Source organism: Pseudomonas sp. 05N431 (genome assembly GCF_056397005.1).
Genome location: NZ_JBFTMN010000010.1, coordinates 57414 through 115084 on the forward strand (window position 1 = coordinate 57414; position 57671 = coordinate 115084).

Consider the following 57671-nt stretch of genomic DNA (forward strand, 5'->3'; position numbering starts at 1 on the left):
CCCGGACGGTCAGCAACGCCACCGCACTCAATTCCTCCACCTCAGCGGCGGTGCGACCCCGGCCAAGCTGCGGGTCCTGCTGTCCTGGGACAGCGATAACACCGATCTGGATTTGCACCTCATCACCCCTGATGGCGCACACATCTGGTACGGCGACCGCGTGGCGCCCAACGGCGCGGCGCTGGATGTCGACGTCACCACCGGATACGGCCCGGAGATTTTTTCCATGCCGGCGCCGATCAAGGGGCAATACCTGGTGTATCTGAATTACTTTGGAGGCGGACTTCGCAGTGATGAGGAGAGCCAGGAGAATGCTGTTCAGCCGCTGACGACGGCGCAGGTGACGGTGATTACGGAAGAGGGAACGCCCGACGAGAAGATGCAGACGTTCGTCGTGCCGATGCGGGCGGTGGGGGAGTTGACGCTGGTTCGGGCGTTTAGTTATCCGTGAGAAGGACATTGTCCAACGGGCTGTTGCCAGATCCAGCGTGGGTGGTCCATGGCTGTGAGCCGAATAATAGGGTTATTCGGCTCATCCAATGAGCCGATTGTGTGGCTATTCGGCTCACCGTCCAGTAGTTCGTCAGTGCGCCTGGCGATTCAGAAGAAACGGTCGGCCATCACTCAGTCACTCTGATCCGCTGTGGACAGCACGTCATTAATCTTCCAGCAGCCATTGTTCTTGACCAGCATCACATCAACGACCTGGGTCGTATCGGGCGTATTGCCCAATGTCACCTGCTCCCTGGCTGAGGCTCCCTGCACGAGCGGCTCACTGACCTTGATGTGGGTGAGCCATTCTTCCATGTAGTCTTGAGCCTTGATGAAATAGTCCTCTTCCAGCCCATCCGGGCTGGCCATCTGCTTTTTGATCTTGCCGATCAGCTCGTCCGAAACGTACTGCTTCATCTGCGCAATATCATCGGTCATCGGATCTTTTTCATCGCTGAAACTTTGCAGGTACCCGTTATAGAAAGCTTCGGCCACGGACTTGGGGGAGCTGGCGCAGTCGGCGAAGGCGGCGGAGTGATGAAAAAACGCGGCGACGAACAGCAGGGAGAGCCACTTTCTCATGGTTGTGTCCTTACAGATGCGATGGGTTTGGGCGAGGCGTGGGGTATTCGCCGAGCCCGTTCAGGCGATCGATAGATAGGTTGAGCGCTTTGGGGAAGGGCAGTCAATGGACGGCTGATGGGGTGGCGCGGGAATGGTCCACGTCCATTGAACCAGCAAGATTCTGGTTATCCGTGAGACCGTCTCGCGACGACACACTTTGTGATTTTTATTCTCTCAAGGTTGGGAGTAGTCAAGGGCGTCGCTTATAGAACAGGAATGCCCTTACGTGAATGACTTCAGTGCAACCTTGTCGTCCCCTGATGCAAGCTTCAACGAAATCACACAACTGATTGTTGCTGCCCGGCAACGAGCGGTGCAGGCGGTCAATACCGAATTGATTGAGCTGCACTGGCAGGTCGGGGCTTATATCAGCCGGAAGATCGAATCCGCGGAGTGGGGTGACGGAGTGGTTGCTCAATTGGCGGCCCATCTCGCGCTTTCTCAGCCTGGATTGCGCGGGTTTACTCGACGAAATCTATTCCGTATGCGTCAATTTTATGAGGCTTACCGGGATGACGCAAAAGTGTCAGCACTGCTGACACAATTACCCTGGACCCAAAACCTGATCATCCTCAATCAAAGCAAGCGCATTGAAGAGCGCGAGTTTTACCTGCGTATGGCGATTCAGGAGAAGTGGTCTAGCCGGGAGTTGGAGCGCCAATTCAAAACCGCTGTGTTTGAGCGCTCCGTCATCAGCCCGGCGAAAGTCTCACCACTGGTGAGGCAAATACATCCTGAGGCCATGAGTGTGTTCAAGGATACGTACATGGTCGAATTTCTCGACCTTGCGCAAGGACATGTCGAGGCTGATTTACATGGAGGGTTATTAGGCAGGCTCAGGGACTTTCTGATCGAGTTGGGAAGGGATTTTTGCTTCGTTGGCTCGCAGTATCCATTGCAGGTCGGTGGCCGTGATTTTGCCCTGGATCTGCTGTTCTTCCATCGTGGGCTGAACTGTCTGGTGGCGATCGAACTCAAGGTCGGGCGCTTCGAGCCGGAGTATCTGGGGAAACTGGACTTCTACCTTGAGGCCCTGGATCGCAATGCCCGCAAACCCCATGAAAACCCAGCCCTTGGTGTATTGCTGTGCGCCAGCAAGGACGATGAGGTGGTCGAGTACGCCCTCAACCGTTCACTCTCGCCGGCATTGATCGCGGAGTACCAGACGCAATTGCCGGACAAGAAGTTGTTACAGGCCAAGCTGCATGAGTTCTATGCCATTAATGGTGGCGAGTCCTGAAGCTTTCCTGCAGGCATTAAAAAGCCGGCTTGTGGCCGGCATTTCTTTAGTCCGCAGCTTTTCGCATATTTCCTCAAAGCCTAGATTTTACAAGGCTTTAAGCCTACTGTCAGTTCATAAGTGTCCGCCGTTGATCGCTGGAAGCCGCGATTAGGGTGTGGGTCAAAGTGTGGGTCGGACTGAGGAGGCTTTATGGGCAAGCTGACGATCAAGGCAATCGAATCACTTGCCCGATCTGGAGACGCAGGCAAAACCAACGACGGTGATGGTCTGTATTTCCAGATGAGCAAAGCTGGGGTGTCCAGTTGGATTTTTCGCTACAAGATTGAGGGCAAAGGCCGTGAAATGGGCCTGGGTCCTTATCCAACCATCACACTTGCGAAGGCCCGCGAACTGGCCGCAGATCAGCGCAAGGTCTTGGCTGCTGGCAGTGACCCTCTGGCCGCCCGTGATCTCGAGCGAGAAGTGAAGCGCGAAGCCGAGCGACAAGCGCAATCGCGTCGGGTGACTTTTGAGTCGCTTGCGACCGAATACCGGAACGCTCATGGGTCTACTTGGTCGGAAAAGTGGCGCAAAGGCTGGCTGCGAAAACTGGAGCTGTATGCCTTTCCCATCATTGGTAAGCTGCCTGCTGCTGAAGTTCAGACCGAGCAGGTTCTGAAAGTACTTCGCCCCATCTGGGCAACCAAGACCCGCACCGCCGATGAGGTGCGTGGACAAATCGAGCAGGTTCTAGATGCCGCCAAGGCGCACAAGCTGCGCGATGGCGACAACCCGGCACGCTGGCGCGGGCATCTGGACAGCCTGCTGAGCAAAGTGGAAAAGAAAAAAGCCCGCCAGCGCCAGCACTTCCCTGCGATGAAGTGGAAGGATGTGCCGACGCTTATGGTCAAGCTGTCGATGGATCAATCTCGCTCCTCTGTGGCGGCCCGCCTGCTGATCCTTACTGGTGCGCGCGCGCTCATGGTTCGCTTTGCAAAATGGTCGGAGTTCGACTTGAAGGCAGGTATTTGGTCGCTGCCTGCTGAGCGGATGAAAATGCGCCAGGCCTTCAACATTCCCCTGGCTCCAAAGGTTGTCGAGCTGCTGGAAGCCCTGCCGCGTGTCGCTGACAGCTCGTTCCTATTTCCTGGTCAAGGCAAGACTGGCGTTATGCATGCCAACGCCATCCGCAACCTGTTACACGGCTTAGGGCATGACGATGTGACCCGTCACGGCTTCCGGTCGAGCTTCCGGGACTGGGCGAATGAATGCACTCAATATCCGCGCGAAGTATGCGAGCTGGCGCTGGCCCACGACGAGCGCGACCAGACCGAGGCCGCCTACTCCCGATCCGATTTCATCGAGAAGCGCCGCGCTCTTATGGCCGACTGGGCAGAGTACGCGACCAAACAACCAGCACATAACGTCGTTCTGTTTCGGAAAACAATCCATGACTAAGCATACCCAACTCGACCTGAATCAAGCGCAACCAGAACCCAAGTGGGGGAATGCAACATCCGATGATCTTGAAGTGGGGCTCATCTGCGCACTGGATGGCGAGTATTACGCAGAGCGATGCCTGATGGAGTACTTCCTCGAGCGAATGACTGCTGGTCAGCCATATGACATGAGCGTGTTCACGCGTTACATCACGGAGGTTTTCAAGCAAACCTTGGAGCGAACAGCCGACAAGGAGGATGCAACGCTGCTGCTGCGTCGAGGACGTGGACGCCCTGAGGACGCCAGCAAAGTTGAGCGGGACTTCGGCCTATCAGCAGCTGTTGTACTCCGTATAAGAGACGGTCTTGGCTGGGAAGCAGCCTGCAACGATGTCGCTGACCGCTATGGGGTTTCGGAGCGCCAAGTACATCGCGCACTGGAGAAGCATCGAGACGACACTGAGAAACTTATCGACACCGAACTTCATGGCCTGCTGGATGGCTTCGAAGGTTAGCAACCACTAAATACTCCCATTTAGTGGTTTAACCACCTCTGTCCCCCTCACATAGTTTTGGCATCGTCCGTCGCATTACGCGGCGCCCCAAGAGATAACGACGATGACCACTTCAGTACAACCTTCTCGCTGCATCTGGCGCATGCCAATGCTGAAGACTAAAACCGGCCTGGGTCGTACAACGATCTACGACTTGATGAAGGAAGGTCGTTTCCCGAAATCCCACCGTATCGCAGGCGCCCATGCGGTTGGCTGGGATTCTCTGGAAGTCGAAGCGTGGATTGCCGAGCAATTGGGGGAGCGCCACTAATGAAAAGCGGCCACTCCCTGTCGTTTCTTGATGCTCTGCAAGCTGTTTATGGCCCGCTTGATTGTGTACCGGTGCCAGACGGCAAACCCCATCGCTTCGACGTCCCTGGTGATGAGCCTGGCAGTCTGAGCGGCTGGTATCTGCTGTTTGCCGAACCCGTCGCTTCGGGCTGCTTCGGTAGCCCGAAGACTGCTGGTGTGTATATTGGCGAGGTGCTCTAAATGAAAAAGGACCGCCCCCCTTACCAGCAGAGCAGCCCGTCGCGTGGCCAGTTTATCACCCTCATCCGCGTCTTGTCGGTCCTTGAGTACGCCCTCCGCCTGCCTGTGCTGCTGACGTTTGTAGCACTTCTGTATCGGCTTATCGTGGAGGCGGCATGAACAAAACCGCCATCCACAACCACGGTGAACCACTCAGAGCGCTGCTCTCGCGTTTGAAAGGTGTCAAGCAATACGGCGACGGCTTCATGGCCGTATGCCCTGCTCATCAAGACAAGTCCCCATCCTTGAGTCTGTCGCAGGCCGAGGATGGCCGAGCACTGCTTAACTGTTTTGCTGGTTGCAAGCCCCGTGACGTATTGGGCGCGGTTGGCTTGGAAATGCGAAACCTGTTCCCTGAGAACATGAGCCAAGGCCAGCGTCGGGAGTTCCGGCGCATCAAGCTGGAAGACGATCGCGATTCTGAGCGTTTGATTATCGAGATTGCAAAGGCAGAGGCTGAGGCCGGCCCCTTGAGTGAAAAGAGCACCGCACGGCTGGCACTGGCACACGAACTTGTCGACGAGTTGGATCGTCAGCTTGTAGAGCTGGGGAGCGTTGCCACACCGCCGCGCCTTGCGTTGCTGGAGGTGAAGTTGGACGACGTTATGAGCGCCAGCCCGGATGTTGTGCGCTATGCCGTGAAACCGTTGATGCCTCGCCGTCATGTGACTCTCTTCGGGGGGCATGGCGGTATCGGTAAGTCGAGCCTCGCATTGGTTATCTGCGCGCATGTTGCATGCGGTCTTCCCTTCGCAGGTCAGGACGTCGAGCAATCCCCCGTGCTGTTCGTAAGCTTGGAGGATGAAGCCAGCATCGTGCGTCTGCGCTTGCGCAGTATCATTGAGGCATACGGGTTGCCCGCAGAGCGCGTGCTTGCCTCCCTTCGCCTGTTGGACGGTACGCAAACCATCACCGCTCTGATGACAGAGGGCGATGGCTTTAGCGCGCAACCCGTTTTCACCCAGGCATACCGGGAGCTGGAAGCGGGTGCTCATGGTGCGGGGTTGATCGTGATCGACAACGCTTCTGATGCGTTCGATGCGAACGAAAACAGCCGCCGTATGGTACGAGCTTTTGTGCGTGGCTTGGCCGACATTGCCCGCAAGCACAATGCTGCTGTGGTTCTGCTGGCGCATATCGATAAGAGCGCTGCCAAGGATGGCGCGCGCGGTAACAACTACAGCGGTTCGACTGCCTGGCACAACAGTGCTCGCTCGCGTTTGGCTCTGATGGAGGAGGATGGGCGCATTCTTCTCGTACATGAGAAGGCCAACCTTAGCGCGCGGGCTGAGCCTTTGTCCTTCATGTTCGTGGATGGTGTTCCCGTGCCTGAGGCCGGTACTCATACCGAAGGTCCGACCACCGAGAACTTCGATCATGCCGAAATCATTCGTGTCTTTACGGCAGCAAATGACGCGGGTATCAACGTGCCGGCCATTCTGACCCCTGGTGCGCACTCGGCAATGAAGGCGCTGGAATCACTGCCAGAGTACAACCGGATCTTCCGTGGTAAAGCAGGAGGTAAGCGCGCCGCACTTGCCATTACTGCCTTGATCCGCGTCGGGCGTGTACAGCGCATCAAATACAAGACGCCACAGCGTAAATTTCGCGAGCGCTTGGAGCTCGTCGAACTGCCAGAGACGCCCGCAGTTCCGCTCGAAAATGCGCCAATCTCGAGTGATTAAAGTGCGCCGCGCCACCCCCTATAACCCCCTCAGCGCATCGGCGCAGCGCATGGGGATGCTTGCGCCAGTGCGCCAATCATCAACGGCGCAGCGCGGAACACCATCGGCGCAACGGCGCAAAGTAAAGCCCACCCAAGATGCCGCCTGATTTTCGGATTATGCGGCCTTGGGGGGATGTGAAAAGTTAAGACCGAGGAGTATGCGATGAGCAAAAACCGTCTGTTCAAGAATCAGCCCAAAACCCGCCTGATTGTGTCCGTTGAGGGCGACACCGTGAAAATCATTGACGAGCTTATTGGTAAGCCCTTCGGTGGCAAGCATCCGGCGAAGGGTAACCGTTCCGAGTTCGTACGCTTGGCTATCGAAGAGAAGCTGGAGCGTGACATGGTTCGGTTTTAGAACCGTGTCTCAACAATCCCCTCAGCGCATTTGATACGGATCGAAGTTTTTCGTAAGCCATTCGCTGTATGAGCTTTGATGATTTTTGCACCAGTACGCGCGTAGGTGAGTAGTTGATGGATAAAACTCCCGGTTACTGGATCAATCAATGGGCGTGGTACTCGTAGACGCTCCTACGGAGTATCTCGTGAGACTCCTTGCTCAAACCGCGGGAACTGGAGCTTGAAGTGGTTTGGTACCAAAGCTATTGAAGTGTTCTCAACGGTTGCCAAAAAAGAATCTGATGATTCAGGAGCAGCACTAATGGGCGAGGGAGCGTCATACTTTTCGGAGCAATACGCGCGCGCGTAGACCATCACCTTGCGACCTGTCTACAGCATCGCCAATTGGTGGGGCACCCTCCAACCGATTGGGGGGCTTACCGCCGTATTCACCCAAGTTGGCTGGTGCCCACCGAGCAGGTGGTCAATGGAGAAAGGCCAGAAGGGGGCGTTGTCTTCAGCGTAACCCCCGACACCCCCGGCCAGCGCCTTTGGCTTCCATTTTTTATTGCTTGCAAAAGATGCTTTGTAGCCATTGCTGCTCGTTTCACATTGCGTATAGCGATTTGAGCAACTCAAACACATCGACCGAAGCGCAAGCCCTTATAAGATTCGTTGCAATGTTGATATTGTTGCCTACCGACTCTACGCCAAGGACTGCTTATGCCTTCTTTTACTACGCTTGATGCCCAAGGCCAATTGTTGTTGGCGCTCCTAGTCGCCAGGCTCCCTTCAGCAAAACCTGCCAACCCTCAAACTTTTATCGGCTATAAGCAAGCGCACGATCTTCTCGGCCTCCCTCAACTGCGAGAACGGTTTGGAGATAGCCTCAAGGCACAGGGGCTCGTTTCTCTGGCTGAATGGACTCATGAAACCGGAAAACCTGCAATCACTGGCCTCGTCATTGATCGTGAGTCACTGATGCCAGGCCCAGGCTACTTTCAATTGTTTGGCAGACAGCCAGAGGACTTTTCGTGGTGGCGAGGGGAGATTGAAAAATCGAAGAGCTTCGATTGGTCTCCATTCCTCCCCGAAGAGACAGTGCCAGAGCCACCTCTGGCCACTGATATTGATGGCTCAACTGATCGCACAGAAGTAACGATTTATCGGATCATTCGCGACACTTTGTTGGCTCGACAAGTTAAGCAGTTGCATAACTACCAGTGCCAGCTCTGCGGTCACACGATAGTACTCCCCGATGGTACCCGGTACGCCGAGGCCCATCATGTTCAACCTTTGGGAACCCCCCATGATGGACCAGACGTATGGGAGAACATCGTTTGTCTATGCCCAAATCACCACGCCGAGCTTGATTATGGCGTACGAGCTCTTAACCACACTGACTTGCGCTTAGCGAAGGGGCACACCGTCGGCGCCCGCTTTCTGTCCTACCACAATACGAAGATCTATAAGGTGCTTTCGACACCCTCAAAGAATGGGGTTGCGTAATATGTCAGCGGCATCCGAGTTGGATCTTGTTGCCTTTTCTTTTTTTCGTGAGTTTGCGCGTTGCGAGTATTGCCTCAAGGCCGTTGGTCTTTTGCTGGGGGCACCGAACAAACCACAGGCAGACTGGGAGACGTTTGCAGCAGAGGTGATTGCTGTTTTCGATGATCCCCCGAATGTAGAAATTAACGACGCGATTCAGTACTACCTTACACACCCGCCTAAGAAGCAAGTGTTTTTGGACGGTGTTCTAAGTTGGTCAAATACGCTTCCCAGCCATCGGAGCCAAGCAGAACTGGTTCTACTTCTAGTTCGTCGAGTGAGGAACAATCTTTTTCATGGGGGGAAGTTCAACGGCCACTGGTTTGAGCCGCAAAGGAGTGAGGAGTTGCTTCGTGGAGGCCTAGAGATCCTACGAGCGGTAGTCTCAAGCCACGCTCGGGTTCGCGATGCCTATGAAAATCGGGCTGACTGATCTGCTCTGATGTATAAAATAGCTGCCTTGAGTCTGTTTCTACCTGGCGCGAGAGGCAGCTATTGGTCGTTCTCTGCCGCTCTGGGCCACGTAGCGTGAAAACTCCGGACGACAGCTCAGCATCTCAGTTTTACGGCTGCTACAAACGTCTTACGCCGCATCCTTGCGGCTTACTGCACTACAACCAACTCGTGTTCAACCGAACAGAGGGGAGGGGGTATGAGTCGAAGGCTTCTCTGCTACGTTCGGCTTTCACCTATCTTTAGGGTCCCAGTACAGCGTCACGACCTTGTGTCGAACGTGGAAGTCTAAGCCAGAGCACTCATGTTTATGTATCGATTGAAAGGCCAATGGATTGTCATCCATATTGTTGTTGACGGTAACATTAGAGTTACGAACAACTAATGCGCCTTTCCATTTTTCTAGCATTGCTCTCGCGTCTTGAACAAAACAGTATATTAAAATTTCCCCATGGTCCTGTCCGGGATTGCCCGTCGAATACCGGGTAGAGAGTTGCTTGAATCCCTTGTCCAGCCACGCATAGTCGCTGTGTTTTTTCGCTTCTGCTAACCAAAGGAAATCATTTTTTGCTTCAATGACTACGTCACAGTGACCGCCAATGGCTGCGTTGTGTGTTGCCTTAATTCCGGAATGAGTGAGCATGCCGCAGACTTGAACAGTTAGTCCGTCTTCATCGTCTTCCTGCTTTTTGTCTCGATGCTTGACCAAGTTATTGCAAGCAAAATCGACCGCGCGTTGTACTGCATCCACTCTCGCTTTGTGATTTTGGGCTAAAACGAAGTCAATTCCAGGTTCCATCGGTGTGCCGGCGACTTGAATACGTAAGATGGCGAGGGAGTCCGCATTGATGCTCACTGAATCCGCCCTCCGAAGATATCCCTTTCAAGTTCAAAGAACGGCACAACACGTTCTGATGCACGGGCGACCACCTCGCGCGTCACAGGATGCAAAACGGAGTCTACGTCTAGAACACTCTGGAAATCTTCAGCTGAAAGCTCGTGACGTCGGTCATCTTCGCCAATGAATTCAGCGGACGCGCGGAAGATCGCGTATTCGGATTGAACCAAGATCGCCAGTGCTGCGACTACATCAGGGGTTAGCTCAGTTTTATTCAGCATCCCCAGAATATCCCCGACGCGCCAGCTTTTCGCCGCCGCCTCACCGTCACCAATAGCATCGATAATCTTCAAAGCCGTAGTGGCGGCTGGCAAATTTTTCCAGTGCCCATTGATAGCGGATTTTAGTTCGTCAATGGTACGAACGATGGGATTGTCGTCAGTTTTCACTTCGAACGGCGGAAGCCCCCGCACGATTCGCATTGTTTCTAGGCTCAAGGTGATCACTCGTTGAAAGAGTTCCAACGGGTATTTCGGATCACCGACTGTCTCGTTAGCGTAGTCGTTGGCATCGTTGACGATACCACTGGCTTTGTCGGTTTTGACGACCTGGCGATCCATCACCCAATCCAGCGCAGACTTGCCGTTGACTACGTAGTCGTACGCCGCCAGGGGGATGTTCTGCATAGTTATATGTTCGTTGTATATGACTGTAGTGCGGTCCTGCTCTTTACCTCTGCCGCCGAACTTCATCTTTTTGACGCGATAGAATTTCTTGGAGTTCGTTTCGGCCTCAGTGATCAAACGGTGATCACCCTCTTTGTATGTGACCATGTAGGGCGCGACTGTCTCGAAATTCACATGCAGATCGCCTAAGGCCCGACCTGCATCGCGGAAAGCTGCGAAATCTGAAAAACTGTTGACGGCCGGAATGCGGGGCAGTTGCTTTGCGAGGTTGTTGGCAAACCGCTCGCGGTAATCCGGCGAGTGCAGTAGGCCGTATATGTAATAGAACAGGTCCTCTTTGCTGATCTCCTCGCCCGGATAGGCTGTCTGGAAATGCGCTAGACCTTCATCGGTAATGGCGTCGCGGCGAGTGAGGCCGTTGGTTTGATCGCCCACCGTGGCAAAGAGGCCTACTTCGGGTTGAATTTCCTCGTAGAGATAAAGAGGAAAGCATTGGCCAGAGTCTACGGTGTGAAGGTTCGGTAGAGAATTCATCATGAGTGATGCAAAGCCTGCCCGAGCCCCAATCCCGGAAACCTGAATAACCAAGTTATCTGCGTGTACGTTGGGGAAAATCCGCGGAAGCTGCCCGCGACGATCATTGAACTGGGCGGAATAGAACGCCCATGAACGTTCAAAGGGGCGATAGAGAGATTTCGCGGCGATGCCGCTTTCCATTGTCGCGCGCGCGCCTCGTTTTACCCCAGCAAATAGGTGGTCACTCCACGAGATACGTTTTGCATCGTAATCGACGGCTTTCTTAATCTCGTCAATTGGTTGGCCGCCGACGAGATCGACAGCCTCGTTGTAGGTCTCGATCATCCGGCCCATATTGGCCATCAGTTTAGTGGGAGAGAAATTATAGGCCCATGCGTCGCGTTGGGTTTTCAACCCATTCGAGAAGTCTTCGAAAATCAGCGGTTCGTCTTTGCTGCGCTTGTCGCCAAGCAGCATGAAACGGTCAAAACTGCGGTCCACTTGATCGAGCCAATCGTTTTTCTCATCCGGTTGGACTACGCTCCACCCGCCCGACTTTGTTATACCGTCAACAGAGGCAAAGTCGCGGATGATGTTCAGTTTTTGTTTCGTCGTAAGGTCAGGACCAATATCGTGAAAGTGAATGCGGCCATTTACTTTTGCGTCAGGATTTTTTACTAGAACAGCGATAGATATGCCGCTCATGCTGCCTGAGTCAAATACGTTTTGTCCTTCGCGCGCAGCACCTTTTGACAATATGTTTTTGCGGATGTCGCCACGCAGTTGGAAAACGTAAAGGTCGCTGAACTCCTCAGCCAGACATTTGCGCATTCCGTCAGCATATGATCGTTCGATCCATGCGCTGCCAGAGACGAAGGCCATCACACCGGCATTGCCGATCCTATCGCTCGCCCAACGGAAGGCTCGGATATAGCTGTTGTAGAGCCCCGTCTTCAACGACGCCGTTGAGTGAGCGGCGTAGGTATCCCGGATCGACGCATCCAGTTGCGGGTAGTCAACCTTCTGCGCGTTATCGTTTGCGCTTTCCTGCCCGGCGGAATACGGCGGATTACCGATGATCACGCGAATATCCAGTGCCTTCTGCTTGGTCCGGCGCTCCGAGTTGTCGGGTAAGAGGTTGGCGACCATATCGCGCTCTTGCTCATACATTTGGAACGTGTCGGTTAGCAGGATGCCCTCGAACGGGTCATAGGGCGCGTTGGCGGAGAGCGAGCCAAAGGCCAGTTCGTGATAGACCGTCTCGATGTTTACAGCTGCGATGTAATAGGCCAGCAGCACGATCTCGTTGGCATGGATCTCGTGCTTATATTTGTGCTCCAGTTCGTCCCGGCCGATCAAGCCCGATTGCAGCAAGCGGGTGATGAATGTGCCAGTGCCGGTGAAGGGGTCCAGGATATGCACGCCCTTCGATCCAAGAGTTTGGCCGAACTGAGCTTTGAGCACGTCATTGACTGAATGGATGATGAAATCCACCACCTCGACCGGGGTATAGACGATGCCGAGACGCTTGGTGAGAACGGGGAAGGCAGTGCTGAAAAATTTGTCGTAAAGCTCGGTAATGAGGGTTTGGCGACCATGCGCGGTTTTTACATCAGTGGCGCGGCGCTCCACGCTTGCGTAGAACTTGGCGAGGCTATCGGATTCTTTCTCCAAGTTGTGTTCGTGGAGCTGGCCCAGCACGATCTCCATCGCACGGGATACAGGGTTTTCCTTGGTAAAGCGGCTGCCTTTAAAGAGTGCATCAAATACCGGTTTGGTGATGAGGTGCTGGGCGAGCATCTCGATGGCTTCGGCTTCACTGATTTCAGGGTTCAGGTCGTCACGTAACTCATCGAGGAACGCGAGGAAAGCTGTGCGTTCTGCTCCTTCTTTGGCGATGATGGTGGTGATCCGGGTGATATGTGTCTGGGCAATATCGGCGATATCTTTCGCCCAGGTATGCCAATAGTCGCGGGTCCCGCATTTCTCGACAATCTTCGCCATGATGGCGCGGGTAAACTCGTCAAAAACCAATGAGCCCTGCTCGAATACCTCTCTTTTGAGGTATTCGCTGGTTTCGCCGCCGATGCCTGCCCTATCTTTGGCGGTCTTGTTCTTGGAGGTTGCAAAGTCATCGACAACGGCAGTCAGCTCTTCCAGCTCAGATTCTGAAGAGATACGCACCAGCTCAATTTTGTCGCTAATATCCTCGCCAATCTTGGCTTGGTTAATGCGGGCGTCAAGGCGCTCATCATGGGCACGTAAAGCATTGAGGATTTGCCATACGACCTTGTAGCGCTCGTTGTCGTTTAGCGCCACTTCCGGCTTGGTGTTGGGTGGAATGGCGACAGGGAGGATGACGTAGCCCAGTTTTTTACCGTCGGCGCGGCGCATCACGCGCCCTACAGATTGCACCACATCCACCTGGCTTTTTCGCGGGTGCATGAACATGATCGCATCTAGGGCAGGCACATCAACGCCTTCCGAGAGCACTTTGGCATTGGTCAGGATACGGCAGGTGTCGTCTCCCGCGTCTGCCTTGAGCCAGCTCAGCAATTCCTCACGCGCGCTAGCATTGTAGCTACCGTCGACATGGCGAACCTCTGTGCAGAGAGCCCTAGTATCGTCGACCAGTTCGTTACCGGTATATTCATCGACGACTTGCGTGAACTCTTTCTCGATGACCTTAGATTTGGCGATGCTTTGGCAGAAGATCAACGCACGGCGCATCGGGCTCAGATCGAATTCCAGATCTGCGGCGAGGTCAGACTTCGTCAGCGCCTTGTAGCAACCGATGATCTTGGTCGCGTCGTCGAGGGTCAGTTCAGCGCCATCCTTGAGACGGTTCTGGATAGTGGATGAGATTAGCCCTTCGTCCACCGCCAAGACGATCACCTTGTAATCGGTCAGCAACTCATTTTCGACCGCCCAACCGAAGCCGCGATGGAATAAGTCTTTGCCAAACTTTGTCTCGTCGTCCATAGACGTGAGTTCGGCGTCATGGTCGTCGGCCTTGCGTTTGGCCATATCCCCGAAAATACGGGGTGTGGCCGTCATGTAAAGCCGCTTATTCGCGGTCACGTAATCGTTGCTGTGGATACGGACAAACGTGCTGTCGTCTTCATCCTTGAGAGTTACGCCTGTCGTGCGATGCGCTTCGTCGCATATGACTAAGTCGAACTCGGGTAGACCGTATCGCTTTTGGGCTCGCGATAATACATCGATCGAATGATAGGTCGCGAAGACGACAGTCATCCTATCAATGGCTGCGTTATTGACCTGGCCGGCAAGCCGCTCCGGATCTGTCGTGGCCGGAAAGGCAAGGTCATGGATGTTTAGATCGAGGCTATCGGCATCCGTATTTTGGCCGATCTTGGTATCCGAACAGGCAGAAAACGCCGTGAAATCGTCTTGGCAGTCTTTCTTCCATTCGCGCACAGTCTGAGACATGAGCGAGAGCGAGGGGACCATGAAGAGAACTCGTTTTCCTTTGCCCGCCATAGCTTCGGCGATCCGCAATCCTGTGAAGGTCTTGCCGGTGCCACAGGCCATGATCAACTTGCCTCGGTCAGCCTCAGACAAACCCTCCATGACCGCTTTCAGGGCGTCAGCCTGGTGGTCATGTAGTTTTTTCTTGGGTGCAAGGCTAATCGTGCCAGTGCGGATGAACTGCGACCAGTTGATCCGGCTGGCCTCAAGCTCATTGAGCCCAATCCGGTTCCAATCTTTCGACAATTTATCGAGGGTATCTTTCGCGTTTTTCCCGAATTCTTTGCGGGTGGTGTCGGCAATGATTAGGCGGGTGAACAGAGCGTTAGATGCCGCCGAGATGAAACTGTCGATGTCTGGCTTTTGGATGACGTGATTAGGCGAGTAGAACTTGCATTGGATTGCAGCGAAGCCGGAGCCGTCAGAGAGCGTCGCAACCAGGTCAATCCCGGTGTCAGTCGTATTCCACCCTTGGGACCTCGCCCAATCGGCAAAAGGTACGACCTCAGAAAAATATTGCTTCTGCGTGTCATCCTTCTCAAGGAAAACGCGAATCAAGCGTTCAAAATAATCACCCTTCTCGCGCTCTGACCGCGAAGAGCTGCGATAAATGTCAAACAATTCTTGAAGGTCCATGACTATCACTGTTCCTAAAACTAGAGCGTTTTCTTGAGTTGGACGATGTCAGCTTGATGCGCACATCTGAGCGGCGGAGAGAGTAACGACGCTATGGGCTAAACCACAAGGGGGTCTGCGGGTTCTATCCTGTTTCCGCTGAAGGTTTCGAAAGGGCTGAAAGCTTCAGAGACTGCTGGATGGCTCTACGACGCCTTCTCAGATAATGAATCCGCTCGATAAGTCGAATTGATCCACCCTCACGGCATCACGAGTTTGAAGCGATTGATGAGCATGCCCCACACAAATTCAGATCGCGAACCTGCTGCTAACTCCGAGCTTGGGTGTGGGTCAAAGTGTGGGTCAAAGATGGTGTTCCGTATCCAGCCCGCATTCTGCGTGCCTTTCAGGCATTAAAAAGCCGGCTTGTGGCCGGCTTCTCGGGGACTGGCTTGGTTCATTTTTGGTAAACCGCACCAGCCTTCAAAACGTACACCCGGATCTTGCGTCCGGCTGTGGGACTTGGCGAGAAAGTCATCTGCCTTGTCGGTGCGATCGGACCAGCACAGGGTGGGTCGATGCAAATGTGGGGCGCAGCATACTGATTTTTGTGGGGAATTCCCAGCGTGAAGTGCTATCCAGAGCGTCGTGCTGCTTAAAAGGGCGACTTGGTTTCAACTGAACGGCACCGGTGGCCTCTGTTTGTTCAGCGTGGACCACCAGAACACCCAGCCGAGGATTTCGATGTTTTGTTCTTCGATCTGTTTGGCGCTGAAGATTTCGTCGGGGTAGTCGTTGCTGTTGTGGCTGCGCAGTCGCAGGGCGCCGGAGGGGAGGCGGTGCAGGTATTTGATGCGCAGCATGCCGGCGTGTTCGAGGGCGTAGATCTGGCCGTCGACGACCTGGGTCAGGCTGCGGTCGATGGCGAGGGTCGAGCCGTCTTCGATTTTCTCCGACATGCTGTCGCCGACCATCGGCACGCAGATGGCCTGGGCTGGTTCGATTTCCAGGCTTTCGAGGTAGTGTCGCGGCAGGCGGATGAATTCGCCGGGTATTTCAGAGACCTGGGTGTCGCTGGCACCTGGGGCCGTGGGGACTTCGTTATACAGCGGGATTTCTACATCGAGCGAATCGACGTTCACGGTGTACACGCCACGGGTTTCTTGCGCGTCGAAAACGTTGCCGGTCTGATCCGTCAGTTGTCCCGGGCCTGGATGTCTTGGGCCCTCGCCGTTGAGCAGCCATTGGCTGTTTACACTTAACAAACGGGCGATTTGTTCCATGCGCGGGTAGGGAACGCCGCGGGTGTACCAGTTGTTCACATGCTGGGGTTCGACGTTGCAGAAGGCCGCGAATGCCGTCGGGGTGATGTTCACCTCTTTCAGGAGTGCTTTGAAGCGTGGGCCGCATTTGTGTTTTTTCATGAATACGGAGTTTACGGGCCGGGGTGCTCGGATTAAATAAACAACCGGGTCAATTTTCGCGGGAATATTCAGCTGTAGTGCAGGATATTGTTAGTTCATATTAAACGCTTATAAACGTCAGACTTTGTTTCATTAAACACACTGTTTATCTTGATGTTTTAACACTCATAAAAAAACCCCGGATAACCGGGGTTTCTTCAAGAGGTCAGTGGCGTTCAGCCAATGCCGTCTCAGCCTTTATAGGCAGCAACCGACTTCATGATCGCGGCGCGAGCGGCATCTGCGCCGTCCCAGCCTTCGATCTTCACCCATTTGCCTTTTTCGAGATCTTTGTAGTTCGCGAAGAAGTGCTCGATCTGCTGAATCAGCAGCGCTGGCAGGTCGGTGTATTCCTTCACGTCAACGTACAGCTGGGACAGCTTGTCGTGTGGCACAGCGATGACTTTGGCATCGCCGCCGCCGTCGTCGGTCATGTTCAGGATGCCGACTGGACGCGCGCGGATTACCGAACCTGGAGCAACCGGGTAAGGAGTCACAACCAGCACGTCGAGGGGATCACCGTCGTCTGCCAGGGTGTTCGGGATGTAACCGTAGTTGGCCGGGTAGAACATTGGGGTGGCCATGAAACGGTCAACGAACAGGCAATCGCTGTCTTTGTCGATTTCGTATTTGATCGGCGCGTGGTTGGCCGGAATCTCGATCGCGACGTAGATGTCGTTCGGCAGGTCTTTGCCAGCCGGAATCTTGCTGTAGCTCATTGGGCGGTGCCCCCGTAAGTGGCCAAATGACTTGGCCGGATTGACCAAAAAGTGGCGGCGATTATAGGCATATTCCGTCGCCTGCGCCACGTACCAGAGGTCGTATAGACCCTGGCAGGACGCTAGTCGTGTGCCTGATAGCCCGGATGTGTGGCTTGCAGTTGCTCAAGCCTGGCCAGCGGGTCCTGGCGGTAAAACAGCTGCAGTTGCTGATAGACCTGTGGATAAGTTGCGTGCAGCAGATCCGGGGCGCTGAAGAAGTATTCACTGGTGACGGCGAAGAATTCGGCGGGATTTTCCGCCGCGTAAGGATCGATCGGCGTGTCGGCGTGCGGATGGCGATCCAGTTGGCGATTAAGGTCGTCGTAGGCATGTTGCATGACCTTCGCCCAGTCACTGACGCGCATGTCGCTGTGCAGTGGCGGCAAACCGTTGGCATTGCCGTTGAGCATGTCGAGTTTGTGCGCGAGTTCGTGGATCACCAGGTTGTAGCCTTCCCAGCCCCCGCTGGCCATCACGCCCGGCCAGGCCAGAATGATCGGCCCTTGTTGCCAGGCTTCGCCGCTGTGCTCGCCGTTCCATTCATGCTCGACACCGCTGGCATCGCGATGGCGCTGCGGGCTGAGGAAGTCGTCGGGGTAAAGCACGATTTCGTGGAAGCCCTGATACCAGTTCAGATCGCCCAGGTGCAGCAACGGCAATTGTGCCTGCGCGGCGAGCAACAGGCGCTGCTCCTGGTGCAGTTCGACGCCGGGCAGGCAGGTCAGGTGTTTTTCTTGCAGAAAGAGCACGGCGGCTTCGCGCAGCCAGCGGTCTTCGGCCTCGCTGAGGCCGTCGAGAAAACTCAGGTGTTGGCGCACCCGCTGCCAGGTTTCATCGGCAACGGGGTGTTTGGCCAGCGTGCGCCGGCGGCGCCAGGCGTTGAGGAACCACATGGACGCTCAGCGCGACGCGGCTTTGGAGCTCGCGTTGGCCAGGCGGTTGCGGATCACGCCAATGATCATCGGCACCAGCGACAGCAGGATGATGCCCACCACCAGCAACGACAGGTTCTTCTTGATGAACGGCACGTTACCGAAGAAATAACCCAGGGTTACCAGGCCGCCGACCCAGAGGATGGTGCCAAATACGCTGAAAGCGAAGAAGCGCGGGTAAGGCATTTTGCCCACGCCGGCGACGAACGGTGCGAAGGTCCGGATGATCGGCAGGAAGCGCGCCAGGGTCACGGTCTTGCCGCCATGCTTGTCGTAGAAGTCATGGGTTTGTTGCAGGTAATCGCGACGGAAGATCTTCGAATTCGGATTGCTGAACAACTTTTCGCCGGCCGTTCGCCCGACAAGGTAGTTGGTGCTGTCACCGAGAATCGCCGCCAGCATCAACAAGCCGCCCAGCAGCACCGGGTCCATGCCGCCACCGGCCGCTACCGCGCCGGCGATGAACAACAACGAATCGCCTGGCAGGAAAGGCATCACCACCAGGCCGGTTTCGCAGAAAATCACCATGAACAGGATGGCGTAGATCCATGGCCCGTAGTTGGTCACCAGCAAGTCGAGGTAAACATCGAGATGCAGGATTAGGTCGATCGGGTTGAAATCCATGGTGGGCACCTGTGGTAACGACCCGACTCGGCAGGCCTGTGCGAATATTTTGGAAAAATGGCTACAGGGCTGTGGAGTTTTTCTTACAGCCCGTAAGGTTCGTGATTATACGGACTGAAAAGTGAAAAGCGTGTCGAGTTTGTAGCGAGGGATTTCCAAGTCGGATCGGTGGTTCGGTACTGAACTTTGTGGGAGCGAGCCTGCTCGCGATAGCATCGGCTCGGTATGACTGATACACCGAGGCGCCTGAATCGCGAGCAAGCTCGCTCCCACAGTGTCCGATTCTGGCTCAGAGCTCTTCGCTGATCGGCAAGACGTAGTTCTTGAACTCGGTGTCTTCGCGAAAACCGATGGATTCGTAGGTTTTCTGCGCAATTTTGTTGTCGCTGCTGGTCGACACGCGCATGCGCACAGCCTGAGTTTCCTTGGCCATTTTCTTTGCGGTGCGCATCAGGTTGTCGGCAACCAGTTGGCGACGGGCATCTTCGGCGACGTAGATATCGTTGAGGATCCACACGCGCTTGAGCGACAGGGACGAAAAGCTTGGGTACAGCTGGCAAAAACCCAGCAGTTTGTTGTCGTCATCATCGGGCAGGGCCAGATAGATCACCGACTCCTTGCGCCGCAGGCGCTTTTCCAGAAAGGCCCGGGACGAGTCTGGATAAGGCAGCGAGCCATAAAACTCGCGGTATTTGACGAACAGCGGCGTCAGAAGGTCCAGGTGCTCGAGGGTTGCTTGAGTAATCCGCATGCTAAGCCTCAACTTTCAAGTAAATAGGGCGGCAGTTTCCAGTGGATACGACGGCAATCGTTTCATTACTCGGGCAGCCGTTCGTCGACTCTGCCTGAAAGCGGAGCAAAAACGCAATTCAAATACGGATCAGGCATTCGGCGGACTCAGTAGGAAATTTCCTTTCATATCAGCGTCATCTTTCGACCCAAGAGTCTGGACCTGGGCTTCGTCCTTCAGGTTGACCCCCGACAGCTGCCGTCGACAGGCCTCGCGCATCAAGTACAGCAAACGGTGTGCCGCCATGCCATAGCTCAAGCCTTCAAGGCGGACATTGGAAATACAGTTGCGATAGGCGTCCGTCAGGCCGACCTTTGGATTATAGGTGAAATACAAGCCGAGACTGTCTGGCGAGCTGAGTCCAGGGCGTTCGCCGATCAGGATCACGACCATTTTTGCGTCCAGCAATTCACCGATTTCGTCAGCCACGGCGACGCGACCCTGTTCCACCAGAATCACCGGCGACAACGACCAGCCTTCGGCGTGAGTCTGTTCTTCCATGCGCGCCAGAAACGGCAAGGTATGTCGATGCACCGCCAGCGCTGACAGGCCGTCGGCCACGACGATCGCCAGATCAACACCGCCCGGGTTGGCCAGCGCGTGTTCGCGCAGTTTTTGCGCGGACGGGTCACTCAGCTTGCGCCCCAGGTCTGGCCGCTGCAGATAACTGTGGCGATCGCTGGCGGCGCTGTGCAGCAGCAGACTGTCGCGCCCGCGCTCGGCCAGTTGCTGGCTGAGCCCCGCATGGTCGAAGGGCAGGTGCACGGCATCGCGGGCCTCGGCGTGGGCGTACTGGAAATCCAGTTGCGCGCCGGTCGGCATGCTGGTGCCGGTACGACCCAGGGCGATGCGTGCCGGGGTCAGGCGGCGCAGGCCCAGCCAGGGGTTTTGCGCGTCGACAGTTGGTTTATCCATCAGAAGATCACTCATCCCAGTTGCGCCATGGCCTGGCGGAAGGCCGGCGGCAGGTTGTTGCCGAACTGCACCTTGCCGTCACCTTGGGTGAAAATGCCCATATGTGCCAGCCACCGCTCAAACTCGGGTGCCGGTTTCAGGCCCAGGGTCTGGCGCGCGTAGAGCGCGTCGTGGAACGACGTGGTCTGGTAGTTGAGCATGATGTCGTCGGAACCGGGGATGCCCATGATGAAGTTGATCCCGGCCACGCCGAGCAGCGTCAGCAAGGTGTCCATGTCGTCCTGATCGGCTTCGGCGTGGTTGGTGTAGCAGATGTCGCAGCCCATAGGCACGCCAAGCAACTTGCCGCAGAAGTGGTCTTCGAGGCCGGCGCGGATGATCTGTTTGCCGTTGTAGAGGTATTCCGGGCCGATGAAGCCGACCACGGTGTTCACCAGAAACGGCTTGAAGTGCCGTGCCACGGCGTAGGCGCGGGTTTCGCAGGTTTGTTGGTCGATGCCGTGATGGGCGTTGGCCGAGAGCGCGCTGCCCTGGCCGGTTTCGAAATACATCAGGTTTTGCCCCAGCGTACCGCGATTGAGGCTCAAACCTGCTTCATACCCTTCCTGCAGCACGCTCAGGCTGATGCCGAAACTGGCGTTGGCCGCTTCGGTGCCGGCGATCGACTGGAACACCAGGTCCAGCGGCACGCCACGGTTGATCGCCTCGATGGAGGTGGTGACGTGGGTCAGCACGCAGGCTTGGGTCGGGATTTCGTAGCGCTGGATGACGGCGTCGAGCATTTCCAGCATGGCGCAGATCGAAGCGATGCTGTCGGTGGCCGGGTTGATGCCGATCATCGCGTCGCCGTTGCCATACAGCAGGCCGTCGAGAATGCTCGCGGCAATCCCGGCGGGTTCGTCGGTGGGGTGGTTGGGCTGCAGGCGAGTCGACAGGCGCCCGCGCAGGCCCATGGTGCCGCGAAACTGGGTCACCACGCGGATCTTCTGTGCCACCAGCACCAGGTCCTGCACGCGCATGATCTTCGACACGGCGGCGGCCATTTCCGGGGTCAGGCCGGGGGCTAACGCCCGCAGGCTCTGCTCGTCGGCCGCATCGCTGAGCAGCCAGTCGCGAAAACCGCCGACGGTCAGGTGACTGACAGTTGAAAAGGCATGGGCATCGTGGGTGTCGATGATCAGCCGGGTGACTTCATCGGATTCGTAAGGGATCAGTACTTCTTGCAGGAAATGCTTGAGCGGGATATCAGCCAAGGTCATTTGCGCGGCGACCCGTTCGCCATCGTTCAGGGCGGCGACGCCGGCCAGGAAGTCCCCGGAGCGCGCCGGGCTGGCCTTGGCCATGACTTCCTTGAGGCCATCGAAGCGGTAGGTCCGGGCGCCGACGGTATGGGCAAATGCAGCCATGAGCGGTGTCCTCTTGATTCTGTAAGTGACTCAAATACACCGCTGACCCCTTGTGGGAGCGAGCTTGCTCGCGAATACGGTGTGTCATTCAGCGCATGTGCCGGATGTCAGACCGCTATCGCGAGCAAGCTCGCTCCCACACTGGTCTCAGTGCACTTCAATAATGCAGGCGCCGGGAAAGTTGCCCGGCGCCGGTGCGACTCAGATACCCGTAAGCATCGCGTCCGCCGGTGCGTCGAAGCGCTGTTTGGCGGTCAATTGGAAGTAGATGAAGCCGGCCACCATGAAACCGAGGAAAATCATCCCGATCAAGGTATTGAACCAGGCCATCGCCACCAGGCAGACCACCGCCAGGAACAGCGCAATCCCCGGCACGATCGGATAACCCGGGGCGCGGAAGGTGCGTTCCAGCAACGGCTCGGTTTTGCGCAGTTTGAACAGGCTGAGCATGCTGATGATGTACATCACGATAGCGCCGAACACCGACATGGTGATCATCGCCGCAGTCAGGGTCATGCCTTGCAGGTTGACCAGCCCGTCGCTGTAGATCGCTGCGATGCCGATCACGCCGCCGGCCAGAATCGCCCGGTGCGGGGTCTGGAAGCGCGAGAGCTTGGCCAGGCCGCGAGGCAGGTAGCCGGCTCGAGCGAGGGCGAAGAACTGTCGCGAGTAGCCGAGGATGATCCCGTGGAAGCTTGCCACCAGACCGAACAGGCCGATCCACACCAACATGTGCATCCAGCTGGAGTTGTTGCCGACCACAGCTTTCATTGCCTGAGGCAGCGGGTCGTTGATATTCGCCAGTTGACGCCAGTCGCCCACACCACCGGCCATCACCATCACGCCGATCGCCAGGAACACCAGGGTCAGGATGCCGCTGACGTAGGCCCGTGGAATGGTGCGTTTCGGGTCCTTGGCTTCTTCGGCAGCCATGGCCGCGCCTTCGATGGCGAGGAAGAACCAGATGGCAAAGGGGATCGCCGCAAAGATGCCGGGGATCGAGGCGACGGTGAACTCATTGGAACCGGACCAGCCGTTGAGTACGAAGTTGCTGAAGCTGAAGCCCGGTGCAACCACGCCCATGAACACCAGCAGTTCGGCTACCGCCAGAACGGTCACCACCAGTTCGAAGGTCGCGGCGATGCTGACGCCGAGGATGTTCAGGCCCATGAACACGAAGTAGGCGCCGACGGCGGCGATTTTCGGGTCCAGATCCGGGTATTGCACGTTCAGGTAGGCGCCGATGGCCATCGCAATGGCCGGTGGCGCAAAGACGAATTCGATCAGCGTGGCGATTCCGGCGATCAAGCCGCCTTTTTCACCAAAGGCCCGTCGGCTGTAGGCAAAGGGCCCGCCAGCGTGGGGAATCGCGGTGGTGAGTTCGGTGAAACTGAAGATGAAGCAGGTGTACATCGTCGCCACCATCAACGCGGTGACGAGGAACCCCAGGGTGCCTGCGGTGCCCCAGCCGTAACTCCAGCCGAAGTATTCGCCGGAAATCACCAGGCCGACGGCAATGCCCCATAGGTGCAAGGTGCCGAGTGTGGGTTTGAGCGTTGTTGAAGAAGTCATAAGTCCTCTCTGTTTTTTATTGTTCGATCTGTTGGACTTTCGGGTGTGGCGGTTTGGGTGGATCGACGCTGTTCACGCAGCGGTTAATCTGTCGAGCGGGCACGCAAAGCCCGTGCCAGAGCGGCAGGGCAATATTCGGTGTGTCAGTTGGGACGCCATCGCGAGCAAGCTCGCTCCCACAGTGGACTTGCGTCAGCCCACGCAGGTAGGTTCACCACAAAACCCCTGTGGGAGCGAGCTTGCTCGCGATAGCCATTTGAAGGGCGACGCCGAAACATCAGCGTCGCCCCCGGTTTTTAGAAGAAGCCCAACGGGTTGATGTCGTAGCTCACCAGCAGGTTTTTGGTTTGCTGGTAGTGGTCGAGCATCATTTTGTGGGTTTCACGACCAACGCCGGACTTCTTGTAACCGCCGAACGCAGCGTGGGCCGGGTACAGGTGATAGCAGTTGGTCCAGACGCGACCGGCCTTGATCGCCCGGCCCATGCGGTAGGCGCGGTTGATGTCGCGGGTCCAGAGACCGGCGCCGAGGCCGAACTCGGTGTCGTTGGCAATCGCCAGGGCTTCGGCCTCGTCCTTGAAGGTGGTGATGCTCACCACCGGGCCAAAGATTTCTTCCTGGAACACGCGCATTTTGTTGGTGCCCTTGAGCAGGGTCGGCTGGATGTAATACCCGGTTGCCAGATTGCCCTCGAGTTTTTCCACCTTGCCGCCGGTCAGCAACTCGGCACCTTCGCCTTTAGCGATTTCCAGGTACGAAAGGATCTTGTCGAATTGCTGCTCGGACGCCTGGGCGCCGACCATGGTGTCGGTGTCCAGCGGGTCGCCACGTTTGATTTGCAGGACTTTCTTCATCACCACTTTCATGAAGTCGTCGTAGATCGACTCTTGCACCAGCGCGCGGGACGGGCAGGTGCAGACTTCGCCCTGGTTGAAGAACGCCAGTACCAGGCCTTCGGCAGCTTTTTCGATGAAGGCCGGTTCGGCTTGCATGATGTCGGCGAAGAAGATGTTCGGCGATTTGCCGCCCAGTTCCACGGTGGACGGAATGATGTTTTCGGCAGCGCATTTCATGATGTGCGAGCCGACCGGCGTCGAGCCGGTAAAGGCAATTTTGGCAATGCGTTTGCTGGTGGCCAGGGCTTCACCGGCTTCTTTGCCGAAACCTTGCACGACGTTCAGCACGCCGGGCGGCAGCAGGTCGCCGATCAGCTCCAGCAGCACGGTAATGCCCAGCGGGGTTTGCTCGGCGGGCTTGAGCACCACGCAGTTACCGGCGGCCAGCGCCGGGGCAAGTTTCCAGGCAGCCATCAGGATCGGGAAGTTCCACGGGATGATCTGCCCGACCACGCCCAGCGGTTCGTGAATGTGATAAGCCACGGTGTTGCCGTCGATTTCCGCGGCACTGCCTTCCTGAGCGCGCAGGCAACCGGCGAAGTAGCGGAAGTGGTCAGCGGCCAGCGGAATGTCGGCGTTGAGGGTTTCGCGTACGGCTTTGCCGTTGTCCCAGCTTTCGGTGATCGCCAGCACTTCGAGGTTCTGTTCGATGCGGTCGGCGATTTTCAGCAGCACCAGCGAGCGCGCCTGAGCAGAAGTGCTGCCCCAGGCATCGGCGGCTGCGTGGGCAGCGTCCAGGGCTTTTTCGATGTCTTCGGCCGTGGAACGGGGGAATTCGGCAATTGGTTGGCCGTTGACCGGAGAGGTATTGGTGAAGTACTGACCTTTGACAGGCGCGACGAATTCGCCGCCGATGTAGTTGCCGTATTTACTCTTGAACGAAACGATAGCGCCTTCAGTACCTGGGTGAGCGTAACGCATGGTGAGTATCTCCTTGGCTTTTGTGCTTATAAGGGAGTACGCGCAGTAAGCGCTTGAGAAGCGTAGAGCAAAGGTCGGGCCAGTGCTTTGCGGGGCAGGTAAATCAAGGGCTTATGGTTTTTTCGAGGGGGTGGTGATTCGGGTTCTGTGACGGATGCGGTACAGGCCTTGTGACAGTTTGTACCGCTTGTGGCACAGCCCGTGACTTGGTGGTCAAGCCAGCATTGCAATACTCGCGGCGCTGGAGGATGCTCGGCCTCACGCGATTGCTTCGCTTTGCTTTTGTAGCAGCTGCCGGAGGCTGCGTTCGAGGGCGAAGCGCTCGCAATCTGGTTGGTCGCGGTTGTTCAGTTAGAAGCGGGATTCAGATTTACGACCGCTTCGCGGCCGGACGCAGCCTGCGGCAGCTGCTACGGGAACGAGCCAGGCCCTACGGGGAGAATAATAAGAAATGCACAGCAACCATTTGAGTCGCCATGCCCAGCAAGTCTTGACCGTGACCCAAGGCAAATCGCATTTGCACGGTCCGGGTAGCGATCCGTCCATCGCCCGTTCCTGGCTGCGTTGTCTTGAGGATTATCACCTCGACCCGGCCCTGACCATGGCGCCGACGGTGCTTGAGCACGGTCGTGTGCTGGAGAGTCGCGAGCGCTTGCAGCAAGTGCTGCAGATTGCCGGCGGTGAAATGACCAGCCTGCATCAACAACTCTCCGGTGCCGGCCACGCCGTGCTGTTGACCGACGCCCGCGGGGTGATCCTCAACTGTGTCACCGCGCCTGCCGAACGGAAGATTTTCGAACGCGCAGGGCTCTGGCTTGGCGCCGACTGGAGCGAAGCCTGCGAAGGCACCAATGGCATCGGCACCTGCCTGGTGGAGCGGCAGTCGCTGACCATCCACCAGGATGAGCATTTTCGGGGACGTCATACAGGGCTGACCTGTTCCGCGAGCCCGGTGTTCGACCCGCACGGCGAACTGCTGGCGGTGCTCGACGTTTCGTCGGCGCGCCACGATGTCTCGCGTCAGAGCCAGTTCCACACCATGGCGCTGGTCAACCTCTCGGCGAAGATGATCGAGAGCTGCTACTTCCTGCGTTACTTCGACAATCAATGGCTGCTGCGCTTTCACTTGCAGGCCGAGTCGGTCGGGCTGTTCAGCGAAGGGCTGCTGGCGTTCGACGGCGAAGGGCGGATCAGCGCGGTCAATCAGAGCGCGTTGAACCTGCTGGGGCATATTCGTGGCGGATTGCTGGGTCAGCCGGTCGAGGCGTTTTTCGATTGCTCGCTGGACGAACTGCTGGGGCGCGCGAGCGTCAATGCCAGCGCCAGTTGGCCATTGCGCACCCGCGACGGGCGGGTGCTGTTTGCGCTGCTGCGCGGCCAGCCCCGCAGCATCCCGACCCCGGTGCTGCAACCGCCGGTCATTGCCGAGCGCCCGGCATTTTCGGGCATTTGCCTGGGGGATGAAGGGCTGCAGACTGATTTTCGTAAAGCCTTGCGGGTCTTTGAGCGTGATGTGCCGCTGCTGATCAACGGTGAAACCGGCTCAGGTAAGGAGGCCTTCGCCAAGGCCGTGCATCAGGCCAGTCAGCGTGCGGAAAAAGCCTTCGTCGCGCTCAACTGTGCGGCGATCCCGGAAAGCTTGATCGAGAGCGAACTGTTCGGTTATCGCGGCGGCAGTTTCACTGGCGCACGCAAAGAGGGCATGCGCGGCAAGTTGCAGCAGGCCGATGGCGGCACGCTGTTCCTTGATGAAATCGGTGACATGCCGCTGGCGCTGCAAACCCGACTATTAAGGGTGCTGGAAGATCGGCAGGTGGTACCCATCGGTGGCGAGCCGCTGCCGGTCAACGTGCGGATCATCAGTGCCACTCACCGTAATTTGCTTGAGCGGGTGCAGGACGGCAGTTTCCGAGAAGATTTGTATTACCGCCTTAATGGCCTGGAAATCGCTTTGCCGGCGTTGCGTGAGCGCAGCGACAAATCCCAGTTGCTGGACTTTTTGCTGGCTGAAGAGTCGGGCGGGGAGGCGGTACTGATTGACGCTGCGGCGCGACAGGCGCTGCTCGACTTCGCCTGGCCGGGTAACGTGCGGCAATTGCGCAATGTGCTGCGGACCCTGGCGGCATTGTGCGATGGCGGGCGGATCGGGGTTGAGGATTTGCCGGTGATGATTCGCCAGGCCCGGCCGGCTCCAGTGTTGGCGCAGGCGCAAGAGGTGTCCGAATATCCACTGGACGATGCCGAACGCCTGGCGTTGCTCAATGCCCTGGAGCAGCAGCGTTGGCACATGACCCATACCGCTGAACAACTGGGGGTCAGCCGCAACACCCTCTATAGAAAACTGCGTAAACACGGGATTGCCCGGTAACTGATCGTTCCCACGCTCCGCGTGGGAATGCAGCCCGGGACGCTCTGCGTCCCAAAATCGGACGCAGAGCGTCCATTGAGGCATTCCCACGCAGAGCGTGGGAACGATCAGTAAAGCCAGCCCATCACCTAAAGAGTGCGATTTTCGGCCCTCTACGCTAACCTGCCTCGATGTTTTACGAGGTTGACTATGCACATTCATATTCTGGGTATTTGCGGCACTTTCATGGGTTCGATGGCGGTCCTGGCCAAAGAGCTGGGCCATCATGTGACGGGCTCTGATGCCAACGTCTACCCGCCGATGAGCACTCAGTTGCAGGCGCAGGGCATCGAGCTGACGCAAGGCTATGATCCCGCCCAACTTGATCCTGCCCCGGATCTGGTGGTGATCGGCAATGCGATGTCGCGCGGTAACCCGGCGGTCGAATACGTCTTGAACAAAGGCCTGCCGTACGTCTCCGGTCCACAATGGCTGGCCGACCACGTGCTGCAAGGTCGCTGGGTACTGGCGGTGGCCGGCACTCACGGTAAAACCACTACCAGCAGCATGCTCGCCTGGGTGCTGGAGCACGCCGGCATGAGCCCGGGCTTTTTGATTGGCGGCGTGCCGCAGAACTTCTCGGTGTCGGCGCGTCTGGGTGATACGCCGTTCTTCGTGATCGAAGCCGATGAATACGACAGCGCCTTCTTCGACAAGCGTTCGAAATTCGTTCACTACCGTCCGCGTACCGCGATCCTCAATAACCTTGAGTTCGATCACGCCGATATCTTCCCCGATCTGCCGGCCATCGAGCGACAGTTCCACCACTTGGTGCGGACCATCCCGAGTGAAGGCCTGGTGATCCATCCGACCACCGAACCTGCGTTGCAGCGCGTGATCGAAATGGGTTGCTGGACCCCGGTGCAAACCACCGGCGCCGGCGGGCAGTGGCAGGTCAAGTTGCTCAGCGAAGACGGCTCGAAGTTTGAAGTGATGTTCGAAGGCGTCGCCCAAGGCGTGGTCGAGTGGGACATGACCGGCCAGCACAACGTTGCCAACGCCTTGGCCACTCTGGCGGCTGCGCGGCATGTGGGCGTGGTTCCGAGTATGGGCATTGCGGCGTTGAGCGCGTTCAAGAGCGTCAAGCGGCGCATGGAAAAAGTCGCTGAAGTTCACGGCGTCACCATCTACGACGACTTCGCTCACCATCCGACCGCCATTGCGACCACCCTTGACGGTCTGCGCAAACGCATCGGCGACGCACCGTTGATTGCGATCATCGAACCGCGTTCCAACTCGATGAAGCTCGGCGCGCACCGGGACGGTTTGCCGGAAAGCGTGGTCGATGCCGATCAGGTGATCTGGTATGCACCGGCCAACCTCGGCTGGGACTTGCCCGCTGTTGCTGCGCTGTGCACCGTGCCGTCGATGGTCTGCGACTCGCTGGATGGGATTATCGAGCAAGTGAAGAGCCAGGCCAAACCGGGCACCCACGTGGTGATCATGAGCAACGGCGGCTTCGGCGGCCTGCATGGCAAATTGGCCGAGGCGCTTAAATGAGTAATGGTCCGGATCGCATCACGCTGGCCATGACCGGCGCTTCCGGCGCCCAGTACGGTTTGCGCCTGCTCGATTGTCTGGTGCGCGAAGACCGCGAGGTGCACTTCCTGATCTCCAAGGCGGCGCAACTGGTGATGGCGACCGAGACCGACGTTACGCTGCCGCCGAAACCGCAGATGATGCAGGCCTTCCTCACCGAATACACCGGCGCGGCTGCTGGACAGATTCGGGTGTATGGCAAGGAAGACTGGATGTCGCCCGTGGCTTCGGGCTCCGGTTCGCCGGCTGCGATGGTGGTGGTGCCGTGCTCGACCGGGACCTTGTCGGCAATTGCCACAGGCGCCTGCAACAACCTGATCGAGCGCGCCGCCGACGTGACCTTGAAAGAGCGTCGGCAGTTGATTCTGGTGCCACGCGAGGCGCCGTATTCCAGTATTCACCTGGAAAACATGCTCAAGCTGTCGAACATGGGCGTGACCATACTGCCGGCCTCGCCGGGTTTCTATCACCAGCCGCAGACCATCGATGATCTGGTGGACTTTGTCGTGGCGCGGATTCTCAATCTGTTGAACATCCCGCAAGACATGCTGCCGCGTTGGGGCGAGCACCATATGAGCAGCGATGAATAAGCTATTGAGTCTGCTGCTCGCCCTGCAATTGGGCGGCTGCGCCACCGCGCGTACATTGGACGCGGCCAAGCCTGGCGCGCCAGTGGTGTACTCGGGGATGCGCCTTGACCTGTACGCGCTGGACGGCGGTTGCTGCGCCAAGGATCATTTTGGCGCCGAAGCACCGAGCTACCCCGGAATCGACCTGCCGGCCAGCGCGCTACTCGACACGCTGCTGTTGCCGCTGTCGGTGTTGACGGTGTTAGGGGTTGGGTTTCAAGCGACTGGCGGGTTGTAGCAGAGCGCTGCCGCGCTCTATCGCGAGCAAGCTCGCTCCCACATTAGATCTTCAGTGAATGAAAATTATGTGATTGGCGCCGATCAAGTGTGGGAGCGAGCTTGCTCGCGATGACGGACGCCCGGTCACCGCCGATCTATTTGCCGAGTTTGCGTAATTCGTCGGACTCGACAATCCGCAGGCCATCCTGTTCTTCCAGCGCCAGCCGCCACATCGCGCGGGCCAGTTGGCAGGCTTCGATGCCGTGGTATTTGCCGGGAATCAGTTTGGACAGCGGGCCTGCCAGTTGTTCGGCGAGTCGCGGTTCAACCCGATCACCCAGTAGCAGGGAAGGCCGGCAGATGGTCAGTTGCGGCCAGTTCTGTGCGCGCAATGCGTATTCCATCTCGCCCTTGACCCGGTTGTAGAAAACCGAGGATCTGCGATCGGCCCCCAGGGCGCTGATTACGATCATGTGTCGTGCGCCCATTTCCCGTGCACGTTTGGCGAACGCCACCACCAGGTCCAGATCGACTGCGCGAAAGGCTTGTTCGGAGCCGGCCTGTTTGATCGTCGTGCCCAGGCAGCAGTAGGCAATGTCGACGCGGCCACTGAGTTGGGGGAGAAGCACCGCCGGATCGCCAACCGGGTTTTCCAGGTGAGGATGTTCAGCCAGTGGTCGGCGTGACGGTGCCAGTACGCGGCTGATGGTCGGCTCGTTGAGCAGCCGATCGAGTAAGTGTTCACCGACCAGGCCGGTGGCTCCAGCGAGCAATACATGCTGAGGCGTCAAGTACATAATGTTTCCCCCTTGATACTGTTTCAGCTTAGTTGCTCTTTGCTTCCTTGCTGGTTAATGCAGCACTTTGCAGTGCCTTGCGTGCTTGTTGCTTGCGCAGTAATTGCCAATGCGCCAACACCCCTTTTGGCGCCCAGATCTGTGGTTCGGAGGCCTCGAAGCTGTCTGCCAGTTCACGCTCGGCGACCGTGGCCTTGGCCAGTTTGAATGCCTGCTCCAGATCGTCGGTCTGGTTCAGTGCCTGAACGAACAAGGCGTCGCCGAAGTAAGTGAAGTCTGCCTCTTCCGAGCAACCGAACGACACGCGGTCAGCGCGCGAGGCGGTCATGATCAGTGTGCGTTCGTCTTTGAGTGCCGGGATGAAACCGCCGGAGTAGCAGGCTGAAATAACGATGATCTTGTCGCGGTTTTTCAGCGGCGCGAGGACGGCGGCCAATTCGTCAGCCGGCAAGTCGGCCAGTTCCATGCGCGGTTGATCGAGCACCAGTTCGTGTTCCTGGGTGCCGTGACTGGTCAGGTAGATGAACACCAGGTCTTCCGGCCCGCTGCGTTCGGCCAGGGTCAGGGCGGCGCGGCGCAGGTTCTCGCGCGTGGCCATCGGCCGGTCGCCGAGATGGTCTCGATGGTTGACCAGGCGGATCTGGCCATAGGCGCCGAAGCGGCTGGCGAGCATGTTGCTGACGTAATCGGACTCGCGCAGGAACACACTCTGCTTGCCGTCGCCGCCCACGGTCAGGGTGTACAGCTCGATCGCCGGGGTCGAGGCGGGCACATTGGCCAGCGCGTCGTCGAGCAGACGCCCTTGCGCCAGCAACCCCAGCTCGAGGGTGTCCGGCAGCAACTTGCCATTGGCATCGCGTACACGCTGGCCATTGATCCAGTCGCCGCTTTGCACGGTGCCATCCGTCAGCACCAGCGTGCCGTGCCCTTGATAGCTGTCGTTATTGAACTCGCCGATGTAGAAGCTGCCGTCCGCCAGGTTCAAGCGGCCTTGACCGGTGAAACGCCAATCACTGAATTGGCCGATGTAGTGGCTGTTGTCGGCGCCGATCAATTCGCCTTTTCCGTTCAGCGCGCCTTCCTTGAACTGGCCGACCCACACGTCGCCGTCGGCGTTCTCGTAGCGACCTTTGCCATCCAGCTGATTCTGTTTGAAACCACCAACGTAGCTGTCGCCCTCGGCACTGCTGAAGGTGCCGTTGCCTTCCAGCTGACCGTCGACAAAAGTACCGGTGAACTGGTTGCCGCTGGCATCGCCGCGCTGGCCTTCACCGTTGGGTTTGCCGTTGGCGAACTGGCCCTGATACTGGCTGCCGTCGTCAAGTTCGAGGCGGCCGAGGCCGGAATACTGATCAGCCTTGAACTCGCCACGGTAGGTCATGCCGTCTTCTTTGAGGGTGCCTTCACCGTCGCGCCGCCCGAGTTTGAAGCCGCCGGTGTAGCTGCTGCCGTTGGTGGTCAGCGTGCCCTGACCATGGAACAGCCCCTGCTGGAATTCCCCGCGGTAAACCTCGCCGTTGCTGCCGTGCCATTCGCCCTGACCGTGCCACTGGCCCTTGTCGAACTGACCGGCGTACCAGCTGCCGTTCGGGTAGTCGATCCGGCCCTGGCCTTGCAGCAACCCATTGACCAGATCACCCCGATAGCGGCCGCCATCGGGCAGGCGTGCGTCAGGCGGCAACAGCGATTCGCCGTCACCACACGCGGTGAGCAACAGGGTCAGGGCAAGGGGTGCAAGTGAGCGCATAGCGGGATCCGGGCAATTAGGCGAGGGAGTATGCCGCAGCTATGTGTCTGATATATAGAGCTGTGCGAAACAGCGTAGGGCTCCGACCGCGTAAAAACTACTGCGCTCGGAAATACTGCGTTGAAAAAAAGGTTCGGACTGCTCATTTACAGCACGTAAACTCCGCGTCCTCACCTTTTTTCGCCTTGTCTTTCCTTCGCTCGCTACGTTTTTACGCGGTCGGTTCGTTTCGCATCGGGTGAGGGTTACACGAACGCCAGCGACAACGGTTCAGCGATGTACGCCGGTTTTTCCTGGCCTTCGATTTCCAGCGTGGCGGTGGCCTTGAGCAGCCATTGGCCGGGTTTCTTTTCGGTGACGTCGCTCAGTTCGACCTTGAGCCGGACTCTGGAGTCGACCTTCACCGGTTGAATGAAGCGCACGCTGTCCAGGCCGTAGTTGACGACCATCTTCACGCCTTGTGGCAGGACCAGGATGTCTTCCATCAGTTTCGGGATCAGCGACAGCGACAGGAAACCGTGGGCGATCGTGCTGCCAAACGGGGTTTGTGCGGCTTTTACCGGGTCAACGTGGATGAACTGATAATCGCCTGTAGCTTCAGCGAACAGGTTGATGCGGTCCTGATCGATCGTGAGCCATTCGGAACGTCCGAGTTCCTTGCCGACATAATCTTTGAGCTCTGCAACGGGAACATAGGGCATTGAGACTCTCCTTGGGTTCATCGGTTTTATAGTTTTTTCGGGTGGGGATTTGGCCCCTGAACAACCACCTTAGATCATCATGGCGATTTGGTCCGGTCAAGCATCCATACCTTTGGCGAATACCCATGCATAGCGAGTGCCATGCTTATAATGTCCGGCCCGCTTGTGGGGACGAGTTTTGCTGGAGATGACGGATGTTGCTACGCGGCCTGACCTGGCTGGTGCTGTTTCAATTGCTCGGCACGGCCCTCAACCATTTGTTATTGCCGGTGCTGCCGGGGCCGATTATCGGCCTGCTGTTGCTGCTGGGGTTCCTGGTCATTCGTGGCGAAGTGGCTGAGCCCCTGAGCCTGGCCGCCGGCAGCCTGCTGCGTTATTTGCCGTTGCTGCTGGTGCCGCCAGCGGTGGGCGTGATGGTGTACGCCGCCGATATCGCGGCGGACTTCTGGGCCATCGTTGGTGCACTGGTGTTGTCGCTGCTGCTGTCCATGGCGTTCGCCGGGGTCTTGATGCAGCGGCTGGTCAAGCGCCACGCTGTTCGTTCGGAGGAGTCGTAATGATCTTCGACTGGCAGGGAGCGCTGGCGGCAGTGGTTCATCACCCGTTGTTCGGTATCGGCGTTACGTTGGGCGCCTATCAACTGGTGCTGGCGGCGTTCGAGAAAACCCGCTGGATCTTCCTGCAGCCGGTGCTGGTATCGATGCTGCTGGTGATCGGCGTGTTGCTCGCCTGTGGGCTGACATATACCGAATACCGCAAAAGCACCGAGATCCTCAGCATTCTGCTGGGGCCGGCGACCGTTGCACTGGCGGTGCCGCTCTACCTGAACCTGCGGCGGATTCGACAGCTGTTCTGGCCGATATTTACTACGCTGGTGATAGGTGGTGTGGTTGCCACCGGCATGGGCGTGCTGCTGGGTTGGTGGTTTGGCGCCGAGCACATGATCCTGATGACCATGGCGCCCAAATCGGTCACCTCGCCGATTGCCATGCTGGTGGCCGAGCAGATTGGCGGAGTGGCGGCGCTGGCGGCGGTGTTCGTGTTGATCACCGGGGTGATTGGCGCGATTTTCGGCCCGAGCCTGTTGAACCGGCTCGGTGTGCACAGCCCTGAAGCCCGCGGCATGGCGCTGGGTATGACCGCCCACGCGGTCGGGACGGCGGTGGCGATGCAGGAAAGTGAAGAGTGCGGCGCCTTCGCGGCGCTGGCGATGAGTCTGATGGGCGTGGCCACGGCGGTTTTCCTGCCGTTGGCGGTGTCGATGGTGGTGTAAGGAAATGTCTATGAGCTTGCCGCTTTTTCCGCTGAACACGGTGCTGTTTCCTGGCTGCATCCTCGACTTGCAGATTTTTGAAGCGCGCTATCTGGACATGATCAGCCGCTGCATGAAGCAGGGGACCGGCTTCGGCGTGGTGTGCATTCTCGACGGCGAAGAAGTCGGCATTGCCCCGCAAGGCTATGCGCTGGTGGGATGCGAAGCGCTGATTACCGATTTCAAGCAGCAGGATAATGGTCTGCTGGGCATTCGGGTGCAGGGCGGGCGGCGTTTCCACGTACTGCACACCGAGATTCAGCGCGATCAGTTGACCGTCGCTGACGTCGAGTGGCTGGAAGACGAACCGGAGCAACCGCTACAGGACGAAGACGCCGACCTGGTCGCACTGCTCAAGGCCTTGGCCGAACACCCGATGGTCGAAGCATTGAACATGGGCACCGACGCGGCCGGGCAACAGTCATTGGCCAATCAATTGGCGTACCTGCTGCCGTTTTCTGAAGTGGACAAGATCGAACTGCTGCAACTCGACAACCCGCAGCAACGCCTGGATGCGATTCAGGCGTTGCTGGATGAGTTGCAGGGTGAGTTGTTTGCCTGACACTTGTCAGTAGGCATATCGCAGCAGTGTGTGAGGCAAATTCCACAGCGCGAAGAACCCGAACAATGCCAGCATTACCGGCAACACCGACCACCAGACCTTGGCCGGCATAGGGCTCAAGGGTATCTGGCGCTGGGTCACGGCCAGGCTGGCAGCGCACACGCAAGCCGCCAGCATCGCGCCGGCGGTTATATCGGTTGGCCAGTGCGCGCCGAGATAAACCCGCGACAGGGCGATAGCCGCTGCCGGCAAGCAACCGAGCAGCAACCAGGTCAGGCGCATGCGCGTTGGCTGGCCTCGGCCGGCCAGTACCGCCAGCGTCAGGAACAACGCAAACGAACCTGACGCATGACCACTGGGCATGCTGTAGCTGGTCAGTGGGTCGGTCAGTACTTCCGGGCGCATCCGGGCGAACAGGTTCTTGGTTCCGGTGTTCAGCAGCGCGGTGATCAGTAGCGTGCAGCCGGCGAAGATCATGTGCCGCCATTGCCGCGTGACCAGCAGAAGGATCGTCAGCGCCGCGCTGATCACCAACATGTTTTTGAATTCGCCGATCAGGGTGAACATCACCGCGATTTCATCCAGCGCCGGGCTGCGGTGTTCTTGAATCAGCGTCATCAGGCCTTGGTCGAAGGCGCTCAGGTGCGGATAGCCGATGAACAGCCCGCCGAGTATCACCAGGCTGAGGCCGGCGATCAGCGCAGTAGCCTGGCGATGACCGCGCAAGCTGCTGTTGATGCTCAGGCCCACCAATACCGCGATACTGCCGACGACCACTCCGGCTTGAGGCCAGAAACCTTCTGGCAGCGGCAGGCGAATCGCCGCGCCCGTGGCCCAACCCGGTAGCAGGTAGGCCACCGACCAGCCGGCGCCCGCCAGCAAGCTGACCGCAAAAAAGCGCGCGAAGGGCATGTCGAACATCCCGGCTACCATTGGCAGCATCGGGCGCAAAGGGCCGATAAAGCGTCCGACCAATAAGCTCGCGATGCCATAGCGCTGGAAATAGTTTTCGGCGCCGCTGATCCATTCCGGATGGTGACGTAACCCTGGCAAGCGCCGAATGTTCTGGTGGAAGTGCCTGCCCAGGAAATACGACAGCAGATCGCCGAACAGGCCGCCAAGGAAGCCCAGCAGCAGCGTTTCGCCCAGCGACAGCGCGCCGCTGCCGGCCAGCACCGTGATGGCAAACAGCAACACGATGCCGGGCACGATCAGCCCGACGATTGCCAGGCACTCAACGCAGGCCACTATGAATACCGCCACCGCCAGCCATTGCGGGTTGACCGTCAACCAGACGGTCAGGCTATCGAGCCATGGGCCCATACATACAACTCCATCAAATCATCAAATGAACTGTGGGAGCGAGCTTGCTCGCGATGGGGGCATGACAGTCGATAACTGTGTCAGCTGTCAGTCCGCTATCGCGAGCAAGCTCGCTCCCACAGTGGATTTTTTTTGCTGCTAGTTGCAGCGCCATTCAGGGAAGCAGGAAATAGTCGCGGTTTTCGACCTGGCCGCGTCGCAGTGGGTTCCGGGTGCAGTAGGGTGCGTAAGCACCGTCGACGAAGCGGTACATCAGGTGTTCGTCGCGGCCATGGGGAATGCCCAGGCGTGTGGTCTGGATGACATGCGGGGGAGGTGCGCCGACGTCTTCGACAAACAGTATTTCATGATCGAAGCGCTTGGCATCCCAGGTTGGTACTTTCAAGCCCAGTGCCTTGCACAGCAAGGTCTGGCCGGCGCAGAGCTTTTGCGAGGGGCGCGGTCGGCCGTTGGCGTCGGGGTTGTTGAGCAGCATCTGCGCCAGGCTCGCCGGGCCGGAAATTTCATCGACCCACGGGTAAGCCGATTTGATCAGCACCGCATTGCCCGGCCCATGGGCGCTGAAGTTCAGCGAATCGCCACCACGGGCGTAGTACATATAGATGTGGCCGCCATCCAGAAACAAAGCCTTACGCTTTTCTGTGTAGCCAAGCGAGGCGTGGCTGCCTTTTTCTTCGCAGTAATAGGCTTCGGTCTCGATAATCCGCGCCGAAAGCCACAGGTCACCGACACGATGGCGGATCACTTTACCCAGCAATTCACAGGCAAGCAGCTGAGCATCGCGGTTGAAAAAGCTGTCGGGCAGGGCTTTTGGCAATTTCGCTGGGGTCAAAATAGGCATGGCGACCGAAGTGATCAGGTAAATATGACGGAATGATAACAACTGCGGACTTAATCGAGGCTGAACACTGCCCATTTCGACCATCCGCCCGTCACTGCTGTTAGTAGGAGCGCGCGACAGCTATAATCTGCCGCTTTCCTCTTTGCCAAGACCACAGAGACCATGACTGAGTCCGTTCTTGACTACATGACCCGTTTGGGTCGCGCTGCCCGCGACGCTTCCCGCGTGATCGGCCGTGCCAGTACCGCGCAGAAAAACCGCGCCCTGCTGGCTGCCGCCGACGCTTTGGATAACGCTCGCGCCGAGTTGACCGCCGCCAATGAGCTGGATCTGGCCGCAGGCCGGGCCAATGGGCTTGAGCCGGCCATGCTCGAGCGTCTGGCCCTGACCCCCGCACGCATCGACGGCATGATCGTCGGCTTGCGTCAGGTGGCGGCGCTGCCCGATCCGGTTGGCGCGATCCGCGACATGAGTTACCGGCCGTCGGGTATTCAGGTTGGCAAGATGCGCGTGCCCCTGGGCGTGGTCGGGATCATCTATGAGTCGCGGCCAAACGTGACCATCGATGCCGCGAGCCTGTGCCTGAAGTCGGGTAACGCAACCATCCTGCGCGGTGGTTCCGAAGCCATTCATTCCAACCGTGCGATCGCCGCCTGCATTCAGCGCGGTCTGGATGAAGCCGGTTTGCCGGCGGCTGTGGTGCAAGTGGTCGAAACCACCGACCGTGCTGCCGTTGGTGCGTTGATCACCATGCCCGAGTACGTCGACGTGATCGTACCGCGCGGCGGCAAGGGCCTGATCGAACGGGTCAGCCGCGACGCTCGCGTGCCGGTGATCAAGCACCTGGACGGTATCTGCCACGTGTATGTCAGTGCCCACGCCGAGTTGCCGAAAGCCCAGCGCATTGCATTCAACGCCAAGACTTACCGTTACGGCATCTGCGGCGCGATGGAAACCCTGTTGGTCGATCAAGCGGTCGCCAAGGAATTCCTGCCGGCGATGGCTGAACAGTTCCGCGAAAAAGGCGTCGAACTGCGCGGTTGCGAACGCACCCGGGCGATCATCGACGCAGTGGCTGCGACTGAAGAAGACTGGAGCACCGAATACCTGGCGCCGATCCTGTCGATCCTGGTGGTCGACGGCCTGGACCAGGCAATCGAGCACATCAACCATTACGGCTCGCACCACACCGACTCGATCGTCAGCGAACACCAGGGCGAAGCCCGGCGTTTCGTGGCTGAAGTCGATTCGGCCTCGGTGATGATCAACACCCCGACGTGCTTTGCCGATGGCTTCGAATACGGATTGGGTGCCGAGATTGGCATTTCTACTGATAAGCTGCACGCCCGCGGCCCGGTGGGCCTCGAAGGTCTGACCTGCGAGAAGTACATCGTGGTCGGTGATGGCCAGTTGCGCGGCCAGGAGCCGGTCTGACTTGGGCGATCTCGGCCAGAGCGCCGTTGTGACCGCCAGCGAAACCGGCCCGCGGCGCATTGGCGTCCTGGGCGGGACCTTCGATCCGGTGCACATCGGTCATTTGCGCAGCGCGCTGGAAGTCGCTGAAGCGCTGGCCCTCGATGAGTTGCGCCTGACGCCCAGCGCCAGGCCGCCCCATCGGGATACGCCGCAGGTTTCGGCGCAGGACCGTCTGGCGATGGTCGAACGCGCGGTGGCCGGTATGGCGCCGTTGGTGGTGGATGACCGCGAACTCAAGCGCGACAAACCGTCCTACACCATCGACACCCTGGAACTGATGCGCGCGGAACTCGCCGCTGATGACCAGTTGTTTCTACTTTTGGGCTGGGACGCATTTTGCGGCCTGCCCACTTGGCACCGCTGGGAAGAGTTGCTCCAGCATTGCCACATCCTGGTGCTGCAACGCCCGGATGCCGACAGCGAACCGCCGGATGCCTTGCGCAACCTGCTGGCAGCGCGCTCGGTGAGCGACCCGCTGGCCCTCAAAGGGTCGAGCGGACAGATTGCATTCGTCTGGCAGACGCCGCTCGCGGTATCCGCCACCCAGATCCGTCAACTGCTGGCCAGCGGTAAGTCGGTACGTTTCCTGGTGCCCGACGCGGTCCTGGCCTATATCGATGCGCACGGACTTTACCGTGCGTCGAACTGAAAAAGGCGCGCTTCAAGGCACGTGAACGCGTGTATCGAAGCGCCCGAACATACGAGCAAAACGAGTTTTATATGACTGACAAAGACGTAAGCAAAGTTAAGCGCAAGGGCACGTTCAAGAGCGCCCCGCTGCCAGTAGAAGCTCATACCGGCGTCGTACTTGCCGGCGAAGAGCTGGTCAAGGTTGCCGTAGCGGCCCTGGAAGACGTCAAGGCCCAGGACATTCAGGTGATCGACGTTCGTGATAAGCAGAGCATCACTGACTTCATGATCATCGCAACCGGTACTTCCAACCGTCAGATCGGCGCGATGCTGGATAAGGTCCGCGAGGCGGTCAAGGCTCAGGGCGTCAAGCCGCTGGGTGAAGAAGGCAAGGGCGACAGCGACTGGGTGCTGCTGGATATGGACGATGTCATCGTGCACATGATGACCGCCTCGGCTCGCCAGTTCTATGACCTGGAGCGCCTGTGGGCCGGTGCCGAGCAAAGCCGTTCGGCCAGCGCCGCGCATCACAGCCCGGAAAACCCTCATGAGCACTTCACCAAGCTCAACAAAGACCAGCAATAAGGGTTCGCTGTGCGACTGCGTCTGATCGCCGTCGGTTCACGCATGCCCAAGTGGGTGGAAGAAGGCTGGCATGAATATGCCAAGCGTCTTCCTTCCGAGTTGGCGCTGGAACTGGTGGAAATACCGCTCAACACCCGTGGCAAGAACGCTGACGTGGCGCGCTTCATTCGCCAGGAAGGCGAAGCCATGCTGGCCAAGGTCGGCCCGAACGAGCGCATCGTCACCCTCGAAGTTCACGGTAAACCCTGGAGCACCGAGCAACTGGCGGTCGAACTGGATCGCTGGCGGCTGGACTCGCGGACGGTGAACTTCATGGTTGGCGGCCCCGAAGGGCTGGCGCCGGAAGTCTGCGCGCGGGCTGATCAGCGCTGGTCGCTGTCGCCCCTGACCTTGCCGCACCCGCTGGTGCGGATTCTGATCGGTGAACAGTTGTATCGCGCCTGGACAGTGTTGTCCGGGCACCCTTACCACAAGTAGTTCAGCGCCCCCATGTCTCAGCCGATCCGCATCAAGGACCACGAGAAAGACGCCCGTCTGGTGCGCGGCCGGGTCGTGTTCGGGGCAATTGCGGTGGTCACGTTGATCGGCGTACTGATCGCGCGGCTGTATTTCCTGCAAGTGATTCAGTACGAGTACCACTCGACGCTGTCGGAAAACAACCGCGTCCATGTGCAGCCGATTCCGCCGACTCGCGGGCTGATCTATGACCGTAATGGCGTGGTGGTGGCCGATAACCGGCCCAGCTTCAGTCTGAGCATGACCCGCGAGCGCTCCGGCGACTGGAAGCAAGTGCTCGATGTGATCGTTGAGGTGCTGCAACTGACGCCTGAAGATCGGGCGGTCTTCGAAAAGCGCATGAAGCAGGGGCGCCGGCCGTTTGAGCCGGTGCCGATCCTGTTTGAGCTGACGGAAGAGCAGATCGCCCGGATCGCGGTGAATCAGTTCCGCCTGCCGGGCGTCGAAGTGGTGGCGCAACTGGTACGTCACTATCCGCAGGGGCCGCATTTTGCGCACTCGGTCGGGTATATGGGGCGGATCAACGAGAAAGAGCTGAAGACTCTGGATCCGGTGGCTTACAGCGGTACCCATCAAATAGGCAAAACCGGCATCGAGCGCTTCTACGAGCCGGAGTTGCACGGTCAGGTCGGTTACGAAGAAGTCGAGACCAACGCCCGTGGGCGCGTACTGCGGGTACTCAAGCGTACCGATCCGATCCCCGGCAAGGACATCGTCCTGAGCCTGGACATCAAATTGCAGGAAGCCGCGGAAGCCGCATTGGGCGGGCGCCGTGGTGCGGTGGTGGCGCTGGACCCGAACACTGGCGAAGTGCTGGCAATGGTCAGCCAGCCGAGTTTTGACCCGAACCTGTTCGTGACCGGCATCAGCTTCAAGGCCTACGCCGAGTTGCGTGACTCGATCGACCGGCCACTGTTCAACCGCGTGCTGCGCGGTCTGTACCCGCCAGGTTCGACCATCAAGCCGGCCGTGGCGATTGCCGGGCTGGATTCTGGCGTCGTGACAGCCTCGACCCGTGTTTTCGACCCGGGTTACTACATGCTGCCCAACTACGATCACAAATACCGTAACTGGAACCGCACCGGCGACGGCTATGTGGATCTGGACACGGCGATCATGCGCTCCAACGACACCTACTTCTATGACCTGGCGCACAAGCTGGGGATCGATCGGTTGGCGGCCTATATGGGCAAGTTCGGCATCGGCCAGAAGGTCTCGCTGGACATGTTCGAAGAGTCTCCGGGGCTGATGCCGTCCCGCGAATGGAAACGCGCGACCCGACGTCAGGCGTGGTTCCCGGGTGAAACGCTGATTCTGGGGATCGGCCAGGGCTACATGCAGTCCACCCCGTTGCAGTTGGCCCAGGCCACGGCGCTGGTCGCCAACAAGGGCAAGTGGAACCGTCCGCACCTGGCGAAAACCATCGAAGGCCAGAAGCCGCAGGACCCGAACCCGATGCCGGACATCGTTCTGCGTGACTCGTCGGACTGGACCAAGGTCAACCACGGCATGCAGCAAGTGATGCACGGTGCCCGCGGTACCGCACGTAAAGCGGCAATCGGCTCGCAATACCGGATCGCCGGCAAGTCGGGTACCGCCCAGGTGGTCGCGATCAAACAGGGCGAGAAGTACGACCGCTCCAAGGTTCAGGAACGTCACCGCGACCACGCCCTGTTCGTCGGCTTTGCGCCGGCCGACAACCCGAAAATCACCGTGGCGGTGATGGTCGAGAACGGTGAGTCCGGTTCCGGTGTCGCGGCGCCAGTGGTGCGGCAGGTCATGGATGCCTGGCTCCTGGGCCCGGATGGCCGACTCAAGCCCGAGTACGACAGCCCTATCAGCGCGGAGGCTACGGCCCGTGAAGAGTAATTTTGATCGCATCCTCTCCAGTGAGGATGTGATGCGTCGCCGCGCGACGCTGTTGCAACGCCTGCACATCGACGGCCCCTTGCTGATCCTGCTGCTGATCCTCGCGGCCGGCAGCCTGTTCGTGCTGTATTCGGCCAGTGGCAAGAGCTGGGACCTGCTGGCCAAACAAGCGACGTCGTTCGGGATCGGCCTGGTGTCGATGATCGTCATCGCCCAGTTCGAACCGCGTTTCATGGCGCGTTGGGTGCCGCTGGGCTATGTGATCGGGGTGATCTTGCTGGTGGTGGTGGACGTGATGGGCCACAACGCCATGGGCGCGACGCGCTGGATCAACATTCCCGGGGTGATCCGCTTCCAGCCCTCGGAATTCATGAAGATCCTGATGCCGGCAACGATTGCCTGGTACCTGTCCAAGCGCACGTTGCCGCCGCAACTCAAGCATGTCGGGGTCAGCCTGTTCCTGATCGGCTTGCCGTTCATCCTGATCGTGCGTCAGCCGGACCTCGGCACGTCGCTGCTGATCCTCGCGGGTGGGGCTTTCGTGCTGTTCATGGGTGGCCTGCGCTGGCGCTGGATCCTCAGTGTGGTCGCAGCAGCCGTACCAGTGGCGGTCGGCATGTGGTTCTTCATCATGCATGACTACCAGAAGCAGCGGATTTTGACCTTCCTCGACCCGGAGAGCGATCCGCTCGGCACCGGCTGGAACATCATTCAGTCCAAGGCCGCCATCGGTTCCGGCGGCGTGTTCGGCAAAGGCTGGCTGCTGGGCACTCAGTCGCACCTGGACTTTCTGCCGGAAAGCCATACCGACTTCATCATTGCGGTGATGGGCGAAGAGTTCGGTCTGGTGGGCATTTGCGCCTTGCTGCTGATTTACCTGCTGTTGATTGGCCGCGGGCTGGTGATTACTGCCCAGGCGCAGACACTGTTCGGCAAATTGCTCGCCGGCAGCCTGACCATGACGTTTTTTGTTTATGTTTTCGTCAACATCGGTATGGTCAGTGGCCTGTTGCCGGTGGTGGGGGTGCCGTTGCCGTTCATTAGCTACGGCGGAACTTCGCTGGTGACGCTGCTGTCAGCGTTTGGGGTTTTGATGTCGATCCATACCCATCGTAAGTGGATCGCACAGGTTTGAATAAGGTGAAGATTTCAATGCAAGTAATGCGTGGCTGGGCGACCCGATACGCTCCGTGGGTCGGCCTGGTAAGCATCCTTGGTGCAGCGCAGGAAGCGCTGGCCGGCGATTATGAAGGCTCGCCCCAAGTGGCCGAATTCGTCGGTGAAATGACCCGCGACTATGGTTTTGCCGGTGAACAGCTGATGGGCGTGTTCCGCGAGGCCGAGCGCAAGCAATCGATTCTCGACGCGATCTCCCGACCGGCCGAGCGGGTCAAGCAATGGAAGGAATATCGCCCGATGTTCCTGACCGACGCGCGGATCGCCCGGGGCGTGGATTTCTGGCGCCAGCACGAAGCGGCGCTGGCTCGCGCCGAGCGGGAATACGGCGTTCCAGCGCAGGTGATCGTCTCGATCATCGGCGTTGAAACCTTTTTCGGCCGAAATACCGGTAATTATCGGGTGATCGACGCGTTGTCGACCCTCAGTTTCGACTACCCTCCACGTGCAGAATTCTTTCGCAAGGAATTGCGTGAGTTCCTGCTGCTGGCACGTGAAGAGCAGGTCGACCCGCTGACGCTTAAAGGCTCGTACGCCGGCGCCATGGGCTTGCCGCAGTTCATGCCGAGTAGCTTTCGCGCCTATGCGGTGGATTTCGACGGTGATGGCCACATCAATATATGGACCAACCCGGACGATGCCATTGGCAGCGTTGCCAGCTATTTCAAGCGTCACGGCTGGGAAGCGGGCGAACCGGTGGTCAGCCGCGCCGATGTGCGCGGCGATCAGGTCGACGACGGCTTGACCACCGGCATCGAACCGACGAAAACCGTCGGGGAGTTGCGGGCGTTGGGCTGGTCGAGTCATGATGCGCTGCGCGATGATATGCCGGTCACGGCTTTCAGGCTGGAAGGCGACAATGGCCCTGAATACTGGATGGGCCTGAAGAATTTTTACGCGATTACGCGTTATAACCGCAGCGTGATGTACGCCATGGCCGTACATCAGTTGTCTGAAATGCTGGTCCAAGCACGGGGCGTCAAGTAATGCTGGCATCGCCAATCCGCAAACCCCTGAAGCTGGTGGCTTTCGCCGCGTTGTCGTTGCTCGTGGTCAGCTGTTCGACCAGTCGTGCACCGCAACAGAAATACTCGACCGCGGTACGCGCGACACCAGGCCTGGATATCAACCGTGCCCACAAAGACGGTGCGCCGTGGTGGGATGTGGATATTTCGCGGATTCCCGACGCTACGCCGACCCTGCACACCGGCCCGTACAAGGCCAACCCGTATACCGTGCTGGGCAAGACCTACTTTCCGCTGGCCGAATCCAAGCGTTATGTCGCTTCGGGCACGGCGTCCTGGTATGGCACCAAGTTTCACGGGCAGAACACTGCCAACGGCGAAGTGTATGACCTGTACGGCATGAGTGCCGCGCACAAGACCCTGCCGTTGCCCAGCTACGTTCGGGTGACCAACCTGGACAACAACAAGAGCGTGATCCTGCGGGTCAACGACCGTGGGCCGTTCTATTCGGACCGCATCATCGACTTGTCCTACGCCGCGGCGAAGAAACTCGGGTATGCCGAGATTGGCACTGCGCGGGTCAAGGTTGAAGGCATCGACCCGCAAGAGTGGTGGGCGGCAAAAGGCCGACCCGCACCGTTGATGCTCAATGAGCCGCAAGTCGCGCAAAATAGCGCACCGGTGATTACCGCGTCGGCCGGCACCGTCGAGCAATGGACGCCACCGCCGCAGCAACATGCCGCGGCCGTTGTGCCGGTGCAGATCGATGCAAAAAAAAACGCTTCTGTACCAGCCTCTGGCCAGTATCTGCAGGTGGGCGCGTTCGCCAACCCGGACGCTGCAGAACTCCTGAGATCGAAGTTGAGCGGGATGGTGAGCGCTCCGGTGTTCATCAGCTCGATCGTGCGCAACCAACAGACACTGCATCGGGTTCGCCTGGGGCCAATCGGCTCGCAGGGTGAAATCACGCAAGTGCAAAACAGCGTGCGCCTGGCCAATCTCGGTTCGCCGAGCCTGGTGACGGCTGAATAAGCAATTCCTGATTCAAGGTTCACTTGCGGTTTGGGGGGTGAACCTGAGTTGTTGGCTCGTCGAACAATAAAAGCCCGGCAAGGGTTAGAGAGTGAGCAACTGAACACGCGATAACCCGCAGGCTTCGTGCCTTGCAGGTTGTCTGATTAGTTTTGCCCGTAGGGCAGTTTCCATTAGCGATTTCGAGAGACGGATGAACATCACCACCTTTGCCAAACGCCTGTGCCTGCTAGTCCCGCTGCTCCTCTCGCCCGCCGCTTTTGCGGTCGAGATGATGCCGTCGCCACCACAACTGGCGGCTAAATCCTATGTGCTCATGGATGCCAGCAGCGGCAACGTGCTGGTCGAGAACAACGGTGACCAGCGTCTGCCGCCAGCCAGCCTGACCAAGCTGATGACAGCGTACATTGCGACCCTGGAAATCCGTCGCGGCCAGATCGGCGAAAACGATCCGGTCACCGTCAGTGAAAACGCCTGGCGTACCGGCGGTTCGCGGATGTTCATCAAGGTTGGTTCGCAGGTCACGGTCAGCGACCTGCTGCACGGCATCATCATCCAGTCGGGCAACGACGCCAGCGTCGCGCTCTCCGAGCATATCGCCGGCAGCGAAGACGCATTCGCCGACCTCATGAACAAGACTGTTGCCGACCTGGGCATGAACAACAGTCACTTCATGAACCCGACCGGTCTGCCAAACCCTGAGCACTATTCCACGGCTCACGACATGGCCATTCTGGCACGCGCGATCATCCACGAAGATCCGGCTCACTATGCGATCTACTCGCAGAAAGAGTTCTTCTGGAACGGCATCAAGCAACCCAACCGCAACCTGCTGCTGTGGCGTGACAAGACCGTTGACGGTCTGAAAACCGGCCACACCGAAGAAGCCGGCTATTGCATGGTGTCCTCGGCGGTACGTGATGGCATGCGCCTGATCGCCGTGGTATTCGGCACCAACAGCGAGAGCGCTCGCGCCGCTGAAACCCAGAAGCTGCTGACCTACGGTTTCCGCTTCTTCGAAACCCAGACCTTCTATCAGAAAGGCGCCGAGCTGGCTCAGGCTCCAGTCTGGAAGGGCACCACCAACCAGGTCAAAGCCGGCCTGGCTGAAGACCTGACCATGACCCTGCCAAAAGGCCAGCTGAAAAAGCTCGCTGCCAGCATGACCATGAACCCGCAACTGGTCGCGCCGATCGCCAAGGGCGACGTGATTGGTAAAGTCGAAGTGAAACTGGACGACAAGGTCGTGCACAGCGCTGATCTGATTGCTCTGGACGCGGTCGACCAAGGTGGTATCTTCCGCCGCATGTGGGATAGCATCCGTCTATTCTTCTACGGCTTGTTCAACTGATAGTGTGCACCTGCGTGGCCCCGCGCTGATCCGGCGCGGGGCCATGCCGTCGCCACGGCTTACGCTTACGAGGCCGTTACGCCATGACCGATACCGAAGTAAAGGCACCCAAGATCGAATTCCCCAACGTTGACTACCCGGTTAAGGTGATCAGCGATACCGGTGTGGGCAACAAAGACAAGATCATCGAAATCGTCAAGAAGCACGCGACGATCAATCATGACCGTGTGGACGAACGCCAAAGCACCAATGGCAAGTACACGACGATTCAGTTACACATCGTCGCGACCGACCAGGACCAGCTGTACAACATCAACAGCGAACTGCGGGCCACCGGCTTCGTGCACATGGTGCTGTGATGTCCGAACCGCTGGGCTTTCGCGAGCTCGGCCAGCTGGCTTACGAGCCGGTTTGGCATGCCATGCAACGGTTTACCAACGAGCGCGGTAGCGACCGCGCCGATGAGATCTGGCTGGTCGAGCACCCGCCGGTTTTTACCCAGGGCCAGGCCGGCAAGGCTGAACACCTGTTGCTTCCCGGCGATATTCCGGTGGTGCAGGTCGACCGTGGCGGTCAAGTGACTTACCACGGCCCGGGTCAGTTGGTGGCGTATCTGCTGCTGGATGTGCGCAAGCTGGGTTTCGGCGTGCGCGACCTGGTCAGCCGGATGGAACAGTGCCTGATCGAGCTGCTGGCCAGCTACGGCGTCACCGCTGTGGCCAAGGCCGATGCACCGGGCGTCTACGTCAACGGTGCAAAAATTGCTTCTCTGGGTCTGCGGATCCGCCACGGTTGCTCCTTTCATGGCCTGGCCCTGAACGTGGATATGGACCTGGAGCCGTTTCGCCGGATTAACCCCTGTGGATACGCCGGGCTGGCCATGACCCAGCTGCGCGATCACACCGGACCGATTGAATTTGCCGAGGTAAGTGCCCGGCTGCGTGCGCAGCTCGTCAAACACCTCGACTATGCTGAGCAGACGACCCTAACGGGCGGAATCGACTGATATGACTACTGCGCAAGACGCTGTGCAAACCATGATCCCGACGCTGGATGTTACCGAGCGCCCGGCCCCGCGTGCCAAAGTGGAAGCTGGCGTAAAGCTGCGCGGCGCCGAAAAGGTTGCGCGTATCCCGGTGAAGATCATTCCAACCACCGAATTACCGAAAAAGCCTGACTGGATTCGCGTGCGCATCCCGGTTTCCCCGGAAGTCGACCGTATCAAGGCCCTGCTGCGCAAACACAAGTTGCACAGCGTCTGCGAAGAAGCTTCCTGCCCGAACCTCGGCGAATGCTTCTCCGGTGGCACCGCGACCTTCATGATCATGGGCGACATCTGCACCCGTCGCTGCCCGTTCTGCGACGTGGGCCACGGTCGTCCGAAGCCACTGGACGTCAACGAACCGGAAAGCCTGGCCATCGCCATCGCTGACCTGAAACTGAAGTACGTGGTGATCACCTCGGTAGACCGCGATGACCTGCGTGACGGCGGTGCCCAGCACTTCGCCGACTGCATCCGCGAAATCCGCAAACTGTCGCCGAACGTGCAGCTCGAGACCCTGGTCCCGGACTACCGTGGCCGGATGGACGTTGCGCTGGCCATCACCGCCGCCGAGCCGCCTGATGTGTTCAACCACAACCTGGAAACCGTGCCGCGCCTGTACAAGGCTGCACGTCCGGGTTCGGACTATCAGTGGTCGCTGACCCTGCTGCAAAAATTCAAGCAGATGATGCCGCACATTCCGACCAAGTCCGGCCTGATGCTGGGTCTGGGCGAAACCGACGAAGAAGTCATCGAAGTCATGAAGCGCATGCGCGAACACGACATCGACATGCTGACCCTGGGCCAGTACCTGCAACCGTCTCGCAGCCACTTGCCGGTGCAGCGTTTCGTGCACCCGGACACCTTCGCCTGGTTCGCCGAGGAAGGTTACAAGATGGGCTTCAAGAACGTCGCCTCCGGCCCGCTGGTACGTTCCTCGTACCACGCCGACGAGCAGGCGAAACTGGTCAAGGCCGAATTGATGTCGTCCTGATCCACGATGCCCGCAAGGCGTATGCCTTGCGGGCATTTTTGTTCAAGGGTTGGCTCGGTACCACGTCACACTCAGTTTTTTCCTGCACCCTGTGGGACGACTGAACCTCTTCTGTTTGTCCCCGTTCCTGACTACTGTGTGTTGAAGCATTCACACAGGGAGAATCACGGATGACCACTCGCTCGACCCACGTTATTTCTGAGCACGCTCCAGTCCCGGCGTTACCCGCTGAAGGGCTGATCGGCGTGATTGCGCCAGCGGGGCCCGCAGCTCTGGATACCGAAAGGGCCCTTCAATGGATGCGTGCACGCGGGTATTCGCTGCGGATTTTTCCGGGCGTCCTGGAAAGTGACGGCTACCTGGCGGGCAGTGACGACGTTCGCCTGAGGGATCTGCATGAGGCGTTTGCTGACACTGCCATCGATGCGATTCTCTGCCTGCGCGGCGGCTATGGCAGCCCGCGTCTGCTGGACCGGATCGACTTCAAGTTGCTGCGGTGCAATGCCAAGCCGTTTGTCGGCTATAGCGACATTACGGCGCTGCACCTGGCCATCAGCCGTTATGCGGGGTTCGTGACCTTTCACGGGCCGATGCTCAACGCCGACCTGCTGGGGAACAAGCAACAACCTACCGAGTCTTCGCTGTTCAGCCTGCTCAGAGGCCAGATGAACGCCGGGAGCCAGTTGGTGCACCCGGTGGCCTACCCGTTGAGCACGATCGAGCCTGGCATTGCTCGTGGGCGTTTACTGGGCGGTAATCTGTCGATGATTGCCGCGACCCTGGGCACGCCTTTCGAAATCGATGCCGACGGGATCATTCTGTTCATCGAGGACGTCAACGAGCCGTTGTATCGCATCGACCGGTTGCTGACCCATCTGCGCCTGGCCGGCAAGCTGAATAAGCTGCGCGGGGTGCTGGTGGGGGATGTGGCAGGCGTGGACAGCGATACATTGGCGCAGTTGCTCAAGCAAACCTTCGAGCCATTGCGCATTCCGGTGCTTGCCGGTTGGCGCAGCGGCCATTGCGACCCGAACCTGACACTGCCCATGGGAGCGTTGGTGAGGCTGGATGCGGGGAGCAAGGCGTTGTGGCTGGAGCAGGATGTGGTGATCAAACCTTAGACTTTCGCTGTCTTGCAGGCCGCCTTCGCGAGCAAGCCCGCTCCCACATTAGATCTTCAGTGAACACAATATTTGTGTACGCCGGGATCCAGTGTGGGAGCGGGCTTGCTCGCGAAGCTTTTTGGGGCTGCAGCCAATCAGCGGTTACGCAAACCTTCCAGCAACTTGTGCGTCGGGTAACCATCTGCCGGCCAGCCAAATGACTGCTGGGCGCTGCGAATGGCCTTGCGGGTGTTGGCGCCGATGATGCCGTCGGCGTTCCCCGCATCGTAGTTGCTGGCGCTCAGCAAATTCTGCAGTTCGATGCGCTCGGAACGACTCAGGGGTAGGTCGTCTTTCGGCCATTCGCCGTTGATCAGGCCCGCTCCGTTAAAGCGTTCAGACAACAGGTTCACCGCCAATGCGTAGGACGACGAGTTGTTGTACTTGAGGACCGCGCGGAAGTTGTCGAGGATCAGGAACGCCGGGCCACGATAACCGGCGGGCAGCAGCAGGGCGGCTGACAGTTGTTCGGAACCGGGCGGAACAACGCCGCCGTTGGGCAGTTTGATGCCCATTTGCATCCACTCGGAGACGCTTTTGCGAATCGCACCGTCAGCCAGCGAATAGTCGAAACCACTCGCCAGTTGCACTTCGAAGCCCCAAGGCTGGCCTTTCTGCCAGCCGGAGCTTTGCAGGTAATGGGCGGTGGAGGCCAATGCATCGGTCGGGCTGCCCCAGATATCGCGATGACCGGTGCCGTCAAAATCGACCGCGTGGGTGAGGTAGGTGGTCGGGATGAACTGGGTCTGGCCCATGGCGCCGGCCCAGGAACCGAGCATCTTCTCGGGCGTGATATCACCCTGCTGCAGAATCTGTAGAGCGGCCAGCAATTGGGCGTGAGCAAAGTCTGGGCGCCGGCCTTCGTAGGCCAGGGTCGCCAGCGAGCGGATCACCGATTTGTCGCCCTGAAAACTGCCGAAGTTACTTTCCATGCCCCAGACCGCCACGAGTGCCTGGCGATCAACACCATAACGCTGCTCGATGGTGGTCAAGGTTTCGGCGTATTGGCTGAGTAATCCCTGGCCTTTGCGTACGCGCGCGGCGGAAAGCGCGCCATCGAGGTATTCCCACACCGGGCGGGTGAACTCCGGTTGGCTGCGGTCGGCGCGGATCACGCTCATGTCCGGCGTGACACCGGCAAATGCACGGTCGAACACATCCGGGCGGATACCGGCGGCGAGGGCATCCTTGCGAAAACCGGCTTCCCACTCCTCGAAGGTCTGGGTCGGCTGGATGTCGATATTGTCGCCAGTCGGCACTACCGGAGGAATGATGGCCGGTGTGGTCGCAACGGGGGCGGTTTGAAGCGGTTGCGCGTCGGCAGCGGTGGGTTTTTCCGCGCAGGCGACAAGCAAAACAAGGCTGGAGGCAGCAATCAGTTGGCGCAGGTGCCAACGACGGGAAAGACAAAGGGGCATGCACAGGTCCAGATAAAACGAATCAGGTGCAGACCTTATCATGCCGAGGGGGAGCGAGGTGATGTTGAAACTTCATGCCGCCAGAAAGTAAGAAGCCTCCCAGCTTTTAGACTGGAAGGCTTCGCGGCGGTAGCTGCCTTTGCCCTTGCCGGGTTGTTCCTGACGGCTGCGGAACAATGGCTGGGCGACAATGGATTTGGCCTTGTTGGGCCGCTTGTGTTTGCTCATGAGCGGTTCTCTCGTTGAGTGGTTTATGCGGGGCAAATCATCGGCCGAAGTCGGGGTTCTGTCTAGTCCCTGCGATGTGTAGGACCATTCAGCCGTCATCGCGAGCAAGCTCGTTCCCACAAAGTTGACGCTATTCCTGTGGGAGCGAGCTTGCTCGCGATGGCCGTGATGCGGTCGAAAGACTTACTCGGCAGGCAATGCCAAGCGCTGGCCGGCCATCAACAGCGACAAGCGGCTCAGGCTCATCCACGGCGAACCTGCCGCCTGGCCTTTGATTTGAGCGTCGATCCGCTGGGCATCGAGCAGCAGTTGCGCCCAGCGCTGCGCCGAATGGCGTTGCAGGGCTTTACTCATCAGGGGTTTGCGCTTGTCCCAGACGGGCGGTCGGGCCTGGCTGAAGGCTTTGTCCAGCGGCACGCCCTGGCTGTATTGCAGCGACAGGTTGGCCAATAGCCGAAGCTCTCGGGCCAGCGCCCAAAGAATCACCGGTGGTTCGACGCCTTCGCCGCGCAAACCTTCGAGCATGCGTAAGGCATGCGCCGCTTCACCGTTAAGAATGGCATCGGTCAACCCGAAAACATCGAAGCGTGCGCTGTCGGCAACTGCGGCTTGCACCGTTTCGACCGTGATTTGGCCACCTTCAGCCATCAGCTTGAGCTTTTCGATTTCCTGGGCCGCCGCCAGCAGGTTGCCTTCCACCCTTGCCGCGATCAGTTCGACAGCGTCCTGGCTGGCGGCAAGCCCGGCCTGGGACAGGCGTTGACGAATCCACTGCGGCAACTGGTTGGTATCCACCGGCCAGATCTGCACGAACTGGGTCTGCGGGCCTTCGACCAGCGCCTTGCCCCACTTGGTTTTTTGCGCGCTGCCGTCGAGTTTTGGTAGGCTGATCAGCAGCAAGGTATCTTCGGCCGGACGCGAGCAATACTCCATCAGCGCTGCAGCACCTTTGTCGCCCGGTTTGCCGGACGGCAAGCGCAACTCCAGCAGGCGCTTTTCGGCGAACAACGACATGCTGGCGCCGGCTTGCAGCAGCGTACCCCAGTCGAAACTGGCGTCTGCGCTGAATACCTGGCGTTCGTCAAAACCTTGCTGGCGGGCAGCGGAGCGGATGGCGTCGGCGGCTTCCTGACACAGCAGTGGGTCATCGCCACTGATGATGTAAACGGGCGCAAGGGCGCCTTGCAGGTGTTTGCCGAGCTGGGCGGGGGCTAGTTTCATAAGACAGGGCGAACGGGGCGCCGGAGCGCCCCGTACGACTTACTCGGTCGGCACTTGCATAGGAGACTGACGCGGAGTGTTCGCTTCAGCTTTGCGGGCTGCTTCCAGTGCGTCGGCTTCCGCTTTGGCACGGTCATCGGCAGTCTGTTGCAACTGATCAAGCTGAGTCGGCGTGAGCTGTTGCAGGCGCAGCATCATGCGTTGTACCAGGTCGCGACGCATTTCCTTGCGCACTTCGTTGGCTTCCTGGTCGGAGCCAGTGATGTTGTTGCCGTCGTGGATGAAGACCTTCTGCACTTGCAGTTTGTCGTCGAGCAGGGACAGCTTGTTGTGGCCCACGATTTGATAGTTCAGCACGTTGGTCAGCTCATACTCGGCCGAATGGCCACCGCCGGAGTAGCTGAGGCTGCGTTGGCTTTCCTGTTCGTCGGTCAATACCAGCTTGTAAGGTGCACCGGCATAGACTTTGACGCCGCTGCTTTCAAGCACCTGACGCATCAGCGTCACGGTTTCGCCATATGAGTTGCGCGCGCTCAGGTCGAGTTCCTTGATCGCCAGTTCGGCGGTGCCGGTACCGCGCAGTTGGAAGCCGCAGGCGCTCAGCAAAACAGCGAGCCCCATCACCAGCAGATTGCGTTTGATCATCTTGTTGCTCCCCTTGAAACCATGTGGGCCGAGCGTGCGACCCGAAAGGTTCTGTTCGGCGCCAGATATACAATCTGGCGCCTGATCCAATTAGCTAGCGACGATATTGACCAGTTTTCCGGGCACTACGATCACTTTACGAATAGTCAGGCCGTCGACAAAGCGCAGCACGTTTTCATTGGCCCGTGCGGCGGCTTCGACTTCTTCGCGGCTGGCACTGGCCGGCATTTCGATCTGGCCGCGCAGCTTGCCGTTGACCTGAATGACCAGTTGCAGACTGTCTTGAACCAGCGCGCTGTCGTCCAGAACCGGCCAGCCGGCATCGATCACCGGATCGGCGTGACCCAGGCGATGCCACAGCTCATGGCAGATGTGCGGGGTGATCGGGGCCAGGAGCAGGGTCACTGTTTCCAGGCCTTCGTGGATCAGTGCGCGGTCCTGTTCGGTGCCTTGCGCGGCTTTTTCCAGCACGTTCATCAGCGTCATCACCTGAGCGATGGCGGTGTTGAATTTGTGGTTCTGGCCCACGTCGTGGCTGGCCTGTTTGATCGCCTGGTGGATCGAACGGCGAATGGCTTTCTGCTCGTCGTTCAAGGTGGCGACGTCCAGTTTGCCCGGAAGGCCCTGGGTGACGTGCGCTTGAGCGAGACGCCAGACGCGCTTGAGGAAGCGGTGCGAACCTTCTACGCCGGAGTCGGACCATTCCGCGCTCATGTCGGGTGGCGAGGCGAACATCATGAACAGGCGGCAAGTGTCTGCGCCGAACTGATCGATCATCGATTGTGGATCGACGCCGTTGTTCTTCGACTTGGCCATCTTCTCGGTCCCGCCGATTTCCACCGGCAAGCCGTCAGCTTTCAACCTGGCGCTGATGACCTTGGCTTTGCTGTCACGCTCGAGCTCGACGTCCGCCGGGTTGAACCAGGTATAAGCGCCGTTGGCTTCGCGACGATAGTAAGTCTCGGCGATCACCATGCCCTGGGTCAGCAGGTTCTTGAACGGTTCGTTGGAGCTCACCAGACCTTCGTCACGCATCAGCTTGTGGAAGAAGCGCGCGTAGAGCAGGTGCAGGATCGCGTGTTCGATACCGCCGATGTATTGATCCACCGGCAGCCAGTGGTCGGCCGCGGTTTTTTCTACCAGGCCACCTTCATAGTGCGGCGAGGCGTAGCGGGCGTAGTACCACGAGGACTCGACGAAGGTGTCCATGGTGTCGGTTTCACGCTTGGCAGGTGCGCCACATTTCGGGCACGTGCATTCGTAGAACTCGGGCATGCGCGCCAATGGCGAACCGGCACCATCGGGCACGACGTCTTCCGGCAGCACGACAGGCAGTTGGTCTTCCGGCACCGGCACATCACCGCAGGTATCGCAGTGGATGATCGGGATCGGGCAGCCCCAGTAACGCTGGCGGCTGATACCCCAGTCGCGCAGGCGGAACTGGGTGCGCGAGGCACCGAGGCTTTTCTTGATCAGCGCCACTTCGATGGCGTCGAATGCGCCCGCGAAGTCCAGGCCGTCGAACTCGCCGGAGTTGATCAGCGTGCCGTGTTCGCCGTAGGCGTCTTGCCAGGGTGTCGGGTTGCTATCACCGGAGCTGGTGCGCACTACTGATTTAACCGGCAGGTTGTACTTGTGGGCGAATTCGAAATCGCGCTCGTCGTGGGCCGGAACCGCCATTACCGCGCCGTCGCCGTAGTGCATCAGCACATAGTTGGCGACCCATACCGGCAATTTTTCGCCGGTCAGCGGGTGCTCGACGAACAGGCCGGTCGGCAGGCCTTTTTTCTCCTGGGTGGCAACGTCGGCTTCGGCCACGCTGCCGCCTTTGCATTCTGCGATGAACGCTTGCAGCTCAGGGTTGTTCTGCGCGGCCAGGGTCGCCAGGTGATGCTCGGCAGCCACGGCAACGTAGGTCGCGCCCATCAGGGTGTCCGGACGGGTGGTGAAGACTTTCAGTGCGCCCGTTTCGCCGATCGAGTCGACGTTGTACGGGAACTGCACTTCCATGCCGCGGGATTTGCCAATCCAGTTGCGCTGCATGGTTTTGACTTGCTCAGGCCAGCCCGGCAGGTCGTCGAGACTCTCCAGCAGTTCATCCGCGTAAGCGGTGATCTTGAAGTAGTACATCGGGATTTCGCGTTTTTCGATCAGCGCACCGGAACGCCAGCCGCGACCGTCGATCACCTGTTCGTTGGCCAGAACGGTCTGGTCGACCGGGTCCCAGTTCACGGTGCCGTTTTTACGGTAGATCACGCCTTTTTCGAACAGGCGAGTGAACAGCCATTGTTCCCAGCGGTAGTAATCCGGCTTGCAGGTGGTGACTTCGCGCGACCAGTCCACCGCCAGACCCAGGCTGCGCAGCTGGGATTTCATGTAGGCGATGTTTTCGTAGGTCCACTTGGCCGGTGCGACGTTGTTCTTCATCGCGGCGTTTTCCGCCGGCATGCCGAAAGCGTCCCAACCCATGGGTTGCAGGACGTTTTTGCCTTGCATGCGCTGATAGCGGGAGATCACGTCGCCAATGGTGTAGTTGCGCACGTGCCCCATGTGTAGCTTGCCGCTGGGGTAAGGGAACATCGACAGGCAGTAGAACGTCTCCTTGCCTGGCTGTTCACTGACTTCAAAGGACTTTTGCTCGTCCCAGAACGACTGGGCAGCATTTTCGATTTCGCGGGGCTGATAGTGTTCGTGCATGGCTACTTTTGAACTGAATAGGGGTGGCCTAATCCTCTTCAATGCAACGCTGGACGCTGATGACGCCAAAAGTGGCGTTTTCGATGCCCAGCCGAGCTGGAAGTGGAGTTACAGGAAGCGCCGTAGCATACATGACCGCGCTCTACCGAGGGAAACCCTGATTGCGCGTGTAGGGCCGTTGGTCGCGGCACCTGAACGGTTTGCTCAGCGAAGCTAAGCTCTAGATGGGGAGTGAGTCTTATCTTCAATGAGGTGAGGGATGGTTGAGTCACAACGAAAAGTAACAAAACCGGAGTTGTACGAAAAGCTGATAGAGCGCCTGGGGTTGGCCCTGGATGCCGCAAGGACAGCTGGCCGGTTACGCGATGAGCGTCCGGTGGAGCTGGAACTTCGCGGGTTGAGCCGCGCAGAGTTCGAACTGATCATGGCTTATCTGGACCGTAGTGAGCATGAGGCGCAAGGATGCTTGTCATCAGAAGCAGCAGTGAAGCCTAAGGACGTTCCCCGTTCGGCGAAAATTATCTGGTTGCAAGACAAGCTCTCTCGCAGAGACGCGGTAAAGGTCCGGTCCCTGCTGGTCAAGTAAGTGATCAGGAAAATGTTTGTTGCCCCAAGCGGGCGCATGAAGTCGCCCATGATGGCTTTTTGATGAAAAGGCCTTCCATCTTAGTTGTCGCATTGCTTCAACCCACTTAGGCTTCGGGCATCTCTGGAGATGCCCGATGCCTTTTCGTTATTTCGTTAAACAACTTCTTTTGCCGCCCGGCATTTTTCTGCTGTTGCTTGCGCTTGCCTGGTGGTTGCGCCGCTCAAGACCACGCCTTGCGGGGCTGTGTTTTGCCTTGGGCGCCGGTGGGTTCTGGTTGATGAGCTTGCCGGTCGTTGTGCAGTGGAGCGCCAAGGCCCTGGAGCGCGAAGCGCCGCTGGCCCGCAGCGAATGGGCGACTCTGGCCGAGCGCGCGGATGTGATTGTAGTGCTGGGGGCGGGGCGCGAACGCGGCGACCTTGCCTGGGGTTTCGATCAGCCAACGGGTGTGGCGCTGGAGCGCGAGCGCTATGCCGCGCGACTGGCCAAGGCGTCGGGTTTGCCGGTGTTGACCAGCGGTGGTTTGCATTACGGCACGCCGCCCACTGAAGCGAAGTTGATGGCTGATTCGTTACAGGATGATTTTGGGGTCACGGTTCGTTGGCAGGAAGGGCGCAGCCTCACCACGTGGGAAAACGCTCAATTCAC

General features: G+C 58.7%; 53 protein-coding genes (2 of these 53 cut by a window edge). 31 read left to right on the forward strand and 22 right to left on the reverse strand.

What is annotated here, in order from left to right; all coding sequences use genetic code 11:
- Positions 1-451, forward strand: partial view of a YfaP family protein gene (locus AC1DIG_RS18760; protein ID WP_477768500.1) — the 3' portion only. Its footprint begins 362 nt before the window's first position; only the last 451 of its 813 coding nucleotides appear in the window; its start codon lies off the left edge, out of view; it ends in the stop codon at positions 449-451.
- A 173-nt stretch (positions 452-624) separates the two neighbouring features.
- Here AC1DIG_RS18760 and AC1DIG_RS18765 read toward each other — a convergent pair whose 3' ends face one another.
- Positions 625-1074, reverse strand: coding sequence for a DUF3828 domain-containing protein (locus AC1DIG_RS18765; RefSeq protein ID WP_477768501.1), 450 nt, complete (start codon positions 1072-1074; stop codon positions 625-627).
- 268 nt (positions 1075-1342) lie between these two features.
- Here AC1DIG_RS18765 and AC1DIG_RS18770 point away from each other — a divergent pair, with 268 nt between their 5' ends.
- From AC1DIG_RS18770 to AC1DIG_RS18805, 8 genes are all read left to right on the forward strand, one after another.
- Positions 1343-2356 (forward strand): PDDEXK nuclease domain-containing protein, encoded by a 1014-nt coding sequence (locus AC1DIG_RS18770; protein WP_477768502.1) that lies wholly within the window; start codon positions 1343-1345, stop codon positions 2354-2356.
- 192 nt (positions 2357-2548) lie between these two features.
- Entirely contained in the window at positions 2549-3796 is a 1248-nt protein-coding gene (locus tag AC1DIG_RS18775; RefSeq protein WP_477768503.1) for a tyrosine-type recombinase/integrase, read from the forward strand.
- Positions 3789-4292, forward strand: a complete 504-nt coding sequence (locus AC1DIG_RS18780; protein WP_477768504.1) for a hypothetical protein — start codon at positions 3789-3791, stop codon at positions 4290-4292. The genes AC1DIG_RS18775 and AC1DIG_RS18780 overlap by 8 nt, the downstream gene beginning before the upstream one ends.
- Positions 4293-4395: 103 nt before the next feature.
- Positions 4396-4602, forward strand: a complete 207-nt coding sequence (locus AC1DIG_RS18785; protein ID WP_477768505.1) for a helix-turn-helix transcriptional regulator — start codon at positions 4396-4398, stop codon at positions 4600-4602.
- Positions 4602-4823, forward strand: a complete 222-nt coding sequence (locus AC1DIG_RS18790) for a hypothetical protein (RefSeq protein ID WP_477768506.1) — start codon at positions 4602-4604, stop codon at positions 4821-4823. Before AC1DIG_RS18785 ends, AC1DIG_RS18790 begins: the two co-directional genes overlap by 1 nt.
- Before the next feature lie 155 nt (positions 4824-4978).
- Positions 4979-6547, forward strand: a complete 1569-nt coding sequence (locus tag AC1DIG_RS18795; RefSeq protein ID WP_477768507.1) for an AAA family ATPase — start codon at positions 4979-4981, stop codon at positions 6545-6547.
- Between the two features lie 204 nt (positions 6548-6751).
- Positions 6752-6946, forward strand: coding sequence for a ribbon-helix-helix domain-containing protein (locus AC1DIG_RS18800; RefSeq protein WP_477768508.1), 195 nt, complete (start codon positions 6752-6754; stop codon positions 6944-6946).
- Between the two features lie 704 nt (positions 6947-7650).
- The gene (locus AC1DIG_RS18805; RefSeq protein WP_477768509.1) at positions 7651-8436 is read left to right on the forward strand and encodes an HNH endonuclease; all 786 of its coding nucleotides are present in this window, start codon (positions 7651-7653) and stop codon (positions 8434-8436) included.
- 724 nt (positions 8437-9160) lie between these two features.
- On the opposite strand, the gene AC1DIG_RS18810 is transcribed toward AC1DIG_RS18805, so the two are convergent.
- The 11 genes from AC1DIG_RS18810 to exaC form a co-directional block, all read right to left on the reverse strand.
- Positions 9161-9784 (reverse strand): hypothetical protein, encoded by a 624-nt coding sequence (locus AC1DIG_RS18810; RefSeq protein WP_477768510.1) that lies wholly within the window; start codon positions 9782-9784, stop codon positions 9161-9163.
- Positions 9781-15093, reverse strand: coding sequence for a DEAD/DEAH box helicase (locus AC1DIG_RS18815; protein ID WP_477768511.1), 5313 nt, complete (start codon positions 15091-15093; stop codon positions 9781-9783). The genes AC1DIG_RS18810 and AC1DIG_RS18815 overlap by 4 nt, the downstream gene beginning before the upstream one ends.
- 653 nt (positions 15094-15746) lie before the next feature.
- Entirely contained in the window at positions 15747-16496 is a 750-nt protein-coding gene (locus AC1DIG_RS18820; RefSeq protein ID WP_477768512.1) for an XRE family transcriptional regulator, read from the reverse strand.
- Positions 16497-16726: 230 nt separating this feature from the next.
- Positions 16727-17254, reverse strand: a complete 528-nt coding sequence (gene ppa / locus AC1DIG_RS18825) for an inorganic diphosphatase (RefSeq protein WP_019693833.1) — start codon at positions 17252-17254, stop codon at positions 16727-16729.
- Between the two features lie 122 nt (positions 17255-17376).
- Complete coding sequence (locus AC1DIG_RS18830; RefSeq protein WP_477768513.1) at positions 17377-18189, reverse strand: M90 family metallopeptidase; 813 nt, start codon at positions 18187-18189, stop codon at positions 17377-17379.
- 6 nt (positions 18190-18195) lie between these two features.
- Positions 18196-18852, reverse strand: coding sequence for a DedA family protein (locus AC1DIG_RS18835; protein WP_054594226.1), 657 nt, complete (start codon positions 18850-18852; stop codon positions 18196-18198).
- A gap of 289 nt (positions 18853-19141) precedes the next feature.
- The gene (locus AC1DIG_RS18840; RefSeq protein WP_054594225.1) at positions 19142-19603 is read right to left on the reverse strand and encodes a GNAT family N-acetyltransferase; all 462 of its coding nucleotides are present in this window, start codon (positions 19601-19603) and stop codon (positions 19142-19144) included.
- 129 nt (positions 19604-19732) lie between these two features.
- A complete protein-coding gene (gene eutC, locus AC1DIG_RS18845; protein WP_477768514.1) occupies positions 19733-20557 on the reverse strand; it encodes an ethanolamine ammonia-lyase subunit EutC in 825 nt (274 codons plus the stop codon).
- Positions 20558-20568: 11 nt separating this feature from the next.
- A complete protein-coding gene (locus AC1DIG_RS18850) occupies positions 20569-21963 on the reverse strand; it encodes an ethanolamine ammonia-lyase subunit EutB (RefSeq protein ID WP_477768515.1) in 1395 nt (464 codons plus the stop codon).
- Positions 21964-22164: 201 nt separating this feature from the next.
- On the reverse strand, positions 22165-23535 hold the full coding sequence (gene eat, locus AC1DIG_RS18855; RefSeq protein WP_477768516.1) for an ethanolamine permease: 1371 nt from the start codon (positions 23533-23535) through the stop codon (positions 22165-22167).
- A 296-nt stretch (positions 23536-23831) separates the two neighbouring features.
- Positions 23832-25352, reverse strand: a complete 1521-nt coding sequence (gene exaC / locus AC1DIG_RS18860; RefSeq protein WP_477768517.1) for an acetaldehyde dehydrogenase ExaC — start codon at positions 25350-25352, stop codon at positions 23832-23834.
- Between the two features lie 451 nt (positions 25353-25803).
- Here exaC and AC1DIG_RS18865 point away from each other — a divergent pair, with 451 nt between their 5' ends.
- The 4 genes from AC1DIG_RS18865 (at position 25804) to AC1DIG_RS18880 (ending at position 30165) form a co-directional block, all read left to right on the forward strand.
- On the forward strand, positions 25804-27720 hold the full coding sequence (locus AC1DIG_RS18865) for a sigma-54-dependent Fis family transcriptional regulator (protein WP_477768518.1): 1917 nt from the start codon (positions 25804-25806) through the stop codon (positions 27718-27720).
- Between the two features lie 189 nt (positions 27721-27909).
- On the forward strand, positions 27910-29259 hold the full coding sequence (gene mpl / locus AC1DIG_RS18870; protein ID WP_103317538.1) for a UDP-N-acetylmuramate:L-alanyl-gamma-D-glutamyl-meso-diaminopimelate ligase: 1350 nt from the start codon (positions 27910-27912) through the stop codon (positions 29257-29259).
- Positions 29256-29888 carry a flavin prenyltransferase UbiX gene (gene ubiX, locus AC1DIG_RS18875; RefSeq protein WP_477768519.1) on the forward strand — a complete coding sequence of 211 codons (633 nt, stop codon included), beginning with the start codon at positions 29256-29258 and terminating at the stop codon, positions 29886-29888. Before mpl ends, ubiX begins: the two co-directional genes overlap by 4 nt.
- Positions 29881-30165: a YceK/YidQ family lipoprotein gene (locus AC1DIG_RS18880; RefSeq protein WP_216744398.1), complete on the forward strand. Its 285-nt coding sequence runs from the start codon at positions 29881-29883 to the stop codon at positions 30163-30165. The genes ubiX and AC1DIG_RS18880 overlap by 8 nt, the downstream gene beginning before the upstream one ends.
- 136 nt (positions 30166-30301) lie before the next feature.
- Here the strand turns inward: AC1DIG_RS18880 and AC1DIG_RS18885 are convergent, their stop codons facing one another.
- From AC1DIG_RS18885 to AC1DIG_RS18895, 3 genes are all read right to left on the reverse strand, one after another.
- Positions 30302-30943: an oxidoreductase gene (locus tag AC1DIG_RS18885; protein WP_477768520.1), complete on the reverse strand. Its 642-nt coding sequence runs from the start codon at positions 30941-30943 to the stop codon at positions 30302-30304.
- A gap of 28 nt (positions 30944-30971) precedes the next feature.
- Positions 30972-32690, reverse strand: a complete 1719-nt coding sequence (locus AC1DIG_RS18890; protein WP_477768521.1) for a C13 family peptidase — start codon at positions 32688-32690, stop codon at positions 30972-30974.
- A 245-nt stretch (positions 32691-32935) separates the two neighbouring features.
- Positions 32936-33391 (reverse strand): MaoC family dehydratase, encoded by a 456-nt coding sequence (locus AC1DIG_RS18895; protein WP_477768522.1) that lies wholly within the window; start codon positions 33389-33391, stop codon positions 32936-32938.
- Positions 33392-33585: 194 nt separating this feature from the next.
- Here AC1DIG_RS18895 and AC1DIG_RS18900 point away from each other — a divergent pair, with 194 nt between their 5' ends.
- The 3 genes from AC1DIG_RS18900 to AC1DIG_RS18910 are packed head-to-tail and all read left to right on the forward strand — an operon-like array spanning position 33586 to position 35265.
- Positions 33586-33948: a CidA/LrgA family protein gene (locus AC1DIG_RS18900; protein ID WP_477768523.1), complete on the forward strand. Its 363-nt coding sequence runs from the start codon at positions 33586-33588 to the stop codon at positions 33946-33948.
- Entirely contained in the window at positions 33948-34664 is a 717-nt protein-coding gene (locus AC1DIG_RS18905; protein ID WP_477768524.1) for an LrgB family protein, read from the forward strand. The genes AC1DIG_RS18900 and AC1DIG_RS18905 overlap by 1 nt, the downstream gene beginning before the upstream one ends.
- Positions 34665-34674: 10 nt before the next feature.
- Complete coding sequence (locus AC1DIG_RS18910) at positions 34675-35265, forward strand: LON peptidase substrate-binding domain-containing protein (protein ID WP_427528607.1); 591 nt, start codon at positions 34675-34677, stop codon at positions 35263-35265.
- A gap of 6 nt (positions 35266-35271) precedes the next feature.
- On the opposite strand, the gene AC1DIG_RS18915 is transcribed toward AC1DIG_RS18910, so the two are convergent.
- Both AC1DIG_RS18915 and AC1DIG_RS18920 read right to left on the reverse strand, forming a co-directional pair.
- Positions 35272-36588, reverse strand: a complete 1317-nt coding sequence (locus AC1DIG_RS18915; protein ID WP_477768525.1) for a bifunctional DedA family/phosphatase PAP2 family protein — start codon at positions 36586-36588, stop codon at positions 35272-35274.
- 154 nt (positions 36589-36742) lie between these two features.
- Entirely contained in the window at positions 36743-37429 is a 687-nt protein-coding gene (locus AC1DIG_RS18920; RefSeq protein WP_477768526.1) for a DNA-3-methyladenine glycosylase, read from the reverse strand.
- Positions 37430-37591: 162 nt separating this feature from the next.
- On the opposite strand from AC1DIG_RS18920, the gene AC1DIG_RS18925 reads away from it, so the two are divergent.
- The 13 genes from AC1DIG_RS18925 (at position 37592) to AC1DIG_RS18985 (ending at position 50186) form a co-directional block, all read left to right on the forward strand.
- Positions 37592-38863 (forward strand): glutamate-5-semialdehyde dehydrogenase, encoded by a 1272-nt coding sequence (locus tag AC1DIG_RS18925; RefSeq protein ID WP_477768527.1) that lies wholly within the window; start codon positions 37592-37594, stop codon positions 38861-38863.
- The gene (gene nadD, locus AC1DIG_RS18930; RefSeq protein WP_477768528.1) at positions 38832-39554 is read left to right on the forward strand and encodes a nicotinate-nucleotide adenylyltransferase; all 723 of its coding nucleotides are present in this window, start codon (positions 38832-38834) and stop codon (positions 39552-39554) included. Before AC1DIG_RS18925 ends, nadD begins: the two co-directional genes overlap by 32 nt.
- A gap of 71 nt (positions 39555-39625) precedes the next feature.
- The gene (gene rsfS, locus AC1DIG_RS18935) at positions 39626-40120 is read left to right on the forward strand and encodes a ribosome silencing factor (protein ID WP_145016372.1); all 495 of its coding nucleotides are present in this window, start codon (positions 39626-39628) and stop codon (positions 40118-40120) included.
- Between the two features lie 9 nt (positions 40121-40129).
- Positions 40130-40597 (forward strand): 23S rRNA (pseudouridine(1915)-N(3))-methyltransferase RlmH, encoded by a 468-nt coding sequence (gene rlmH, locus AC1DIG_RS18940; protein ID WP_003185785.1) that lies wholly within the window; start codon positions 40130-40132, stop codon positions 40595-40597.
- Between the two features lie 12 nt (positions 40598-40609).
- A complete protein-coding gene (mrdA, locus tag AC1DIG_RS18945) occupies positions 40610-42505 on the forward strand; it encodes a penicillin-binding protein 2 (RefSeq protein ID WP_477768529.1) in 1896 nt (631 codons plus the stop codon).
- 31 nt (positions 42506-42536) lie between these two features.
- Positions 42537-43640: a rod shape-determining protein RodA gene (gene rodA, locus AC1DIG_RS18950; RefSeq protein WP_477768587.1), complete on the forward strand. Its 1104-nt coding sequence runs from the start codon at positions 42537-42539 to the stop codon at positions 43638-43640.
- 17 nt (positions 43641-43657) lie between these two features.
- Positions 43658-44668, forward strand: a complete 1011-nt coding sequence (gene mltB, locus AC1DIG_RS18955) for a lytic murein transglycosylase B (protein WP_054594207.1) — start codon at positions 43658-43660, stop codon at positions 44666-44668.
- The gene (locus AC1DIG_RS18960) at positions 44668-45678 is read left to right on the forward strand and encodes a septal ring lytic transglycosylase RlpA family protein (protein WP_427528620.1); all 1011 of its coding nucleotides are present in this window, start codon (positions 44668-44670) and stop codon (positions 45676-45678) included. Before mltB ends, AC1DIG_RS18960 begins: the two co-directional genes overlap by 1 nt.
- A 193-nt stretch (positions 45679-45871) precedes the next feature.
- Positions 45872-47029 carry a D-alanyl-D-alanine carboxypeptidase family protein gene (locus AC1DIG_RS18965; RefSeq protein ID WP_054594205.1) on the forward strand — a complete coding sequence of 386 codons (1158 nt, stop codon included), beginning with the start codon at positions 45872-45874 and terminating at the stop codon, positions 47027-47029.
- 83 nt (positions 47030-47112) lie between these two features.
- Positions 47113-47388, forward strand: coding sequence for a DUF493 domain-containing protein (locus AC1DIG_RS18970; RefSeq protein ID WP_003215438.1), 276 nt, complete (start codon positions 47113-47115; stop codon positions 47386-47388).
- The gene (gene lipB, locus AC1DIG_RS18975; protein ID WP_054594204.1) at positions 47388-48035 is read left to right on the forward strand and encodes a lipoyl(octanoyl) transferase LipB; all 648 of its coding nucleotides are present in this window, start codon (positions 47388-47390) and stop codon (positions 48033-48035) included. Before AC1DIG_RS18970 ends, lipB begins: the two co-directional genes overlap by 1 nt.
- Before the next feature lie 31 nt (positions 48036-48066).
- Positions 48067-49065 (forward strand): lipoyl synthase, encoded by a 999-nt coding sequence (gene lipA, locus AC1DIG_RS18980; RefSeq protein WP_162491279.1) that lies wholly within the window; start codon positions 48067-48069, stop codon positions 49063-49065.
- Positions 49066-49235: 170 nt separating this feature from the next.
- Positions 49236-50186, forward strand: a complete 951-nt coding sequence (locus AC1DIG_RS18985; RefSeq protein ID WP_477768530.1) for a S66 peptidase family protein — start codon at positions 49236-49238, stop codon at positions 50184-50186.
- A 137-nt stretch (positions 50187-50323) separates the two neighbouring features.
- Here AC1DIG_RS18985 and AC1DIG_RS18990 read toward each other — a convergent pair whose 3' ends face one another.
- The 5 genes from AC1DIG_RS18990 to leuS all read right to left on the reverse strand — a co-directional run bounded on the left by AC1DIG_RS18990 (position 50324) and on the right by leuS (position 56437).
- Positions 50324-51646, reverse strand: a complete 1323-nt coding sequence (locus AC1DIG_RS18990) for a lytic murein transglycosylase (protein ID WP_477768531.1) — start codon at positions 51644-51646, stop codon at positions 50324-50326.
- 72 nt (positions 51647-51718) lie between these two features.
- On the reverse strand, positions 51719-51874 hold the full coding sequence (gene arfA / locus AC1DIG_RS18995; RefSeq protein WP_019693801.1) for an alternative ribosome rescue factor ArfA: 156 nt from the start codon (positions 51872-51874) through the stop codon (positions 51719-51721).
- Between the two features lie 183 nt (positions 51875-52057).
- Positions 52058-53095 (reverse strand): DNA polymerase III subunit delta, encoded by a 1038-nt coding sequence (gene holA, locus AC1DIG_RS19000; protein ID WP_477768532.1) that lies wholly within the window; start codon positions 53093-53095, stop codon positions 52058-52060.
- A gap of 39 nt (positions 53096-53134) precedes the next feature.
- Entirely contained in the window at positions 53135-53740 is a 606-nt protein-coding gene (locus tag AC1DIG_RS19005; RefSeq protein WP_477768533.1) for an LPS-assembly lipoprotein LptE, read from the reverse strand.
- Positions 53741-53830: 90 nt separating this feature from the next.
- The gene (gene leuS / locus AC1DIG_RS19010; RefSeq protein WP_477768534.1) at positions 53831-56437 is read right to left on the reverse strand and encodes a leucine--tRNA ligase; all 2607 of its coding nucleotides are present in this window, start codon (positions 56435-56437) and stop codon (positions 53831-53833) included.
- A gap of 259 nt (positions 56438-56696) precedes the next feature.
- On the opposite strand from leuS, the gene AC1DIG_RS19015 reads away from it, so the two are divergent.
- Together AC1DIG_RS19015 and AC1DIG_RS19020 are read left to right on the forward strand one after the other, a co-directional pair.
- A complete protein-coding gene (locus AC1DIG_RS19015) occupies positions 56697-57023 on the forward strand; it encodes a hypothetical protein (RefSeq protein WP_477768535.1) in 327 nt (108 codons plus the stop codon).
- 136 nt (positions 57024-57159) lie between these two features.
- Positions 57160-57671 carry the 5' portion of a YdcF family protein gene (locus AC1DIG_RS19020; protein WP_477768536.1) on the forward strand. 250 nt of this gene lie beyond the right edge of the window, so 512 of the gene's 762 nt are visible here — the first part of the coding sequence; it begins with the start codon at positions 57160-57162; the stop codon falls past the right edge of the window.

Coding starts and splice junctions, on each gene's coding strand:
- AC1DIG_RS18765 (WP_477768501.1), bottom strand. CDS start 1,074: ATGAGAAAGTGGCTCTCCCTGCTGTTCGTCGCCGCGTTTTTTCATCAC.
- AC1DIG_RS18775 (WP_477768503.1), top strand. CDS start 2,549: ATGGGCAAGCTGACGATCAAGGCAATCGAATCACTTGCCCGATCTGGA.
- AC1DIG_RS18780 (WP_477768504.1), top strand. CDS start 3,789: ATGACTAAGCATACCCAACTCGACCTGAATCAAGCGCAACCAGAACCC.
- AC1DIG_RS18785 (WP_477768505.1), top strand. CDS start 4,396: ATGACCACTTCAGTACAACCTTCTCGCTGCATCTGGCGCATGCCAATG.
- AC1DIG_RS18790 (WP_477768506.1), top strand. CDS start 4,602: ATGAAAAGCGGCCACTCCCTGTCGTTTCTTGATGCTCTGCAAGCTGTT.
- AC1DIG_RS18795 (WP_477768507.1), top strand. CDS start 4,979: ATGAACAAAACCGCCATCCACAACCACGGTGAACCACTCAGAGCGCTG.
- AC1DIG_RS18800 (WP_477768508.1), top strand. CDS start 6,752: ATGAGCAAAAACCGTCTGTTCAAGAATCAGCCCAAAACCCGCCTGATT.
- AC1DIG_RS18805 (WP_477768509.1), top strand. CDS start 7,651: ATGCCTTCTTTTACTACGCTTGATGCCCAAGGCCAATTGTTGTTGGCG.
- AC1DIG_RS18815 (WP_477768511.1), bottom strand. CDS start 15,093: ATGGACCTTCAAGAATTGTTTGACATTTATCGCAGCTCTTCGCGGTCA.
- AC1DIG_RS18820 (WP_477768512.1), bottom strand. CDS start 16,496: ATGAAAAAACACAAATGCGGCCCACGCTTCAAAGCACTCCTGAAAGAG.
- ppa (WP_019693833.1), bottom strand. CDS start 17,254: ATGAGCTACAGCAAGATTCCGGCTGGCAAAGACCTGCCGAACGACATC.
- AC1DIG_RS18830 (WP_477768513.1), bottom strand. CDS start 18,189: ATGTGGTTCCTCAACGCCTGGCGCCGCCGGCGCACGCTGGCCAAACAC.
- AC1DIG_RS18835 (WP_054594226.1), bottom strand. CDS start 18,852: ATGGATTTCAACCCGATCGACCTAATCCTGCATCTCGATGTTTACCTC.
- AC1DIG_RS18840 (WP_054594225.1), bottom strand. CDS start 19,603: ATGCGGATTACTCAAGCAACCCTCGAGCACCTGGACCTTCTGACGCCG.
- eutC (WP_477768514.1), bottom strand. CDS start 20,557: ATGGATAAACCAACTGTCGACGCGCAAAACCCCTGGCTGGGCCTGCGC.
- AC1DIG_RS18850 (WP_477768515.1), bottom strand. CDS start 21,963: ATGGCTGCATTTGCCCATACCGTCGGCGCCCGGACCTACCGCTTCGAT.
- eat (WP_477768516.1), bottom strand. CDS start 23,535: ATGACTTCTTCAACAACGCTCAAACCCACACTCGGCACCTTGCACCTA.
- exaC (WP_477768517.1), bottom strand. CDS start 25,352: ATGCGTTACGCTCACCCAGGTACTGAAGGCGCTATCGTTTCGTTCAAG.
- AC1DIG_RS18865 (WP_477768518.1), top strand. CDS start 25,804: ATGCACAGCAACCATTTGAGTCGCCATGCCCAGCAAGTCTTGACCGTG.
- mpl (WP_103317538.1), top strand. CDS start 27,910: ATGCACATTCATATTCTGGGTATTTGCGGCACTTTCATGGGTTCGATG.
- ubiX (WP_477768519.1), top strand. CDS start 29,256: ATGAGTAATGGTCCGGATCGCATCACGCTGGCCATGACCGGCGCTTCC.
- AC1DIG_RS18880 (WP_216744398.1), top strand. CDS start 29,881: ATGAATAAGCTATTGAGTCTGCTGCTCGCCCTGCAATTGGGCGGCTGC.
- AC1DIG_RS18885 (WP_477768520.1), bottom strand. CDS start 30,943: ATGTACTTGACGCCTCAGCATGTATTGCTCGCTGGAGCCACCGGCCTG.
- AC1DIG_RS18890 (WP_477768521.1), bottom strand. CDS start 32,690: ATGCGCTCACTTGCACCCCTTGCCCTGACCCTGTTGCTCACCGCGTGT.
- AC1DIG_RS18895 (WP_477768522.1), bottom strand. CDS start 33,391: ATGCCCTATGTTCCCGTTGCAGAGCTCAAAGATTATGTCGGCAAGGAA.
- AC1DIG_RS18900 (WP_477768523.1), top strand. CDS start 33,586: ATGTTGCTACGCGGCCTGACCTGGCTGGTGCTGTTTCAATTGCTCGGC.
- AC1DIG_RS18905 (WP_477768524.1), top strand. CDS start 33,948: ATGATCTTCGACTGGCAGGGAGCGCTGGCGGCAGTGGTTCATCACCCG.
- AC1DIG_RS18910 (WP_427528607.1), top strand. CDS start 34,675: ATGAGCTTGCCGCTTTTTCCGCTGAACACGGTGCTGTTTCCTGGCTGC.
- AC1DIG_RS18915 (WP_477768525.1), bottom strand. CDS start 36,588: ATGGGCCCATGGCTCGATAGCCTGACCGTCTGGTTGACGGTCAACCCG.
- AC1DIG_RS18920 (WP_477768526.1), bottom strand. CDS start 37,429: ATGCCTATTTTGACCCCAGCGAAATTGCCAAAAGCCCTGCCCGACAGC.
- AC1DIG_RS18925 (WP_477768527.1), top strand. CDS start 37,592: ATGACTGAGTCCGTTCTTGACTACATGACCCGTTTGGGTCGCGCTGCC.
- nadD (WP_477768528.1), top strand. CDS start 38,832: ATGGCCAGTTGCGCGGCCAGGAGCCGGTCTGACTTGGGCGATCTCGGC.
- rsfS (WP_145016372.1), top strand. CDS start 39,626: ATGACTGACAAAGACGTAAGCAAAGTTAAGCGCAAGGGCACGTTCAAG.
- mrdA (WP_477768529.1), top strand. CDS start 40,610: ATGTCTCAGCCGATCCGCATCAAGGACCACGAGAAAGACGCCCGTCTG.
- rodA (WP_477768587.1), top strand. CDS start 42,537: ATGCGTCGCCGCGCGACGCTGTTGCAACGCCTGCACATCGACGGCCCC.
- mltB (WP_054594207.1), top strand. CDS start 43,658: ATGCAAGTAATGCGTGGCTGGGCGACCCGATACGCTCCGTGGGTCGGC.
- AC1DIG_RS18960 (WP_427528620.1), top strand. CDS start 44,668: ATGCTGGCATCGCCAATCCGCAAACCCCTGAAGCTGGTGGCTTTCGCC.
- AC1DIG_RS18965 (WP_054594205.1), top strand. CDS start 45,872: ATGAACATCACCACCTTTGCCAAACGCCTGTGCCTGCTAGTCCCGCTG.
- AC1DIG_RS18970 (WP_003215438.1), top strand. CDS start 47,113: ATGACCGATACCGAAGTAAAGGCACCCAAGATCGAATTCCCCAACGTT.
- lipB (WP_054594204.1), top strand. CDS start 47,388: ATGTCCGAACCGCTGGGCTTTCGCGAGCTCGGCCAGCTGGCTTACGAG.
- lipA (WP_162491279.1), top strand. CDS start 48,067: ATGATCCCGACGCTGGATGTTACCGAGCGCCCGGCCCCGCGTGCCAAA.
- AC1DIG_RS18985 (WP_477768530.1), top strand. CDS start 49,236: ATGACCACTCGCTCGACCCACGTTATTTCTGAGCACGCTCCAGTCCCG.
- AC1DIG_RS18990 (WP_477768531.1), bottom strand. CDS start 51,646: ATGCCCCTTTGTCTTTCCCGTCGTTGGCACCTGCGCCAACTGATTGCT.
- arfA (WP_019693801.1), bottom strand. CDS start 51,874: ATGAGCAAACACAAGCGGCCCAACAAGGCCAAATCCATTGTCGCCCAG.
- holA (WP_477768532.1), bottom strand. CDS start 53,095: ATGAAACTAGCCCCCGCCCAGCTCGGCAAACACCTGCAAGGCGCCCTT.
- AC1DIG_RS19005 (WP_477768533.1), bottom strand. CDS start 53,740: ATGATCAAACGCAATCTGCTGGTGATGGGGCTCGCTGTTTTGCTGAGC.
- leuS (WP_477768534.1), bottom strand. CDS start 56,437: ATGCACGAACACTATCAGCCCCGCGAAATCGAAAATGCTGCCCAGTCG.
- AC1DIG_RS19015 (WP_477768535.1), top strand. CDS start 56,697: ATGGTTGAGTCACAACGAAAAGTAACAAAACCGGAGTTGTACGAAAAG.